A 55,501-nucleotide genomic window follows, 5' to 3' on the forward strand; every position below is an offset into this window, starting at 1 on the left:
ACGCCGGCGGACCAGCTCGCGCTGCTCATCTACACGAGCGGGTCCACTGGGCAGCCGAAGGGTGTGATGCTCGACCACGGGAACCTCCATGCCATGGCGGAAGGGCTCGCCGCGCACACCGAAATCACGGCGGCTGATCGAGCCCTCGTCGTACTCCCGATGTTTCACGTCAACGCGATCTGCGTGAGCTGGTTGGCACCGATGCTCGTGGGCGGCTCTACCGTCGTAATGCCGCGGTTCACGGCGATGGCCCTGCTGGACGCCGTCGAACGCTTCCGGCCCACCTACTTTTCGGTGGTGCCCGCGATTCTCACGAAACTCGTTGAGCTGCCCGCGCAGACGGTCGTCGACCTTAGCTCCGTCCGGTTCGTGATCTGCGGCGCTGCCCCGGTCTCGGCTGAGTTGCTGCAGCTCAGCGCCGAGCGCTTCGGCTTGCACATCATCGAAGGCTATGGCCTGACCGAATCGACGTGCGCGTCGGCGTGCATTCCGCTCGCGGGCCCGCACAAGCTTGGAACCGTCGGGCCGGCGCTCGCAGGCCAGCGGATCGTCGTCACCGACGCGGCAGGGAACCCGATGCCGGCGGGCGAGCGCGGCGAAGTGCGGATCAGCGGGCCAACCGTGATGCGGGGCTATCTGGGGCGGCCCGAGGCCACCGCCGAGACCATCGTGGACGGCTGGCTGCGCACGGGGGACGTCGGCGTACTCGACGACGACGGGTATCTCAGGATCGTCGACCGTATCAAGGACATGATCATTCGCGGCGGCGAGAACCTTTACCCCAAGGAAATCGAGACACACCTCGCGGCGCACCCGGCAGTGCTCGAATCGGCGGTCGTCGGCGCCGCGCACGCGCGGCTCGGCGAGGTTCCCGTCGCGTACGTCGTGCTGCTGCCTGGGGCAGCGGCGACACCCGCCGAGCTGCTTGACCACTGCGCGGCCGGCCTCATGAAGGTGAAAGTGCCCGTGCGGCTCGAAATCGTCGACGACCTGCCCCGCAACCCGGTGGGCAAAGTCGATAAGCCCGAGCTGCGCAGGCGAACGGCGCCCGCGCTCGAACACACGAATCAGCCGGTGAGCGCGTGACGGCCGTCCCCGGCTAGCGGCGAACCGCACGATCCCCGGTTGTCGGCCCGAGGCCGACGGCCTCCTTGCGGTACCCAAAACCGATACCGCGTTCCGTCCAGAAGACCTGTCACCAAAGGAGTTGTCATGGGTTTTACCGAAACGAGGTTCCCGAACGTGGAACCCGAAGCATTCATCCAGCGCCCGCTGCAGGAGCGGTTGCGCGTGCTCACCACGCAGTGGGCCGAGTGGGGCTTTGGCGCCGCTCGTAATATCTCCGTGCTCTACCTCGCGAAGGTCTTCGGCGCGTGGCTCATTGGCGGCGTGCTGCTCGTCACGCTCACGTCGCACCTGAACCCGCTAGATCCGGCGTCGTGGTGGATGAACCCGATCATCTACCAGAAGCTGCTCGTCATGACGATGCTGCTCGACGCGATTGGAGTCGCCGGCTCGTGGGGTCCACTCGCCGGCAAATTTGGCCCGCTCACCGGGGGGATCCTGTTTTGGTCGCGCCCGGGCACGATCAAGCTCAGTCCCTACAAATGGATCCCGTTCACCGGCGGGAACCGGCGGACAGTGTTCGACGTGTTCCTGTATTACGGGTTCCTGTTCGCCATGGGCACAGCGCTCCTCCTGCCAGGCCAGACCGCGGCCGAGCTGCCAGCGCTCGGCAGGTTTCAGGCCTACCTCACGGATCCCTTGAACGGCGTCCCGGCCTGGCTCACGCAGCACGCCGAGAGCTTCCTACTCATTCAGACGACGCCGCTCGTGCTCGCGGTCGCACTGCTCCTCATCATTGGGCTGCGGGACAAGACGATCTTCCTCGCGGCCCGCGCCGAGCAGTACCTGCTGCCGATCGTTTTCTTCATCGTGTTCCCTCACTTCTTCGAGGTCACGGACATGATCATCGCACTGAAGATCTTCCTCGTCACCGTCTGGGTCGGAGCCGGCTTCTCGAAGCTCAACCGGCACTTCAGCCTGGTGATCCCGCCGATGCTCAGCAACACCCCGTTCTGGCCGCCGCGCTGGCTGAAGAAGTCGATGTACAAGGACTTCGCCGGTAGCGACCTGCGGCCGAGCCGGCCGGCACACCTCATCGCCCACGTGCTCGGCACGATCGTCGAGATCGGTGCTCCGCTCGTGATGCTGTTCGTCGCTGGCAGTGCACTCGGCGGCCAGCTCACCGTGACACTCGCGACGCTGCTCATGGTCGGGTTCTGCCTGTTCATCATCTCGACCTTTCCACTCGCCGTGCCGCTCGAGTGGAACATGCTGTTCGCGATCTGCGCCGTCGTCTTCTTCATCGGGTACCCGAACGGTGTGGGGTTCAGCGTGTTCGACATGTCGCAGCCGTGGCTGCCGTTCGCGGTCATCGCGATCCCGGTGTTCTTCGTCATCTTCGGCAGCATCCGCCCCGACAAGGTGTCGTTCCTCGCATCGCTCCGCCAGTACGGCGGCAACTGGGCCTCTGCGCTGTGGGCGATCCACCCCGACGCCGAGCACAAACTGCACCGCGTGTACCGGCCGACGACCGATCAGATCGACCAGCTCCAGACGATGGGGCTGCCCTATCCGCTCGCCGAGACCTTCCTGCAGATGACCATCGGCTGGCGCTCACTGCACTCGCAGGGGCGGGGACTGTTCTCCGTGCTTCTCGAAGACGTGCCAGACATCGACCACCGCCGCGTGCGAGAGGCCGAGTTCGGGTGCAACGCGATGATCGGCTTCAACTTCGGGGAGGGGCACTTCCACAACGAGGAACTGATCGCGGCGATCCAAGAGCAGGCACAGTTCGAACCAGGTGAGTTCATCGTCGCCTGGGTCGAGTCGGAAGCGCTGTGGAGCGGCATCCAGGAGTATCGCCTCATCGACGCCGCGCTCGGCGTTGTCGAGCGGGGCCACTGGCGGGTGAAGGACGCGGTTGCGGCACAGCCGTGGCTGCCCGACGGGCCGATCCCGCTCACCGTGACCTGGCGCTCGCCGCAATTCGAGCAGCTCCAGTTCACCGCAACCGATATTGTTGGGCCAGACGTGGCCCCAGCGCCGCTCGACGATGCAGTGACGCTCGGCGTTGACACCGCCGCGCTCACCCAGTTCGTCGCAGAATCCGAGGAACTCGTGGAGGTGCGGAAACCATGACCACAGCGGTCGTAGTGGGAAGCGGGCCCAACGGGCTCGCTGCCGCGACCGTGCTTGCCCGCGCCGGCGTCGACGTCACCGTCGTCGAGGCCGCGAACCACCTCGGAGGGGGAGCTCGCTCAGTCGAGTCCCCCCTCGCCGGGCTCGTGCAGGACCACTGTGCCGCCGTGCACCCGATGGCGCCCGGCTCGCCGTTTTTCAAGACGCTCGACCTGCCCGCGATGGGGGTGGAATGGGCGCACGCGCCGATCGACGCCGCCCACCCGCTCGATCGAGGCGAGTCCGGACTCCTGCACACCTCGATCGCCGACACAGCCGCCGGCCTCGGACGCGACGGCCCCCGTTGGGCAGCCGCGTTCGGGCCCTCGGCTCGCGCGTTCGACAGGCTCTCGGGCGTCATCATGTCGCCTATGCTGCGTGTGCCGAGGCACCCTGTCCTGCTCGCCCGAATGGGGCTCGTCGCCGGCCCGCCGCCCGCACTCATCGGGAGATTCTTCCGCGAGGAGCGCGCCAAAGCGCTGTTCATGGGGGTCGCGGCGCACGCGCTGCAGCCGCTCACGCGACCACTCGTGACGGGCATCGGAGCCGGAATCATCATCGCCGGACACGCCGTCGGGTGGCCTGTCGTGAAAGGCGGCACCGGCGTTTTCACCGACGCGCACATTGCGCTGCTGCGCGGCCTCGGCGTGCGGTTCGAGACCGGTCGCCGCGTGACGCGACTGCACGAGCTTCCCCCGCGCGACATTACGATCCTCGACGTGCATCCGCGGGCCGCCGCGAGCATTCTCACCGCGCAGCAACCCGATCAGGATCGCCGCGCATACCGCAGATTTGCTCCCGGACCGGCGGCCTTCAAAGTTGACTTCGCGGTCTCGGGCGGGGTGCCCTGGCGCGACCCCGAGATCGCGCAGGCGGGCACCGTTCACGTTGCGGGCACCGCGGCGGAGATCATCGCCGCCGAGCGCGACATCGCCGCCGGCCGGATGCCGGAACGGCCGTTCGTGCTCGTCGGGCAGCAGACCGCCGCCGACCCTGCGCGAGCGAACGGCGAGATCCATCCGGTGTACGCCTACGCGCACGTGCCGAACGGCTACCCGGGCGACGCGACCGAGCAGATCATCGCGCAGATCGAGCGGTTCGCGCCGGGCTTTCGAGACCGGATCGTCGGTCTCAGCGCTCGCACGCCGGCCGAGAGCGAGGCCGAGAACGCGAACTTCATCGGCGGCGATATCCTCACCGGCGCCAAGTCGCCGCTCCAGTTTCTCCTCGGCCCACGGTTGGGTGCCCAGCCGTACGACACTGGGACGCCCGGCGTCTACCTCTGCTCGGCTGCGACGCCGCCGGGCCCAGGGATCCATGGCATGGGGGGCTTCAACGCGGCACACCGCGCCCTTGACGTGCTGCAGCGCGGGCCACGCGCGGCGACCCCGGTGCAGACATGACGGGCCGGAAAGAGGATGCTGCGGCCCCCACCGCTGCCACCGCACCGCGCCCGACCGCCAGGCCGGAGTCAGCCGCTCATGACCTGCAGCTTCGCGAGCTCATAGCGCGCATCGGGTACGCCCTTCAGGAGGAGACCCCGCAAATCGTCGACGAGATGACAGGTCTGCTCTCGGACCGGGTCGCTGGGCTCGACCAAGACGCACAACTGGTGCAGATGCTTCGTGCGAGCGTTGATGGGAACATCTGGACCATCGGGCACATCCTCACGAACGACATTGCCATCGAATCCGTCCAACCGAGCACGGCCGCCGTTGAATACGCCATGCGCCTCGCCCAGCGAGATGTGCAGCTCGGCTCGTTGACACGTGCGTACTACCTGGGGCAGTCGATGGTGGTGCGTCGAGGTATTGACATGGTCGACGCCCTAGGGCTTGACGATCAAGACCTGCAGATGAACCTCGTGCGCCGCATCACCGACGTGATTCACAACTACATCGACTGGATGCTGCAGTACGTGACGGACGTTTTCGTTGCCGAACAGGCCAAATGGTGGACCGCGCGCGCGGTGACGAACGCCGCCGCAGTCCTGAAAACCCTGCGCGGAGAGCCGATCTCATCCGCCGGGTTCGAGGCGCGCACGAGGTACTCGCTCGACCAACACCACGTTGCGCTCATCGCCTGGCTCGAGTTCGACAACTCCACGACCGAAGACCAGCGCCAGGTCGACCAGCTGCTCAGGCGGGTCGCCGCGATCCTGCAGTCAACGAAGCCGCCGCTCATCACCGCCGCCGACCGCACGACGGCGTGGGCGTGGGTCGCCAGCCCGACCCCGGAGCTCGCTGACGACGCCCTCGCACGCGTCGCGAAGCTTGCGGAGTCTGCCGAGGCCAACAACGTCCGTGTCGCAATCGGGGTGCCCGGCAGCGGGGTGGCCGGGTTCAGGCGTAGCCACGAGCAGGCCGCGAAGGCGCGGCTCGTTGCGCTTGGCGCGCAGCGGTTCCGCGAGGCTCAGCTCGTGGCGTTCAGCGACCCGGACGTCGGGTTTCTGTCGCTCCTCATGCACGACACGAAGAGCGCCATCACTTGGACCCGCGAGGTCCTCGGCGACGTGGCCTCTGAGGGAGAGCAGCAGGCCGCGCTCCGTGAGACGCTTGCGACGTTCTACGCGACCGGCGAGAACTCCTCGAAGACGGCCGAGTTGCTCGGGCTGCACCGCAACACCGTGCGTCAGCGTGTCGCGAAGTTTGAAGCGGAACGCGGGGGCAGGCCGGCGGACGGCATGGAGATATCGCTCGCGCTGAAGCTCTTTGACCTGCTCGGAGTGGACGGCTGATGGGGGACCCGATGGGCTCGCCCGTCCTCCGCAACTCTCGATTGGCTGGCGTGGTCCAGCCGTGCAGAACTCCTCAACCTGGAGACACGCCAGGGTTCGCCCGCGCCGCGAGCTCGAGCTGCAGCGAGACGAGCAGCCGATCCTCGGGCCTGCCAAGGTCGAACCCGGTGAGCTCTTGCGCACGCTGCAGCCGATACCTGAGCGTGTTCGGGTGCACCCCGAGCAGTCGTGCTGCCTCCCTGGCGTTGAAGCCAGTATCGACGTATCCGCGAAGGCTGGCGACGAGTTCCGCGCCGTGGCGATCGTCGTAGGCTCGCAGCGTCGCGATACGAGGGTCGAAGAGATCAGCGTGCGCCCCCAGGAGCGTGAAGGCTTCGCGAAGCAGTACCGAGGTTCGCGACTGTGTGAGAGAGGTCACGCGGGTAGAGCTGCCGTCGATCGCGTCGAGCACCCTGTCTGCCTCGGCGCGGGCCTCAGAGATCTGTTCAAAGCCCGCCACCGGTGAGACGATCGCGATTCGCATGGGTGTGGCTGGGGCTGCCGGGGATCTCGCCCCGGAGGCGTCAAACTTGGCGACGAGCATCTCTGCCCACTCGGCGAGTCGATCGCCTGCTGGTAGATTCGGCAGCAGCACGTAGGCCCGATCGCCGAGCAGCACGAACCGGGCCTGTGGCGCAAACGCGCCGACGTGCAGGCGCAGCATCTTGGCAACCCCGGCAACCCCGGCACCCCCAGTACCCCGGGTCGCCCCGCGCTCACCAGCGGAACGCCCGGCGGCCGAGCCCGGCAGCGCGATCCCGAGGAGTGCCGCATCGTCGAGGGTCGGGAGTCCGAGAAAGGCTGAAGCTGTGCCCCCGTCGATCCCGCCGCGCTCGCCGAACACCCGCTGCAGCATGAGTTCTGACGCTGACGGCGCTTCGAGTTCTCGTGTCAGCACGCGGGCCGCCGCCGAGGCGCCGCCGCGCACGACGATCTCGGCGTCTGGGCTAAACCCGTTCGCCCCTTCCTGCACCCAGATCGAGCCGATGAACTGGCCGCTCGGCGAGTGAATTCCTGTGACGAGCCGTGGCCGCATCCCGAGCTCGTCGTGTGCGGGCACCGCCACGACCTCTCGCGTGTTTTGAATCTGCTTGACGACGCCCCATGCACCGAGCAGCACCATGGAGTCTTCGGGGGCGACGCGGCCGAGGATCGCGCGTTCGCGAAGCCCGTCGGCTGTCCCGTCGGAGGGGGAGTAGGCGAGCATGCTCGAGTCTGGACGCTCGATTGTGACCATGCCGCCGGCCCCTTCGGCGATGACAGAGGCGAGCTCGGCGAGGTCGGTGAAGGCAGCGTTGGCGCCGGATCCTGGTGGCTCGCCGTCATGCGAATGCGCCCGGTCGAGCCTGCGATGGATCGCGGCGAGTAGGAGGTCCCACCTGGCCATTTTGTCGACGACGATGAGTGCGAGACCGGCGGCTGTAGCCGCGAGTCGGAGATCGGCCGCCGCGATGTCCTCCTTGACCATGAGGGCGACCGGGAGCTCGGCTGCCGGCCGCGTGGGGAGCCCGCGGAGCCATGCCGTGACGTCGGTGCTTGTCGCACCGACGGGCAGCACGAGGTCGGCAGGTGGCGACGATGGGAAAGGGGAGGTGAGGTCGGTGGTCTCTGCGAGTGACACTGAGCGGATCGGCGCTGGGGATCCGGAACTCGGCGGGACCACCTCCCGCACCGCCGCGTCGAGTGCCGTCGCAACGTCGGCGAGCGCGATCGCGCCGTCGCGTGGCTGCCCGAGCTCCTCTTGCCGCGCGAACTGTCCGTACATAGTGCTAATAATAGCGAGCTAGATTGGTTACTTTGCCCGAGGAGCGCCACGTTTCGAATGTGGTTGCATTGAGCGGACGCGCGGTGGCGCGGGGCGTGAGCCTGCGCCGGCCGCCAGAATTCTTTGCAAGCTCAAGGAGGAGAACGTGCAACCCACGCAATTCGCGCCTGAGGACCTCTCAGCCGCTCTGACCGCCCAGCCCAGTTCGACCCGAGGAGGCGTGCGATGACGGGCGACCGGAAGCTCTCACCGTTCCAAATGCTCGCTCTTGGCCTGCTGCTCTTCGCCATGTTTCTCGGGGCCGGCAACACGATCTTCGCCCCGATGGTTGGCCAGGCTGCTGGCAGCGAAATGTGGATCCCGATGTCGGGCTTTCTCATCACTGGCGTCGGGCTCGTGCTGCTCGCGATCGTCGCCCTGACGATGGCAGGCGGCACCGTCGAGCAGCTCGCGTCGCGCGTGCACCCCGTGTACTCGTTCGTGTTCTGCATTCTGCTGTTTCTCGCGCTCGGCCCGCTGTACGTGAACCCGCGCACGACCTCTGTCGTCTACGAGATCTCGGTGAAGCCGATCCTCGGCCCGGAACTCACGCAGGGCGCGTGGCCACTCATCATCTTCTCGGTGATCTTCACGCTGCTTGGCGTCTACCTTTCGCTCACCCCGTCGAAGCTTGTCGACCGCGTGGGGAAGGTCATTACGCCGATATTCTCGGTGCTGCTCATCATCATCGTCGTGAAGTCGCTCATCACCCCGATGGGCGAGCTACACCCGGCCGTCGACCCCTACAAGAACGGCGCGTTCATTAAGGGCTTTACCGAGGGCTACCTCACGATGGATGCGCTCGCCGCTCTGGTGTTCGCAGGAGTGTTCATCCAGTCGATTCGCGGGCAGGGCATCACCACGCGCAAGGGCATCTCGTTCACGTTCTTGAAGGCCGGTGTCATCACGGTCACTGGTCTCGCGCTGCTGCACATCTCGCTCGCGTGGATCGGCGGGTCGAGCGTCGACTCGATCGGCCGCCCGGACAACGGTGGAACTGTCATAGCCGAGGCAGCGCGCACGCTACTCGGCTACCCGGGGGTGCTGATGATCGGAATCGTCATCTTCCTCACAGGCATCACGACGCTTGTCGCGTGCCTCACCGCCGTTGCCGACTACTTCGCGAAGCAGTTCCCGAAGGTGTCATACAAGGCCTGGGTCTGGATCCACGCCACCGTCGGCTTGGTCATCGCGAACTTTGGGCTGCAGGCTGTGCTCTCCGCCGCGCTCCCGATCCTCTTCCTGCTCTACCCACTCGGCATGACGCTCATCGTCCTCGCGCTCCTCGACCGCTTCTTCGGCGGACGTCGCGCAGTCTACGTCGGGGCGACGATTGGAGCCGGGGCGATCGCGATCCTCGACGCCGTAAAGGCGTCGGGCAACTTCGTCGACGAGCTCAACGAATCCTTCTCGTGGCTGCCAATGTTCGCCGACAACGGCGGGTGGATCATTCCCGCGATACTCGGCGGCGTGATCGGCTACGCCGTTGGCCGTGTCAGGGGCGAGCCGGCGATCGATCGGACCGCGCACATCCCGGTGATCGACGAACCCGTCACCCACAAGTCTGAGGCGCGTGCCTCCTCACGAAAGGCGTAACACCCGCATGACCCGTGTCATCGTGATCGGAGCCGGCGCTGTCGGCCTTGCATCCGCGTACTATCTCCGCAGGGCAGGCCACGAGGTGACAGTTGTCGACAAGGCGCCGCTTGCGGCGAAGGCCTCTGGACACAACGCTGGTTGGCTGATTCCGAGCATGTCGACACCCGTTCCCGCGCCCGGCATGATGCTGCAGGCCATGAAGTGGATGGTGCAGCCAGATAGTCCGCTGTACGTGACGCCGTCGCTCAAGCCGAGCTTCATCGGGTTCATGCTGCGGATGCTGCGCAGTTGCACCGACACGCGCTTCCGTGAGGGATCGGCGGTGCTCGCCGCGCTCAGCGCGACGGCGCTGTCAGACTTCGACGAGCTCGCGGCTGATGGCGTCGAGTTCGAGCAGCACGAGCAGCCGTTGTCGATGCTCTTCACCGACGGCCACAAGGTCGAGGGGCGAGTCACCGAGCTCGAACTGCTCGACGGCAAGCTTCCCGGGTTCTCGTGGAACCACATGAGCGAGGCTGACCTGAAAGCCCACAAGCCAGTGCTCTCGGATCGAGTCGTCGCAGGCATCGAGTCGAGAGGCGACCGCTCTGTCGACCCGGGCTCGTTCGTGCGCGGCCTCGCGGCTGCGTGCGAGCGAGAGGGCGTCGAGCTGCGCCTCGGAGCGCCCGCGACTCTCGAGTCTGCGCACGGGGGAGCCGTCGCGGTGCGTGTCGGCGCAGAGACCCTCCGCGCCGACAAGGTGGTTGTGGCCGCCGGTGCGTGGACGAACGAGGTGCTCCGTGGCATTGGCGAGCGGGTGCACCTGCAGTCGGGCAAGGGCTACGGCTACGACTTCCCGGTCACGCCAGGTGGTCCAACAAAGCCGATCTACCTCGCCGAGGCGAAGGTGGCGATCACGCCTCTCGACACAAAAGTGCGACTTGCTGGCACGATGGGCTTCACAGGCGTCGACGAGTCGATCAAGCGGCGTCGCGCCGGCGGTATCCTCACCGGTGTGAGCGGATATTTCGAAGGCTGGCCCGACATTGACAGCGCCCCTGAGCCGTGGACCGGCCTGCGCCCGACGACGCCAGACGGCCTCCCGATTATCGGGGCGCTTGCGAAGCACCCGAACGTGCTCGTCGCGACCGGGCACGTGATGCTTGGCATCAGCCTCGCGCCAACGACGGGCAAGCTGATCACCGACCTGGTGGGCGGCGGCCCGGTACCCGAGCTGTTGCGGGGCGTCTCCGCGAGCCGCTTCTAGTCTCGCGGCGCTGCCCCCCCGTCGTTCGTTTCCAGTACCCAGCCAGCAAGGAGAACCTCATGATTGCCCCGACCGGACTGCCGTTCCTCTCAGCCGCGGATGTGCGCGCCCAGATCGATCCAGATACCGCTCGCGGCCTCATCGAGCGGGCGCTCATGGATGGCTTCGACCCCGCAGCCGACCCGGCGAGGCAGTCGGTTGACGCGGGCGCCGGGCACCTACTGCTCATGCCGTCGAGCCTCGGGCAGTCTGTCGGTGTGAAGATCGCGTCGGTCTCGCCGGATAATCCGGCGAAGGGGAAGCCTCGCATCCAGGCGCTCTACCTGCTCATGGACGCAGAAACGCTCACGCCCCAGCTGCTTGTCGACGGGTCGGCGCTCACCGTGCTCCGCACCCCGGCGACAACCGCTGTCGCAGTCGATCGACTGGCGGCGCCCGACGCCGAGCGGCTCGTCGTGTTCGGCAGTGGGCCGCAGGCGATCGACCACGTTGTCGCGTTCTCTCGAATTCGGGATCTCACCGACATTCGACTGGTGGGCCGCAACCCCGAGCGCACGGCCCCAGCGCTTGCGAAGCTCGCCGAGCTCGGGATCGAGGCCAGCCTCGGCGCCGCCGCCGACGTCGCGAACGCAGACATCGTGCTCTGCGCCACCTCCGCGAAGGATCCGGTGTTCGATGGGGCACTCGTACAAGACGGGGCCTGCGTGGCTGCGATGGGCTCGCACGAGCCAGACAGGCGAGAGATCCCGGGGGAGCTCATGGGTCGCGCGCTCGTCGTCGTTGAGGATCAGGCGACCGCGCTCCGTGAGGCCGGCGATGTCATCATGGCAGCTGCCGAGGGGCACCTCGACGTCGACTCGATGCAGCCTCTCGCGGGCCTTGTTCGCGGCGAGGTCGTGCGCGACCCAGGCCGCCCGAACGTGTTCAAGGGTACCGGAATGTCGTGGCAAGACTTGGCCGTGGCGTCGGGCTTGACCCCGCCGGTCTGACAGGTGGCGCTGGCCCGGTCAAGCCGGGGCCAGCGCCCAGTCTCTACGCCCCCACGCGAACGAGCATCTTGCCTGTGTTTGCTCCCTGCATCATCGCGATGAACGCGTCGATGGTGTTCTCGATGCCGTCGACAACCGTCTCGTCGTAGGCGATCTTGCCCTCGCCGAACCAGGCGGACATGCGCTTGGAGAACTCGGGGAGTTTGTCCCAGTGCGCCCCTACCGTGAAGCCCTGCATGGTGAGTGCCCGCGTGATCATGTTTGCCATGTTCGACGGGCCGGATGGGCGTTCTGTTGCGTTGTAGGCCGCGATCGCCCCGCACAGCGCCAACCTGCCGCCGTCGTTCATCGCCGCGAGGGCGGCCTCGAGGTGGTCGCCGCCGACGTTGTCGAAGAACACGTCGACCCCGTCGGGCGCCGCAGCTGCAAGCTGCTTGCGAACCGGACCATCCTTGTAGTTGAACGCCGCGTCGTAGCCGTACTTCTCGGTCAAGAGCGCCACCTTTTCGGGGGAGCCGGCTGACCCGATGACCCTGCCGGCGCCGAGTAGTTTCGCGATCTGGCCTGCGGCGGTGCCGACCGCGCCGGCTGCGCCAGAGATGAAGACGGTGTCGCCCTCACGGAGGCCAGCGATGGTTGTGAGCCCGACGTACGCGGTGAGTCCGGTCATGCCGAGCATGTGCAGGTGGACCGAGAGCGGCACCCCGGCGATCTCGGGGAGCGCCCTGAACTTCGCGCCGTCGGCTTGAACGACGTCTGTCCAGCCGTGCTGGTGTAGCACAGCTGTGCCGACTGGGAGCTCCTCGTTCGCCGAAGCGATGACCCTGCCGACGGCACCGCCAGCGATCACCGCGCCGAGCTCGTAGGGTGCGACGTAGCTGCGTGCGTCGCTCATGCGGCCGCGCATGTAGGGGTCGACTGAGACGAACTCGTTGCGCACCCGCACCTCGCCGGGCGCGGGGTCGCCGTATTCGACGGTCGCGGTCTCGAAGTCTTCGTGGACCGGCCAGCCGACCGGGCGGCGGGCGAGGCGGATCTGGGTGCTTGTTGCGTTGCTCATATGTGCTCCTTGTGTGTGGGAAAGCCGGGGTAGTCGAGCTAGCTGAGTAGCCCGATCGTGAGCGCGATGATTCCAAGCGCAGGTACGGTGCCCTGCTTCAGCGCGGCGCCGAGCTTGTCGGGCGTGGAGATTGCGAGGACGAGGCTCGCCGCGACCATGGAGCCCGCTCCAGTGAAGACAAGGGTCGCCCCAACGGGCAGGTTCCCGGCGGCGATGAATACGATGCCGAGCGCGACGGCCACCGCGAGAAATAGGTTGTAGAACCCCTGGTTGAACGCGAGGGCATGCTGCGCCTTCGCCTCTTCGACAGTGCCGGTGCCGAAGGTCTTGCGGGCTCGCTCGCTCGTCCAGGCGATGGATTCGAGGTAGAAGATGAACACGTGAATGAGTGCTGCGGCTCCGGTGAGCACAAGGCCGGCGATCACCATGATGTGACTCGTTTCTCTAACTGCGCGTCGGCGGCAGCCGGCGTTCGCGAAATACTGTATCGATCAGTACACTATAACGAGAGGGTCGATCACGCAATCATTCTGAGGAGACGGCATGGGGCGCACGCAGCAGTTCGACACCGCGGAGGTCGTGCGGGCCGCCCGTGAGGTGTTTTGGGTGAACGGCTACGAGGCAAGCTCCCTCCCAGCACTTGAAACGGCGACGGGCTTGAAGCGATCGAGCATCTATCACGCGTTCGGGTCGAAGCATGGCCTGTTCGAGGCAGTGATCGAGAGCTACTTGAACGAGGTGATTCGCCCACGGCTCGCTCCGCTCGTCGCCGCCGAGGTCGAAGCCGACGCGCTCGAGAACTACCTCACGGGGCTCCGCGCGGCGCTCCTGCGAACGGGTACGACCGCAGCGACGAGCGGTTGCCTCCTCGTGAATGCCGCGGGCGCACCGATCTCACAAGACGCGGCTGTCGCGAGCGTCATCGCCGCGTACAGGGCCGAGCTGAGTGCGGCCTTCGCAAACGGCGTCGCAGCGCGGTTCCCATCTCTGGCGAATGCGCAGGCAGATGTGCTGACCGCCGCGTGCGCGGGCCTCGTAATCGCAGCCGTTGCGCTCGTGCGAGTCACGCCCGAGGCTGCGGTCGGAAGTCTCGACGCCGCGCTCGCTCTCATCGAAGAACGCGCGGTTCAGGGCTAACGGCCGCCCGCGACACTCCGGCCTTGACCCGAGGCATACGTTCGTCGCTATGCTGAGGGTTCCAGTACACATCCGCTGGGGGGGCCCGAACGGGCTGAGATCTGCCGAGCGAGGCGGACCACCCCAGGAACCTGATCTCGTTAACACGAGCGGAGGGAAGCGGTCACCATGTTGATCCATGTTCACGTGTCGCCCACACCAATGGGAGACGAAAACGGTCGATACAGCTGCGTCGAGGGCGCGATTCGCGTCATCGAGCAGAGCGGTCTCGAGTACGAGGTCGGCGCGCTCGGCACGACAGTTCAGGGTCCTGCGGAGCGCCTCTGGCCGCTCATGCGCGAGCTGCACGATGCGACGCTTCAGGCTGGTGCGGATCGCGTCATGACGCACTTTCGCATCCTCGAGGCAAAAGACGACGTCATCGAGGCATCGATGACCGAGCTCGCCGCCCGCATCACGCACTAGCGCGCTGGCCGCCGTGAGAACTCTCACGCGGCAGATCCTTCCCGCGCTCCTCGCCGTCGTAGGCCTGGTGCTCGCGTGGGGTCTGCTCGTGCGCCTCACCGACGCTCCTGCGTATCTCATTCCGTCGCCCATGAGCGTTTGGGCGGCGGGCTGGGGCGACAGGGAGCTGCTCAGCTCGCACCTGGCGGCGACGCATAGGATCGCGCTTCTCGGGTTCGCGCTCGGGGCGCTCGGCGGCGTCGCGATCGGGATCCTGCTCGGGCTGTCTGCCACGCTACGGCGGGCGGCGGAACCGCTGCTCATCGCGAGTCAGGCGATTCCTCCGGTGGTGCTCGCGCCGATCCTGATCTCTGCGATGGGGTTCGGGGCGCTCCCGAAGGTCCTTGTAGTGGCGCTTGGGGCGTTCTTCCCGATCGCGATCAGCGCGAGCGCCGCGATGCGCGACGCCGACAGGTACCTCGTCGATCTGCTGCAATCGATGGGGGCGTCACCGCTCACCGTACTGCGTCGCGTACGGCTGCCGGGGGCGGTGCCCGCGATTGTCGCCGGAGCCAAGGTCGCCGCGAGCTACGTCGTGTTTAGCGCAATCATCGCCGAGTGGATGGGCTCGTCCGTCGGGCTCGGCGTCTACCTGCAACGTTCACAAGCGAGCTACAGGATGGACCAGCTGTTCGCCGCTGTCGGCGTCATCGCCGTGCTCGGCGTGCTGCTGTTCTGGCTCGCATCCCTGATCGGAGACACCGTGCTGTCGCGGTTCCGATCCACACTCAACAGAAAGGGCGTCTAGCCATGGCCGCTCCCTCCCAGACCACACTCACACCTGCGGGCCGTGCCCGCCGTTCGGGCCTCGCCGCCGCCGCGCTCGCCGGCGCAGCTGCTGCCGCGCTCGCCTTGGTCGGATGCTCGGCCGCAGCGCCTGGCACCGGCGCACCCGCAGACGGGGCTCAGTCGCTGGGCTCCGGGACAGAGCTCACGCCCGTCACTCTCATGTTGAACTGGACGCCGAACGCTCACCACGCAGGGTTCTACTACGCCAAGGAACACGGGCTGTACGAGAAGGCAGGGCTCGACGTCGAGATTCTCGAACCCGGCGACGGCATCGGGGCCGCGGCCTCGGTGGCGGAAGGTCGTGCCGAATTTGGAATCTCGCAGGCCGAGTCGCTGCTGCCCGCCCGCGCCGCAGGAATGGATCTTGAGGCGGTCGCGACGCTCCTGCCAGTGAACGACTCGGTGCTCATGGGCGTGAAGAGCTCCGGCTTCTCCGACGACCCCGGCTCGCTCGCGGGCCTCACCTATGGCGGCTACGGGGGAGCGCTCGAGACCGAGATCATGTCGGCGCTCACGACATGCGGCGGCGGCAACCCCGCCGACGTGGAGTTCATCGAGATCGGCAACGTCGACTACCTCGCGGGGCTCGAACAGGGCAAGTTCGATGTGACGTGGGTGTTCGGAGGCTGGGACGCGCTCCGGGCACAGGCCGAGACCGACGACGTTGTCGTCCTTCCAATGGCAGCGCACGACGACTGCATTCCAAACTGGTACACGCCAGTGATCGTCGGAAATTCGGCGAACATGGCACAGGATCCAGAGACTACGCAGGCATTTCTTGCAGCCACGAGTCGCGGCTACGACGAGGTTGTTGCCGATCCGGCGGCGGGAGCGCAGGCGCTCCTCGCCGCGGCGCCCGAGCTCGACGCCGCCCTCGTCGAGCGGGCTGTCTCGTACTACGCGCCCCGGTTCACGGCGCAGGGACGCTTCGGCGAAATGGACGAGGCGGTCTGGCAGCGCTTCACCGATTTCCTTGTTGAGGCAGACATGCTTGACGACGCGTCGCCGGTGAACGGTGCATGGACGAACGAGTACCTACCGGCCGCCTGACATGAGCGACAACGTGACGGACGCCGAACGGTCGGGGATGCGGGCCTGCTCGGGACTGAGCCGCGAAACTGACGCAGGCTTCGGCTCACTCCGTGTGGAGGCGATCTCGCACGCGTTCCCGGCGCCCGGCGTGGGCTGGCTCCCGCGCCGGGCAGCCCGGGTACCTGTGCTCGCTGACGTCTCGTTCGACGCGGATCCAGGCACGCTCACGGCGATCCTCGGGCCGAGCGGGTGCGGAAAATCGACCCTGCTGCGGCTGCTCGCCGGCCTCGAAACGCCGACAGCCGGACGCATGCGGCTCCGCGGCGTGGAGCTCGCGGGGGCGCCAGGCGGGGTCGCCTATCACCCGCAACGTGACGCCCTGCTCCCGTGGCTTCGCGTGCTCGACAACGCGACGCTCGGGGCCGAGACGTGCGGCGTCGATCGTGCTGAGGCCCGCCGAGCCGCCAGGTCGCTCCTGCACAGGTTCGGCCTCGCCGGGCTCGAACGCGCCTGGCCGGACGAGCTCTCTGGCGGCATGCGGCAGCGGGTCGCACTCATGCGGACATTTCTGATGCCGCAGCCGATCCTCGCGCTCGACGAGCCACTCGGCGCGCTTGATGCGCTCACGCGCAGGCAGCTGCAGCATTGGCTCATCGACATCGTGGCGAGCGACGGGAGGCCGATTCTGCTCGTCACCCACGACATCGACGAGGCGCTGTTGCTTGCTGACAGGGTACTCGTGTTGAGTGCAAGGCCCGGCCGGATTGTGCACGTGGAGGAGCGGCCCGACGCAGCCGCGAGGCTGCGCGAGCACGAGAACGGCAGTGATCGCGGAGCAGCCCGCAGGTTGCTCGGGTGGCTCGGTGGCAGTGCGTAAGCTTGCAGGATGACAGCAACTCTCGTCGCTCAGGCGATCGCGGGCGGATACGCACACCGCACCCTCTTCGAAGGCCTCGACTTGACTGTCGCCCCCGGTGATGTCGTCGGCGTCGTCGGGGTGAACGGGGCAGGCAAGTCGACGCTGCTTCGCATCCTCGCCGGCGAGCTCGAGCCCCAGGCTGGCACAGTGCAGCTCGCGCCGCAGGACGCCTTCGTCGGCTGGCTTCCGCAGGAACACGAGCGCATCGCTGGCGAAACTGTCGCCGCCTACGTCGCGAGGCGCACAGGCTGCGCGCAAGCGACCCGCGACATGGACGAGGCAGCGGAGGCCCTCGGGGGCGCGGGGGAGCAGGCACCGGGGGATCCGGATCCAGCCGACGTGTACTCGACTGCCCTCGACCGCTGGCTCGCGAGCGGCGCGGCTGATCTCGACGAGCGTCTCCCAGGGGTGCTCGCTGAGCTCGGCCTTGGCGCGCCCGCGACTGGCGCCGCGCACTCCGAAAGCGCGGCGACCGCCGTCACCGCAGACTCGCTTATGACGTCGCTGTCGGGCGGCCAGGCAGCCCGGGTCGGCCTCGCCGCCCTGCTGCTGTCGCGATTCGACATCGTGCTGCTCGACGAGCCGACAAACGACCTCGACCTTGACGGGCTCGAACGGCTTGAGAAGTTCGTTCAGGGGCTGCGAGGCGGCGTCGTGCTCGTCAGTCACGACCGCGAGTTCCTCGCACGCTGCGTGACAAAGATCCTCGAGCTCGATCTTGCCCAGAGCAGCAACCGAGTCTTCGGCGGCGGCTACGACGCGTACCTCGAAGAGCGCGAGATCGTACGTCAGCACAAGCGCGACGACTACGAGGAGTTTGCCGCCAAGAAGGCCGACCTCGTCGCGCGGGCCCGCACACAGCGCGAGTGGTCGAGCCAGGGCGTCAGAAACGCGATGAAGAAGTCGCCCGACAACGACAAGATTCGCCGCGCGGCCTCGATGGAGTCGAGCGAGAAGCAGGCGCAGAAGGTGCGGCAGATGGAGAGCCGCATTCGTCGGCTTGAGGAAGTCGAGGAGCCGCGCAAGGAGTGGCAGCTCGAATTCACTATCGGGCAGGCACCGCGGTCGAGCTCGGTCGTCGCGACACTCAACGGCGCAGTCGCAAGGCAGGGCGACTTCACGCTCGGGCCGGTCTCGCTGCAGCTGAACGCTGGGGAGCGCGTCGGAATCACGGGGCCCAACGGCGCGGGCAAGTCGACACTTCTCAGGCTACTTCTCGGACGACAGGATCCCGACGACGGGAGCGCCGCACTCGGCACGTCGGTCGCCATCGGCGAGATTGACCAGGCGAGATCGCTCTTTGCGGGCCCAGAACCACTCGCTGACGCGTTCGAGGCGCTCGTGCCAGAGATGGCCTCGGCCGAGGTACGCACGCTGCTCGCGAAGTTTGGGCTCAAGGCAGACCACGTGCTTCGTCCATCGGGCGAGCTCTCCCCGGGCGAGCGCACCCGTGCGGGTCTCGCGCTGCTGCAGGCGCGCGGGGTGAACGTGCTCGTGCTCGACGAGCCGACGAACCACCTCGACTTGCCTGCGATCGAGCAGCTCGAGCAGGCACTCGAAAGCTATGAGGGAGCGCTGCTGCTCGTCACGCACGATAGGCGCATGCTGAACACGGTGCGGCTCGACAGAAGGTGGCACGTCGAGGCGGGAACCGTCTCAGAGCTGTAGCACTATCAGCGCAAACGCCAGTGTTTCGTGCACGGACCAGCTGGAAGGTTCCGCGCGGTCTTCGCTGCCTGGCTTAAGCCTCCAGGCGCGCGACCAGGCCCGAGAGCGCGCAGCGGATTGTCGCGTGGAGCACGTCAATCGGGTCTCCGGGGAAGTGCTGCTCGCTGACCTCGGCCGCGAAGCCGGGTCCGGCCGTGCAGACGAACACGGTGCCGGCCGGCTGTCCCTCCTCGGGGCCCGGACCGCCGACCCCGGTCACGGAAACTGCGATGTCGGCGCCCAGCAACTGCGCGGCACCCTGTGCCATCTCGCGCGCGGTTCGCGCGGTCACCACCGGGCCCGGCGTGACCCCGAGCACCGCGAACTTCACCTCTGGGTGGTAGGCGACGACTGAGCCGCGGAACCAGGATCCGGACCCCTCGCCGGCCGCGAGCGCCGTCGCGAGCTGCCCGCCGGTGAGTGACTCGGCGACGGCAATCGTCAGCTGTCGCGCTGCCGCCCGCTCCGCGACACGCCCAACGAGCACGTCCACCGGGCCATGCGTTGCGTTCGTCGCCATGACCGGGACCTCTATCGCTCGGCCGCGCGGGTGTGGCGAGCCGACGTCTTCCGGCCTCGTGTGAGGCAGCCAGTGGCATCGTCGTGGGGGAGTGGGGTGCGAAACTTCATCGGTGAGCCTCCTGTCGACGGTGCACATATCTTTACGCGATGGGAAGAACGTGCGCAAGCCCCTCGACATTCGCCGGCATATCGGGGAGGCGACGCGCCGCGGTTCCTGTGAGTATTAAGGATCCACCCAGGTGAATGGCCATGATTGAGGCATGGGGTTTATTTATTACAATGGGGTTACGGAGTACGAATTCGAGGATCGTACGCTCGCGCACCTGAAGTCTGCGATTGGGGCGAAGCTTCGTCGGCAGGAATGTTTCTTTCTGAACTGGTCAAATCCCGCTGAGGCGGGAAGCGGCCGGGTCACACTCTGGATCGCGCCGTCGATCCCCTTAATCTTTCGATTTTCGGGCAATACGCCGCCGACGCTGAACCCTGAGTGGGTTCAGGTGCTTGTCGAGACCGCCAACACCCCACGCGGGATGACGGTCATCAAGGAGGACAACGTCGCGGCGGCGCTCGAGGCGCTCAGCGTTCCGCACGAGGCCCTGGTCGGAGGCACCAATGGGTGAGCTGCACTACGGCATGAACAACAGCGTCTTCGAGTTTGAGGATCGGCTGCTGCACCACCTGAAGCTCGTCATCGCGAACAAGTTGCGCAAGGGTGAAAGCTTTCTCTTCACCTGGCAGACCTCAGAATGCGGCGCCGGGTCATCGCTGTGGCTCCACCCGTCGATTCCGCTGCACTTTACGTTTGCGAATCTCGTCGACGTCGAGATCAACAAGGAGTGGGCTGAGCTGCTGGGCTTCCTCGCGAACCGCCCAGGCGGCCTGACTGTCGTCGACGAGCCCACGCCGCCGACGACCCGGCAGCCCTGACGGACCGGCTCGGGCGGCCGGAATAGTAGCCGACTCCGGCGCACGAGTCGACCCCCTCGCGGCGTGCGCCACTCCCTCCTACCATGTCTGCACGCCGGCCACACCGGCCGGTACCTGGGGGAAGGAACACCATGCCGGCTTCACACACCCGACTTATTGGTATCGAAGAAGAATTCGCGCTCGTCGATCCCGTGACAGGGGCGCCGGTCGCGGGAGCGGCCGCGCGCGTCATCCGCGAGGTATCCGACGAGGCGCCCGTGGAACACGAGTTTCTCGACAGTCAGGTCGAGATCGCGACCCCACCGTGCGAGACCGCTGACCAGGCCGAGGAGAGTCTGTTCCAGCTGCGTGGACGCACGCTCACCGCGGCACGCAAGCAGGGCGCACTGCTCGCAGCGATGGGAACACCCCCAGCCGCCCCTGACCCTGCCCTCGTCAACCATGTGACGGGCGAAGCGCGCTACCTCGAGATCGCGCAGGGCGCCCGCAAGGTCGCACAAACCCACTACATCAACGGGCAGCACGTGCACGTCTCGATCACGGGGCCCGACGAGGGGGTGCGGGTCATTAATGGTCTCGCCCGGTGGGCTCCGCTGCTGCTTGCGATGACCGCGAACTCGCCGATCTGGGATGGCGCCGATACCGGGTTTCGCAGCTGGAGGCACGTCATCGGCTGCGCTTGGCCGCTCAACATGTATCCCGCCCACTTCGCCTCGGTCGCCGACTACGACAGGCGCGTGGACCGCCTCGTTCGGTCGGGGCTGATACTCGACCGCGGTCTCGTGACGTGGGTCGCGAGGCTCTCGGCCAGATACCCGACGGTCGAGCTGCGGGTTGCCGACGTCCAGCTCAACCCACGCCACGCGGTGGCGTTCGCGCTCATCGTACGGGCGCTGGTGACGACAATCGCCGCAGTGCCCGACGACGACCCGCAGCTCAGCGGCCGCAGCATCGACGCCGACGAGGTCAACGTCTCGCTCTGGTTTGCGGCCCGGGACGGCCTCACCCGAACACTCGTCGACCCGCTCGAGTGCCGCGAGGTCGCTGCGACCGACTGGCTCGATGAGCTCGTCGAGGCGATTCGCCCAGCCCTCGATGAGGCCGGCGACACAGAGCGCGTTCGCGAGTACGTCGCCGATCTGAAAGCCAACGGGGTCCCCGCTGACGCGCAGCGGCGGGCGGTCGCCGCGGGCGGCATCGCTCAGCTGCTCGACCTGTGCGCGGCGAGCCACCTGCGCGACATCGGTGCCCCGACCGGCCTGGCGCCCGCGCTTTCAGCTGGAACGGGCGCACCGTAGCAGGCCGGTCGGCGCGCGACAACCCCCTCGACCGCCCCGCTTCCGACTGGGAGCGTGGTATTCACCACAGCCCGTGGTGAACCCACGTAGCACCAATCAGAAAGGAAACGCCTCATGTCACGACTTTCAGACCGTCGAGTTGCATTTCTTGTCACCGATGGCTTCGAGGACAGCGAGCTCACCCGTCCGTGGGACGCGGTCGCCGAGGCTGGCGGGACGCCAGTGCTCATCGCACCGACCCTGGACTCGGTCACGGGAGCGCTCGGGCACCAGCAGACCGTTGACGTCCGCGTCGCCGACGCGAAGGCAACAGACTTTGACGCGCTCGTCCTGCCCGGCGGTGTGCAGAACGCCGACGCACTGCGGATGGACAGTGACGCGGTCGCCTTCACCAAGGACATGTTCGCGCAGCACAAGCCAGCGGCGGCCATCTGCCACGGCGCCTGGCTGCTCGTCGAGGCCGACGTCGTCCGCGGGCGGACGCTGACGAGCTACCCGAGCCTGCGCACAGACCTTGAGAACGCCGGGGCAACCTGGGTGGACGAGGCCGTCAGGGTCGATCAGGGACTCGTCTCGAGTCGTACGCCCGACGACCTGCCGGACTTCAACCGCAAGCTCGTCGAAGAGGTCGGCGAGGGCAAGCACTCCGGTCAGCACGCCTGACCTGCCTGCCGGCCACAGCGACTCACAGCAGAAGGGAACACAGTATGCCTACGATAAGCAACGACATCGACATCGACAGCCCCGTCCGAACCGTGTACAACCAGTGGACGCAGTTCGAGGACTATCCCGCGTTCATGAGCGGCGTCCAACAGGTGCGACAGCTCGAGGACGACAAGCTCTACTGGGACGTCAAGGTCGGCGGTGCGGAGCGCGGGTTCGAAGCGCGGATTACCGAGCAGATACCCGACGAGCGAATCGCCTGGACGAGCACAAGCGGCCCGAACCACGCCGGGGTTGTGACCTTCCACCGGCTCGACGACGACCGCACTCGCGTACGTCTACAGCTGGAGTGGGAGCCCGAGGGGTTCGTCGAAACCGTCGGCGCGGCCCTGCAGATCGACGACGCGCAGGTCGCCCGTGACCTTCACCAGTTCGCGCATCTCATGGAGACAAACGGTTTCGCAACCGGCGCCTGGCGCGGCGAGATCACCTGAGCTCCGGCCATCCGGACGGTACCACTGGTGCCGTCCCCGGAGGCCGGCCCGACACAGCACAGCGAAAGGAGCGCGCAATGGGACAGATCTGGACCCAAAACGAAGAGAAGGACGGCGACGAGGAGCTCGTTGTCACGTTCGATCACAGCCCGCCGCAGCCGCGTGACGAGGAGCGGAGCGATTCCGGCGTCGAGATTCCACCAGGCACGGACCCGCAGGACGCCCTCGACGCCCTCAGCGAAGACGTCTCTTCTTCGCCGGCGGAGCGCGGGAGCGACACGTCTGCACCCGGCGACACCGAGGAGAGTGAGCAATCATGACGACATCTGAGACGAACCCCCTGCCGCGCGCCTCCGAGTGCGACGTGTGCGGGAACATGTACGACAAAGCGTTTACCGTGACGCGCGGGGACGAGGTGAAGGTCTTCGACAGCTTCGAGTGCGCGATCGAATCGATGGCCCCGCGCTGCGGCCACTGCGCCTGTCGGGTGCTCGGCCACGGTGTCGAATCGGACGGCCAGGTGTTCTGTTGCGCTCACTGCGCGCGACAGGTCGGCGAGCACGGGCTCATCGACCGCGACGGCTGAGAGTGGTCCGCCCGTCAGCGCCGACGGGCGGACCGGGCGGCCGGCCCGTCCCGGATTCCAGGGCGGGCCGGCGGCCCCGCAGACACAACAAGCTGAACGACACATCAGACCTGCTGAGGAAAGGCTGTTAGGATTTCGCAGAGAAATGGGGCGTACCCCGCTGCCGAAGCTCAAGCAGGAGAGTCAATGGCCATCGCGAACACTGAGACCGCACCAGCTGGCGTTGCTGACACGACCGATGCGCCGATGCCCGAGGTCAAACGCTCGGCTGCAGACCGCTTCATGCGCCGCTTGCTGCGCGTTGAGGGCGCGAAGAAGACGCCGTTCATCAACCGCGACGCGCACCGAAACTTCCGCGTCGCGCTCATCATCTCGGGCGTGCGGTGCCTCATTACCTACCTGCTGATCCCGATCCTCGTCCCAATTCTTGGCGTCGCAGGCGTGCTCGCCGCGCCGATCGGGATCGCGCTGTGCGTCGTCGCTGCGGTCAATGGCGTCGTCAGCGTTCGCCGCTTCTGGATCAGCGACCACCGCGGCAAGTGGATGTATACCTGGTTCATCGTGATCGTGTTCGTCATCCTCACGATCGCGATGGTCTCCGATATTACACGGATTGTGAGCCCCGCATGACCCCCAACGACAGCATTCAGCATGAGGCGGCACACGTCGCCGAGACCGTCGCGGCCGACGCCACGCAGCCCGCCGCCGAACTCGTCGACGACAACCCCGAGCAGGTGCCCGCGAAGGCGTGGGTCACCATGGGGCTCTTCGCGGTGTTTGTGATCGCGTTCGGCACCTGCGCCTCGACCTTTATGTTCAACTAGACCGGGCCGGCGGCGCCGCCGGAGGGCTGCGCCGCGTCGGATGCCGTATTACTGCGCGCCGCGTCCTCGGCAGCGTCCGCGCGCCGATGCGCCGCCCGGAGCCCGAAGCCGAACGCGAGCGCAACGAAGAACATCAGCACGCCGTAGACCGCGGCCGGCAGTGACAGTTCGATGTTGCCGAGCACGGTCTGCGCGATGACGATCGCGAGGGTCGCGTTGTGGATGCCGATCTCAAACGAGCTCGCGATCGCCTGAGTGCGCCCGACTTTGAAGAACCTCGGCACGAAGAACCCGACGCTCAGGCTGAGCAGGCAGAAGAGCACCGTGATGAGCGCGAGCTGGCCGAGGTTTTCGAGGAGCATGTCGAGGTTTGAGACGATCGCGCCGGTGATCACCACGATAAGGATCACGACCGAGGCGACCCGAACAGGCTTGTCCATGCTGTCGGCGAAGGCCGGCCACTGCCAGCGCACAAACATGCCGAGCGCCACGGGGAGCAGCACGATCGCGAATACCTCGATGGTCTTCGAGAGCTGCAGCCCGAGGGTGTCACCTCCAGGCATGAAGTAGGCGATCGCCAGGTTCGTGATGAGTGGCAGCGTGAACACTGCGATGACCGAGTTGAGTGCGGTGAGCGAGATGTTCAGTGCGACGTCGCCGCGGAACAGGTGACTGTAGAGGTTCGCGGTTGATCCGCCTGGAGACGCCGCGAGCATCATCATGCCTACGGCAAGCACAGGCGGGAGGTTGAACGCGAGCACGAGGCCAAAACAGAGTGCCGGGAGAATGAGCAGCTGGCACACGAGCGCTATGAACACCGCCCGCGGGTGCTTCGCGATCCGGGTGAAGTCCCCGACCCGAAGGCTCAGGCCAAGCCCGAGCATGATAATGCCGAGGGCGACGGGTAATCCGATGGTGGTCAACGCTGATCCCATGGTCACAGTATGGATGATGCGGCGCCAAAAGTCCCGCATCGGCGGAGCACAGCGCTTCGCGTGAAAGCGCTGTGCTCGCCGGCTCCGCACCGCGGGTCGCCCGCGAGGGGGGCTGTCCCGCCAGCGGGCCCACCCGCTACGTGGCCGCAGGGCCGAGCTTCAGCTCCGGCCACGCCGCGACGTCGCGCAGCAGTTGCCTGTCGTGCGACGACATGACCACCGCAGCCTCTGTCGCTCCGAGCGCCTCAGTGAGCTCGTCCACGAGAGCGATCGAGAGGTGGTTCGTCGGCTCGTCGAGCAGCAAGACGTTCGGCCGTGCCGCGATGACGAGCGCGAGGTCGAGGCGCCGCTGTTGCCCCATTGACAGCTCACAGACTCGCTTCCCAGCCTCCGCTGGCCGCAACAGTCCCAACTGTGAGAGTCCGATCGCCTCGTGCTCACGCAGTCTGCCCCTGGCGACGAGCCTGCTCACGACCTCCGCGAACACGTCGGCTGCCCGCCGCTCGCCAGGCGCCTTCGATTCCTGCCTGAGCCACCCGATCCTTGCCTCGCTGTGCACCTGCACCCGCCCAGAATCTGGCGAGAGCTCGCCCGCGGCGACGGCGAGCAACGTCGACTTCCCGGCGCCATTCGGCCCGGTCACGACGAGCCTGTCACCCCTGCCAAGCCTGAGCGACACTGGGCCCCTGAGGCGCTCAGCGACCTCGACGCCTGAGACAGCCAGCAGTTCGACGCCTGCTGGCGCCGCGAGGTCGGGGAATCCGAGGCGCTGGGGAGGCGGCGGGAGCGTGACCGCGTGCGCCTCAAGTGCCTCTTGTCGTCGGTGCACGTTCTGCACGAGCCCGCCCGCGCGGGTCGCCCTTGCGTGCTTCCCGGTACCCTTGTCCGGGCGCCAGCCGGATACGAGCCGGTTCTGCGCGCTCGAGAGGCTCTCCTGTAGCCTCGTGGCCTCCGAGCGCTGCAGTTCGTAGGCCTGCTCCCAGCGCGCACGTTCGGCGATCCTGCCCTCGCGATACCCGGCGTAGCCCCCGCCGTAGACTCGCGGCTGATCGTCTGGCGTGGGGTCAAGGTCAACGATAGTTTCGGCCGCGTCGGCGAGGAGCGCGCGGTCGTGGCTGACGAACACGACCCCGCCTGCGCGCTGCCCAATCTGGGCGGTCAGAAATTCGAGGCCGGCGCGGTCGAGGTGGTTGGTCGGCTCGTCGAGCAGGAGGAAGTCGTGGTCAGCGCCAAGCAGGCAGGCGAGTCGCACGCGGTAGCGTTGCCCGACCGACAGCCTGTCGAGCGGAGCGTGCGTGTCGGTCTCGGCGCCGAGCGCTTCGAGGGCGATGGTCACCCGCCGCTCCGCGTCCCAGGCGTCGAGGGCCTGGGCGACCTCGAGCGCCTCAGCGTACGCTGCCTCGGCTGCAGCGGGCGTTCCGCCTGTCTCGCCCGCTCCCGCGAGCGCCGTGGCCGCGGCGTCGAGGGCGTCGAGGGCCTGCAGCGGTCTTGCAATTGCCTGTGCGACGGCGTCGCCGACGGTGGTTCCCGGCGCAGCCGTCATCTCCTGCTCGGCGATGCCAAGCGTTCCGATTCGCCGCACCGCGCCCTCGTCTGGGTGAATCGTGCCGGCGAGCGCGTGGAGCAGCGTCGTCTTGCCGCGGCCGTTCTCCCCGACGATCCCGATGCGCGACGTCGGGGAGACCGTCAGATCAACGCCGGTGAGCACGCGGTTCGCGCCGCGCAGCACGGTGACTCCGGTCGCGGTGATCTGGGCGCGATGGCGCGCCGGAATAGAGCTGGTGTGGGTGTGCATTGTGTTCCTTCAACTGGCGCACGGCAGCGTTGCTGCGGGGTGCGCAAATAACGGTGACCCTGGGGTCAGAGCTGTGCTCGCCGCACTCGGATGGCTCGACGAGGGGCGGGCGCAGCGGCCGTTACATGAAGAAGTGGTGATGCATGGCTCCAGGGTACAGGACGGCCCGCGACGCGCAAGTGGCGTGCGGGCCGATCCCGAGCGTCCGGGCGTTAGCTCAGCGCGTCGACCACTGCCGCCCGACGCTGCGGGACGGTCACCGACTTGGTGTTGAAGACGCGGGTCGCCCGCCCGTCATTGAACGCCGGCCAGCCGGGGTCTCCGTCGCGGATGAAGGCCACCCACGCGGCGTGCATCTCGGCTCCGAGCGCGGCTGGGGCGCCGTCGCCGTTCAGCCGGATCGCGTCTTCGTCGTCGAGGAGGTCGAAGGCGAACGCGATGTCGAGGGCGTGCGCCGCGCGAAGGTCGCGTACCGGGCTCTCCCAGGCGAACTCGTAGACGAAGGTGGCCGCACTGCGGGCCTTCGCGAGCCGCGTCGCGGGCGCACGGAGCAGCCTGTCGGTCACGATCTGGCCGAGCTGCTCGCCTGGGGACGCGGTCGGATACGCCTCTCGCACCGCGCGCGCGGCAGCCCGGGGGACGCGCATGGCGAGCCGGGCGAGCCACGCCTTTGCCGCGCTGATACCTGAGACTGCATCGGGGGTGAGCCAGAGCCGGTACTCGTCGGTGTTCGTGCCGATGAGAATTGGAATATCGACGTCAGTGAGTGCCTCGTGTGGCGAAGCCGGAAGCGACTCGGGGTCAATCGCAAGCGTGTAGCCGGGGGTGCCGCCAAGTGGGGAACCGCCCGCGGCGATCTCGCTCCGGGCGCGCAGCAGCTCCGCCGGGTCGACGGAGGCGAAGCCTGCCCGCGTCGCCGGGATTCCGAGGCGCTTCGCGATGGCGTCTGAGGCGCGGCGTGCCTTCTCGCGGGTGACGGCCTCGAGCGGGCCTGACTGGATGATCGCGCCGGCGACCTGTGCACGCGCTGCAGGCTGGGCGAGGAGCGCCGCGACGAGAGCCCCGCCTGCGGACTCGCCCATGATGGTGATGCGGGCCGGGTCGCCACCGAACGCGGCCGCCTCACGATGTGCCCAGTCGAGCGCGAGCTGCGCGTCACGCAGCCCGAGGTTCAGCGGCGAGCCGTCGAGTACGCTGAAGCCCTCGGCGCCGAGCCGATAGTTTGCCGAGATGAAGACGATCCCGTCGCGCGCGAACGTGCTTCCGTCGTACCCGCTTTGGGCCGCGGCTCCGCGCTCGAGCGCGCCGCCGTGGAGCCACAGCACGACGGGCGCGTCCGCCGCACCCTCGGGTGCCCACACGTTGGCTGTCAGGATCTCGGTGCCCTCGATGGCGGGCACCTTGATGAGCTCGCCGAGATCGCCCCGGTATGGCGACTGTGGTGCGGTCGGCCCGAACTCGACAGCCGCGAGCGGCTCGCTCCAGGTTTCGGGCGGCTCGGGGGCTTCAAACCGCATGTCGCCGAACGGCGCCTGAGCGTAGGGGATTCCGAGGAACCTGCGGATTCCGTCTTGCGTGCTCCCGCGCACCTCGCCGAGCGTGGTAGCCGCTGCGGTGTGGGCGCTGTGTTGTGCGTGGGCGTCTCCCATGAAGCCTCCTCCGTTGGCTCCAGAGTATTGGGTGCGTGGGCGTTCAGGCTAGCGCCCCGTGCGCGCACAACTGCACAGGGTTGACACCCGCCCGGCCCAGACCTCGTGTGTTCGCCCTGGTGTCGTGGAACGGCATAGGGCAGAGTCGAGGAGGACCACGTGGTACGCATCGCCGCTTGCCACTGGAAGAGGAAGGGCTGAATCGAGATGGAGCGTATTGCAGACAACCGGGTGCTCAACGAACTGCTCGAGCCCGACGGCGGAGCGTTCTGTCAGATCTCGACAGGCGAGCTGAACTATTCACTCACCGGAACGGCGCGGCGGGGAACGGTACTGCTGATCGCCGGGCTATCGATGCATCGAACCGACTGGTCGCCTGAGCTCATTGCGGGTCTGCACGCCGCAGGATACGCGACACTCACAGTCGACAACCGGGATGCCGGTCGGAGCGTCGTCTCAGGCCGTCACACCGGGTTCGGCGCCGGGGACGAGTTTCGCGCGGAGTACGGCCTCGTGGACATGGCGGGCGACCTGCGTGAGCTGATCCTCGCGCTCGACGTCTGCCAGGTGCACGTCGTCGGGATGTCGATGGGAGGCATGATCGCCCAGCACCTCGCCCTCATCGCGCCCGAGCTCGTGCACACCCTCACGTCAGTCATGTCGACGACGGGGGAACGCGCCGTCGGCAGACCGCAGCAGGAGAGCAAATGGGTCTTTCTCACCCCGGCACCAACGGACAGCCGTGAGGCGTTCGTCGCATTCTCGGAGCGCTACCACGCGGCGCTCGCGGGCCCGCACTTCCCAGACTTCGAGAGGGCGCGCGAGACCGCCTCGATGAAATGGGGGCGAGGAATCTCCCTCGATGGCACCGCCAGACAGCTGCAGGCGATCCAGGCCGATGGCGACCGCACGGAGCGACTCCGCAGGGTCGCGGTGCCGACGCTCGTGGTGCACGGCGACGCTGATCCGCTCATCGACGTCTCGGGCGGGGCAGCGACAGCGGCCGCTATCCCCGGTGCGCGGATCCACATGATCGAGCAGATGGGGCACTCGATTCCCTGGCAGCGCGCTGGAGAGATAACAGACACCCTGGCGGCGCACTTTCAGGCAGCAAGTGCCTAGCCGTTTCGGGTGAGCGCGGCACCGCTTTCTCGCGCGAACACCGCGTGACGCGCGACGGCAGGCCGTGCCCGGCTACTCTGGAAGCACACCCGCACGCCCAACCGTCCGAGAAAGACACCCATGAACATCCTGATCGTAGAAGACGACGCCCGCGTCGCCGAGGCGCTCGGCGCCTACCTGCGGCAGGCCGGGTACACGACAAGCCGCGCCGCGGACGGCGCATCAGGGATCGAAGCAGTCGGACAGGACACGGAAGCAGTGATCCTTGACCTCGGACTGCCAGACATGGACGGGCTCGACGTGTGCAGGCGGATTCGCGGCGTGAGCAGCGTGCCGATCATCATCGCCACCGCCAGAAGCAACGTCGAGTCTCGGATCAAGGGATTGCATGCTGGGGCGGACGACTTCGTCGTCAAGCCATACGATGTGCGCGAACTCATCGCCCGCATCGAGGCTGTGACGCGCCGCGCACGCTCAGCCACGCCCTCACCCGACGAAAGCTCGAACGTCGAACTCGACGGGCTGTACATCGACTTCGCCAACAGGCTCGTGCTCGCCGACGGTGCGCCAGTCGAACTCACTCCCAAAGAGTTCGAGATTCTCGCGGTGCTCGCACGCTATCCAGGCGTGGTGACTCCACGCGACCGCATCATCAGGGAGGTATGGGGCACCGACTGGACAGGCTTTAGTCGGTCACTCGAGGTGCACGTGGCCTCCATCAGACGCAAGCTCAACAGGCCGTCGCTTATTGCGACGGTGCGTGGCGTCGGGTACAGGCTGACGGCAGGCTAACCCGTGCGCAAGCGCCTCTTCATTGTCTTTCTCGTGCCGATGACAATCATCCTGCTTGTGCTCGGAGGCGCGTACGGTTGGAGCGCCGCCCGCGCTATCCAGCAGCAGGCATCGTCGCAGCTCCTCAGCGACGTCGTGTACTTCACGACAGGGTCAAGCCAGGCACTCAGAGCGGGCGACCCGGCAATGATTGAGACCGAGCTGCGACGCTACGGCTCGCTCTACGGCGCGCAGGTCGTCGTCTTCGACCGCTCAGGTTCGGTCTGGGCCGCGAGCGTACGAACCCCGATCCTGACCGAGGAGACGGCGGACGAGGTGAGCCTCGCGCTCTCCGGCAGGCGCGGCGAGCTGCTCGGCGAGAGCCTGCCGTGGGTACAGGGGGAGACAGCCATCGTCGAACCAGTGTTTGACGACGGCAGCGTCATCGGGGCGGTGCGCATCTCAGCGAGCACCGAGGCGCCGCGGCGCGAGATCCTGACCCAGTGGGCGGCGCTGCTCGCCGTCAGCGCACTGATCATCGTTGCGCTCGTGTGGGCAGTGAACAGGCTCGCGCGCTGGGTGCTGCGGCCACTGCACCGGCTCGACAGCGCGATGGCAGCCATCGAGCATGGCGAGATGGGCGCCCGCATTGACGACGAGACTGGCCCGCCCGAGGCGCGACGCATGGTGCGCATGTTCAACCAGATGGCAGACGAGATTGAGCGGGTCATGACGCGGCAGCAGGAGTTCGTGATGAACGCGTCGCACGAGTTGCGCAACCCGCTCGGCGCCCTGCTCATGCGAGTCGAGTACCTCGCGACAGGGCTCGACGAAGGCTGGATCGACGACATCGAGCACGCGCGTGAGGAGGGGAGACGCATGACGCGGATCCTCGACACCCTGCTGAACGTCGCCCGCGACGGCAAGTCTGACTCGGCGTTTGTCGCCGTCGACTTGAGCGCCCTCGCGACTGAGCGGGCGGCGGCCTGGCACGACCGCGCCGCTGACGCGTGGGTCGTGTTTCACACGAACGCCGCACCGAACGTTCTTGCGGTGACCGACCGCATGGCTGTCGAGACTGCGCTCGACGCGATCATCGACAACGCACTGAAATTCGCGCCGCGCGGTAGCGTCATCGACCTCACAGTCACAAGCAGCGATGGCGCACACACTGTCTCGGTTCGGGATCGGGGGCGCGGGCTCGAACCCGATCAGCTCGAGCAGGCGACCGGCAGGTTCTGGCGCAGCCCGCAAGACCAAAACGTGCCAGGCTCCGGGCTCGGACTCGCGATCGCCTCGGACCTCCTCGAGGCGCTCGGGGGCAGCCTCGCGCTCTCCTCACCCGACGGCGGCGGACTCGAGGTCACGCTCCTGCTCCCAGCAACCGACGGCGTGGGACGTGCAGAACAAGAAGCCGAGGGCAGGGATGCGTAGTGGGAAACTGTCGTCGGTGGCGGGACCGAGAGGCGCGGCTCGAGCGCTCGCGCTCGCGGCCGTCGGGGCGCTCGCCGCGGCTGCGCTTGCCGGGTGCGGTTCGGGCGTGGGAGACCCCGGCGCGCAGGTGATCGCGGGCGGCGCATCGACGGGTATCTACTACTCCTACGGCGGCGCGATCGCCGAGAGCCTGCGGGGCGAGGGCTTCGACGTTACGGTCGCCGCAACCGGAGGCTCAGTTGACAATCTGTTGCGCGTCGGGCGAGGTGAGGCAATCCTCGGGTTCGCTCAGGCCGACGCGGCGGCGGACGCAATCTCAGGAGTCGGCGCATTCGACGCGCCGCTTCGCATCGAGGGCGTGGCGCGCGTGTACGACGAATACGTGCAGGTCGTCGTCCCCGAAGACTCACCGGCCGAGGCGATTCCCGACCTCGCAGGGCTCCGCGTCTCAGTCGGCGAGGTGAACTCTGGCGTGACAGTGATCGCCGATCGAGTGCTCCGCGCCGCAGGCGTCGAACAGGGCGACTTCGAGAGCGCGAAGCTCGGCATCGACGACTCAGTTGAAGCGCTCGCCCGAGGTGAGATCGACGCGTTCTTCTGGGTTGGCGGGGTGCCGACCCCTGGAATTGCTGCGCTGTCTGAGACGACCCCGGTGAAGATCCTGCCGATCCAGCCCGAGACCGTTGAGAAAGTGAACTCGGGGCACGCCGGCGTCTACAGGCTCTCAGACTTCCCGCTCGGCACGTACGGCACCACCGAACCCGTCGAGACGATGACGATTCCGAACTACCTCGTGACCTCGGCAGACGCGCCAGTCGACCTCGTCTTCGAGATGACGCGAACGCTCTTCGAATCGCGCACCGCAATCGCCCGAACGGTGCCCGCAGCGGCGCTTCTTGACCGCAGGCAGGCAATATTTACGAGCCCGCTGCCGCTGCACGACGGGGCCGCAAAGTTCTACGTCGAAAGCCGCAAGTAGGGCGAGTAACCTCAAGAAAAGCTCAAGGCGAGGCTCAAGATACCCTCAACGTCCGTGACTTTGGAGACCGCCGCTCATTAGCGTGGGGCTGATCGGTTCAACGACGAGCAACAGACTCGCTCTTCGAACCTGGCAACCCAAGCAGTGTGCCGACGCAGCGCAGCCCGCGCTCGCGGTCAGGATCCAAAGGTGGAACATAGATGAGTGCGAGCGAACCGCTGGTCGTCGTCGAAAATGTGCAGAAGCACTACGGTGATTTTCAGGCGCTGACCGACGTAAACCTCACGGTGAACCGTGGCGAGGTTGTCGTGGTGATCGGCCCATCAGGCTCCGGCAAGTCGACGCTCTGCCGGTCAATCAACCGACTTGAGACGATCACGAGCGGGTCGATCCGCATCGACGGCAAAGAGCTCCCCGCAGAGGGCAAGGGGCTCGCACGCCTCCGCGCCGAGGTCGGCATGGTGTTCCAGTCATTCAACCTGTTCGCGCACCTGACGATCCTCGAGAACGTCACGCTCGGGCCCATCAAGGTGCTCGGCAAGTCAAAGGCCGAGGCGAACCGCGAAGCAATGGAACTCCTCACCCGCGTCGGCGTCGACAAGCAGGCGTCGAAGCTGCCTGCGCAGCTCTCAGGCGGACAGCAGCAGCGCGTCGCGATCGCGCGCGCCCTTGCAATGCACCCAAAGGTCATGCTGTTCGACGAGCCGACGAGCGCGCTCGACCCCGAGATGATCAACGAGGTGCTCGACGTGATGGTCGGCCTCGCCAAAGAAGGCATGACAATGGTCGTCGTCACCCACGAGATGGGCTTCGCCCGCAAAGCGGCCGACCGCGTCGTGTTCATGGCCGACGGCAAGATCATCGAGTCTGCGACGCCCGACGAGTTCTTCACGAACCCACAGAGCGACAGGGCCAAAGACTTCCTGTCAAAGCTCATCACGAACTAACCAGGCGGGCCACCCGCATCGAGTGGCCCGAAAACCCCCATCGAAAGGAACGCACATGCGATTCAAGAAAGCTTTTGCAGCAGCTGGTCTCGTCGCGGCGGCAGCGCTGGCGCTGACCGGCTGCAACAGCGGCAGCCCCGCAGCACCTGAAGGCGGCGACACCTCGGCTCCGGCAGAGACGAGCACGCCGTGGACCGTAGCTGAGGGCTTCACGCTCGAGGGCAGCCCGACCTTCGACAAGATCAAGGAGCGTGGCGAGGTCGTCATCGGCGTCAAGGAAGACCAGCCCGGCCTCGGCTACTACGACAACGTCACGCAGGAGCGCACAGGCTTCGACGTCGACATCGCGCGCTGGATCGCAGCGTCGATCGGCATGGACGAAGACCAGATCAGCTACAAGGCGATCGCCTCGGCAAACCGCGAGCAGGCAATCGTCAACGGCGACGTCGACTACTACGTCGGCACCTACTCGATCAACGACAAGCGCAAGCAGGAGATCGACTTCGCTGGCCCGTACTTCATTACCGGCCAGGGGCTGCTCGTCCGCTCAGACGACACCGACTACCAGAAGCTCGAAGACCTGAACGGCAAGACTGTCTGCTCCGCGACAGGATCGACCCCGATCCAGAACATCAAGGAGAACTTCAAGGAGATCAAGCCGCAGGAGTTCGACCTGTACTCGGCGTGTGTTGAGAACCTCGTGAACGGTCAGGTCGACGCGGTCACCACCGACCAGGCGATCCTTATCGGCTACGCTGCGCAGCAGCCCGAGGAACTCAAGGTTACGAGCGGCCCGGTCTTCACCGAGGAGCAGTACGGCGTCGGCCTCACCAAGGGCGACGACGTGTTCCGCGCGCACATCAACGACCTCTTCACCGAGGGCGGCGACATCTGGCAGCAGATCTTCGACCAAAACCTTGGCGAGTCGGGCATCAAGGTCGACCAGCCCAAGGTTGACGCCTACTAAGTAGCGCGCACACCGCACGAATGCCCGGGGGCGGGAGCCACCCCCGCCCCCGGGCGCCATCTTCACAGAAGGAAGACGAATGGACGTCATCTTCGGGAACCTGGATCTCTGGGGGACCGCGATCGGGAACACGCTGCTCGTGTTCTTCGGAGGCGGGGCGATCGCCCTCGTGCTCGGCCTGATCGTTGGGGCCATGCGAGTCTCGCCGGTGCCCATCGCGCGCGGTGTCGGCACCGTCTACGTGAACCTCATCCGCAACACGCCCCTGACGCTCGTGTTCTTCTTCTTCGTGCTCGGCTACCCGGCGCTCGGGCTCGGCAGAATGAATCTCACAGTGCTCGGCATCATCGCGATCGGTGTCTACACGGCCACATACGTGGCAGAGGTGATTCGGGCAGGCATCAACACAGTGCCCGTCGGGCAGGCCGAGGCGGCCCGCGCCATCGGCCTTCCATTTGGGCAGGTCATGACGAGCGTGATCCTCCCGCAGGCGTTCCGCTCCGTCGTGCCGCCCATGATGAGCGTGTTCATCGCACTCCTGAAAAACACCACGGTCGCGGCAGGGTTCTCGATTGCGGAGCTCGCGCAGCTGCGAGCAGCGATCAACGACTCGGGCGACCGCCCTGGCAGCCCCATGGAAGTGCTCCTCTGGGTCGCCGCAGTCTTCGTCGCGATGGTAATGCTGCTGAGCCTCTTGCAGAACCGGCTTGAGAAGAAATGGAGGATCGCGCGATGACCGCATCAGTGCTGTACGACGTTCCCGGTCCGAAAGCGATTCGCAGAAACCGCATTCTCGCGGTGGTGACGATCGTTGTCGTCGCCGCCATCATCGGCTTCGTGCTCTACCGATTCTTCCTCACGGGGCAGTTCACCGCCCAAAAGTGGGGCCTCTTCACCTACTCGACGATCTGGGAGCAGATCCTCACCGCACTCGGCAAGACACTCGCCGCCTTCGGCGTCGCCGCTGTCGGTAGCCTCGTGCTCGGCTTTGTGCTCGCGATCGGCAGGCTCTCAGACCACAAGTGGGTGCGAGTTCCTGTCACCGCGGTGACCGAGCTCTTCAGGGCGATGCCCGTGCTCATCATGATGATGCTGCTGTACTACGGTCTGCCGTCGGTCGGCGTGAAGATGGACCCGTACTGGGCTGTCGTCATCGCGCTCATCGTCTACAACGGGTCGGTGCTTGCCGAGGTGATTCGCGCAGGCGTCGAGTCGCTGCCGCGCGGACAGAAAGAGGCAGGCTACGCGATCGGACTGCGCAAGAGCGGAGTGATGCGCCTCATCCTGATGCCGCAGGCAGTGCGCGCGATGCTCCCAGTCATCGTCTCCCAGCTGGTCGTGACAATGAAGGATACGGCGCTCGGATTCATCATCACCTACCCCGAGCTGCTCTACCTTGCGAAGCAGTTCAGCTCGAACGTACAGTTCGGGCGACCGCTGCTCCAGTCCGCTTTCGTCATCGGCGGCATCTACATCGTGATGTGCTTCATCCTCTCAGGGATCGCGCACTACCTCGAACGGCGTCTCCGTAGCGGTGGCCGCGGAACCGGGGATGCCGGCCTTTCGGTCGGGCCGGGGCCCGCGCAGGGCGGACCAGATCCGCGATTGCACGAGGGCGGCACCGTCACCGAGGTACTCTCGGTACAGGGCGGAAGATAGCGACAAACGGGCTCCGCAGTGCGGGGCCCGTTTCGCGCTGCCCGGCGGGCCGTGCGGCGCTCCGCGATACCACCAACTTCACCGCTGAGAGGTCACCCACATGAGTCAGATGGCACTCACGCTCGCGCTCATGCCAGAGGGGCTTGACTGGGGCGGGATTCTGCTGCTGCTCCTCGCCGCCTTCGCAGCGGGGTGGGTTGATGCTGTGGTCGGCGGCGGCGGGCTCATTCAGCTGCCTGCACTGCTGCTCGTGCCAGGCATCGCCCCCGTGCAGGCGCTCGCGACAAACAAGTTGGCGTCTGTGTTCGGGACGGCGGCGAGTAGCGTCAGCTACTACCGGTCGGTGCGACCGAGCCTGAAGACCGCCTTGCCGATGGCAGGGATCGCGCTTGTCTCCGCGGTTGGCGGTGCCTCGCTCGCGGCGTTCCTGCCCGCCGAGGTATTCACGCCGATCATTATGATCGCGCTCGTCGTGGTTGCGCTCATTACGATCTTCAAGCCCGCGCTTGGCGCCGTCACAAAGCTCAAGTATTCGGGCGCGAAACACGTGCTGCTTGCGGGCCTCGCCGGGGCGGCGATCGGGTTCTACGACGGGCTCATCGGCCCGGGCACAGGAACGTTTCTCGTGATCGCGCTCGTCGCGCTGCTCGGCTACGACTTTCTCATGGCGAGCGCCCAGGCGAAGATCGTGAACTTCGCGACGAACCTTGGAGCGCTCCTGCTCTTCATCCCGCTGGGGGCCGTGCTGTGGCCGCTCGGCCTCCTGATGGCGGCGGCGAACGTCGCGGGCAGTGTGCTGGGCTCGAAGATGGCGATCGCCCGTGGGGCGCGGTTCGTGCGGATCCTGTTTCTCATCATTGTCGCTGCGCTCGTCGTGAAGCTCGGCCTCGACCTCTGGGGATAGGTTTTTCAGTCCCGGCCGCCCCGGCCGCCAGCCCCCAGCCGCCAGCCGCCACAGCCGCCAGCCGCCGGCGCTGCGTATGTGATCGGCTCAATATATGCCAACCCAGCTGAGGTCGGGCATATATTGAGCCGATCACAGACATACGGTGCGTGATTTGTCGGCCGGTAGCGCTGTTCGCTCGCAGGCTGCTGTGCCCTCCCGCGCTAGCTGCTGTGCACTCCCGCGCTAACCGCTGTGCACTCCCGCCCTACCCGGTGAGCGAGTGCTCTTCTCAGCCAGTGTTACCGCTGGGCGGCGTCCTGCACCTCGCCAATGAGCTCCTCAACAATGTCTTCGAGGAAGAGGATGCCTGTCGGCGATCCACTCTCATCGGTGACCCGGGCGAGGTGGCTGCCGTCTGAGCGCAGCAGACTCAGGGCGTCTTCGAGCTCGGCAGTGGCCGCGACGTCCACCAGGTTGCGGAGGCGATCGGCAGGGATCGGTGCGTCGCGGTGCTCGGCCGAGCTGAGATCCAGCACGTCCTTGATGTGCACATACTGAGCCGGAGCGCCGTTGCTGGCAGCAACAACGAACCGTGAGAAGCCGTGCTTCGCGACAGCGAGTTGAACGTCACGCGGGGTCGCCGCGGCGGGGAGAACAACGAGTGACCCAAACGGGAGCACGACGTCGGCGGCAGTCTTCTCGGTGAACTCGAACGCGGCGGTGACGGTGCCTGAGGTATCGACGAGCGTGCCCTCGAGCGTTGACTGTTCGACGATGTTCGCAACCTCGTCGAGCGTGAACGCGCTTGTCGCCTCATCCTTGGGCGTCACCTTGAAGAGCCTGAGGATCCCGTTCGCGACCCAGTTCAAGCCCCTGATCAGCGGACCGACGATGCGAGACACGAATACGAGCGGGGGCGCAAGGATAAGCGCCGCCCTATCGGGAACCGAGAACGCCATGTTCTTCGGGATCATCTCGCCGAACACGACGTGGAGGAACGTGACCAAGGCGAGGGCGACGCCAAATGCGATGCCGGTGACCATCCCTGGAGTGAGGCCCGTCCACGCGAGCGGCACCTCGAGCAGATGCTTGATTGACGGTTCAGAGACGTTCAGAATGAGCAGCGAACACACAGTGATGCCGAGCTGGCTCGTCGCGAGCATGAGGGTCGCATGCTCCATCGCCCACAACGTTGTCTTCGCCGCACGGCTGCCAGCCGCCGCCCTCGGCTCGATCTGCGATCGTCGAGCCGAGATCACTGCGAACTCGGCGCCGACGAAGAATGCGTTGACGGCAAGCAGTACGAAGAGCCAGATCAGGCCGGGAATGTACTCGCTCATCGTGCGTGCTCCGTCGTCATGGCGGTGTGGCCGGTGGGGTCAGTTGCGTCGGGATCAGTGGGCGTCGGGGTGAAGCGCAGACGCTCGATTCGGGCACCTGCGACAGCATCAACCTCGAGCGTGCCGTCGGCGATCTCGACAGTCTCCCCGACCTCGGGGATGCGCTGAAGTCGTGTCAGGAAGAACCCGGCGACCGTGTCGTACTCCTCGTCCTCAGGAACCCGGATCCTTGCCCGGGTCCAGAGCTCGTCTGGGCGGAGCGCCGCGTTGAACAGCACGGATTCGCCGTCAGCGATGATTCCCTCGTTCAGGGTCGAGGGGTCGTCGTGCTCGTCAAGCAGCTCGCCGAGCAGCTCTTCGATCAGGTCTTCGAGCGTCACGACGCCCGCGGTTCCGCCGTGCTCGTCAACGACAACAGCGATCTGATAGCCGCGGTCGCGAAGCGCGCCGAGCAGCGTGTCTGACCCGGCCGACTCGGGCACTCGGAGGATCTTCGAGGTAATCGACGTGACCGGTGCACTCGCGCGACGCTCGTCGTCGATCGCGAATGCAGCTTTGACGTGTGCGATGCCGACGATGTCGTCGATGTCGTCGCCGTACACAGGGAACCGCGAGTGACCGCTCTCGATCGACGCAGCGATGACGTCCTGCACTGACGCTGTGCTCGGCAGAGCAACGACGCGAACGCGGGGCGTCATGACCGCGTCGGCGGTGCGGCTCGAAAACGTGAGGGTACGGTGCAGAATGTCGGCATCGTTGGCATCGAGCAGCCCCTCGGTCGCTGAGCGTCGGATGAGGTAGCCGAGCTCCTCGGCGCTTCGTGCAGCCGAGAGCTCTTCCTTCGGCTCGATGCCGAACGAGCGGATCACCCGGTTCGCGGTGCCGTTGAACAACAAGATCACGGGCTTGAGTACGAACGTGAACGCGAGCTGAAACGGCACGACGATCTTCGCTGTCGCGAGTGGTACGGCGAGCGCGAAGTTTTTCGGCACGAGCTCGCCAATGATCATCGAGAACAGCGTTGCGAGCGTGATTGCCACGACGGCGCCGACTCCAGGGATTACCGCGTCGGGCAGCCCAATGCTGCTGAGAGGAGCGCGAAGGAGTGAGCTGATCGCCGGCTCGAACGTAAAGCCCGCGAGCAGCGTCGTCAGCGTGATGCCGAGCTGGGCGCTAGACAGGTGCGTCGAGGTGACGCGCAACGCTGAGATGGTGAACCGCAGGCCCTTTTCACCTTGCGCCTGGCGTCGTTCAAGGTCGCTTCGGTTGAGGTTGACGAGTGCAAACTCCGAGGCAACAAAGAAGCCTGTGCCTACCGTGAGGAGGACGCCGATAACGATTCCCCAGATCTCGGAACTCAATGCTCACCCCGCATTCGAGCCGCGAGACGCGACCGGGCTGGGGTGAGCTTGGGTCTATGACAATCATCCATGTTTCGATCATAGGAAAAGATGCGGGTCGGAAGACTGAGATTTTGCCCCGAACCGAGGCTGTGCCTACACGGGGATGCGGATCGCACCAGCCCCGGTGTCGCCAAGCTCGTCGTCGGGGTTGAGCAGCGAGCACGCCTTCATCGACAGGCAGCCGCAGCCGATGCAGCCAGTGAGTTCCTTCTCGAGTTGCTCGATGCCCTTGCGGCGCTGCTCAAGCACCTTCTTCCATTCGCGGGAAGCGCGCTGCCAGTCTTCGTGGGTTGGCGGGCTCGAGAGCGGAACGTTTGTGAACGCGTCTTTCACGTCTTCGAGGGGAATCCCCAGCCGCTTGGCGACGGAGATGAGCGCGACGCGGCGCAGCATGTAGCGCGGAAAGCGGCGCTGGTTGCCGGCGGTGCGTTGCGACGCGATGAGTTCGAGGCGTTCGTAGTAGTGCAGGGCAGATACGGGCACCCCTGTACGGCGGCTCATTTCGCCGATGCTGAGGAGCTCTTCCGGGCTGTGGGCTTGTTCCATGACGCCTCCGATTCGCAGTGGACTTGACCTCAACCTAACTTGAGGTTTTAGCATAGCTCATGGGCCTCGAAACCGGGGCCACAGGTGTGACGAGGGGGATGGCCGTGACCTATGTCATTGCGCTGCCGTGCGTGGATCTGAAGGACAAGGCGTGCATCGACGAGTGCCCTGTTGACTGCATTTACGAGGGTGATCGGATGCTCTACATCCACCCCGACGAATGCGTCGATTGTGGTGCGTGCGAGCCAGTATGCCCAGTTGAGGCGATCTACTACGAAGACGACCTTCCCGGCGAATGGCAGGAGTACTACGGCGCAAACGTCGAGTTCTTCGACGCCGTTGGCGCCCCGGGAGGCGCTGCCCGCACGGGCCCAATCCCCGGCGACCACCCGTTTATCGCGGCCCTACCACCTCAGGAGAGTGCACTGGCATGACGCCGAATCGTTCCGTCGCAATCATTGGCGCGGGCCCCGCCGGGGTCTACGCTGCCGACATCCTCGAGGGGCGTGACGAGCACGTACGCATCGACCTGTTTGAGAAGCTTCCAGCGCCCTACGGTCTCGTGCGCTACGGCGTCTCGCCAGACCACCCGCGCATCAAGAAGATTCAAGACGCGCTGCACGATGTGCTCGAGAACCCCCGTATCCGACTCATCTGCAACGTCGAGGTCGGCGCTGACGTCACGATCGAAGAGCTGCGTGAGGCCTACGACGCCGTCGTGATCTCGACGGGAGCTGACCGTGATGTAGACCTTAGGGTGCCCGGCGCGGACCTCCCGGGCTCGTTCGGCGGAGCTGACTTTGTGGCCTGGTACGACGGCCACCCCGACGCGCCGAAGGACTGGCAGCTGTCGGCCGAGTCTGTCGCGGTGATCGGCGCGGGAAACGTGGCGCTCGACGTCGCCCGAATGATCATCACCCACCCGCGCCAGCTCGAGCAGACCGACATTCCAGGCCACGTCGAGGCAGCGTTCAGGCAGAATCCTGTGCGAGACCTGCACCTGCTCATTCGGCGCGGCCCGGCCGACGTGCGGTTCTCGCCCATGGAGCTGCGAGAGCTCGGAGCACGCGATGACGTTGACGTCATCGTGGATCCCGCCGATATGGAGCTCGACGAGCACGCAGAACGCATGGTCGCGCAGTTCAATCAGCGACGCATCATCGTCAAGACGCTCACCGAGTGGGCACATCAGGATCCGGCGACGCGCACGGCTTCCCGTCGCGTGCATCTGCACTTCTACCAGCAGCCGGCGCGGATCCTTGGAACGGATCGGGTGACCTCGATAGAGATGGAGCGCACCCGGCCCGACGAGCTTGGCCGCATCTCTGGCACCGGTGAGATGGTGCGGCACAACGTTGGTGCCGTGTACCGCACCATCGGGTACCGCTCCACACCCGTGCCCGGCGTTCCGTTCGACGACGCGACCGGGACGATCCCTGACGACGCGGGCCGCATCCTCGGCACCGACGGCGTGCCGATCCCGAGGCTGTACGCGACTGGCTGGATTCGGCGGGGACCGGTTGGGCTCATCGGATCGACGAAGTCCGACGCCGCCGAGGCGATCGACAGCCTCATCGCAGACCTGAGCCAGAGGCCGCGCGCGACACCCGTGGGCGCCGCGGATGCGCTCGTCGCGCGCCTCACCGACGCCGTCGGTTGGGATGGCTGGCTGCGGATCGACGAGGCAGAGAAGCGCCTCGGCGCCGAACGCGGTCGCGAGCGCACGAAAATCGTGAATCGTGACGAACTGTTGAACCACGCGCGAGAGATGGAGCACACGAGATGAGCCAGAACACGGGGCACGGCAGCGGCCCGAGCACGAGCCACGGCACGGACAGCGCCACCACAGCGGAGGTTTCTGAGGTCCTTGCAGGTGCCGCAGCGAGTCACGCGGCCGACCTTGCAACGGATTTCAAGAACGCGTTCCGGTACCACCCGGCGGGGGTCGCGCTCATCACGGCGAGCACCCCTGAGGGCCCTGTCGGCCTAACTGCGTCGAGCGTCGCATCGGTCGCGGTTGACCCGGCGGCACTCGTCTTCTCCGTGACGAGAACGACTGGCAGCGCCGGCCTGATTCTCGCCGCTGACTCATTTCTCGTGCACCTGCTTGACGCCGAGCACGCGCCGATCGCCCAACAGTTCGCAGTTTCGGGCGGTGAGCGCTTTACCGAAGCACAGGGTTGGTCGACCCTCGCGACGGGTGAGCCGCATCTCGCGACAAGCCGCGCTGCGCTGCGGGCGCGCACACTCAGGCAGATTCCCGTTGGCGATTCGATGCTCGTTGTCGCCGAGGTCCTCGAGATCCACACTGGCCCGAATGACCCGGCGGCGAGCGCGCCGATGGCGTATCGGGATCGTGCGTTCACCAAGCTCGGCGAGCGGCTCTAGCGGCGGGGGAGTACCCACGCCGCGAGCCGATCGCCCCGACCCATCACAGATTCAACGAAAGGAACACCTCATGTCCGTCTACACCCTTCCCGACCTTCCCTACGATTACAGCGCGCTCGCGCCGCACATCTCGGGCCGCATCATGGAGCTGCACCACTCGAAGCATCACCAGGCGTATGTGACAGGCGCGAACACCGCGCTCGAACAGCTTGCGGAGGCCCGCGAGTCGGGCAACCTCGCGAACGTGAACAAGCTCGAGAAAGACCTTGCGTTCAACCTGGGTGGTCACATCAACCACAGCATCTTCTGGGAGAACCTGTCGCCGAACGGTGGCGGGGATCCCGAGGGCGACCTCGCTGAGGCGCTTGGCACTCACTTCGGTTCGCTTGAGCAGTTCCGCGCGCACTTCACCGCGACTGCAATGGGTGTGCAGGGGTCGGGCTGGTCGGTGCTCGCGTGGGATCAGCTTGGCAAGCGCCCTGTCATCTTCCAGCTCTTCGACCAGCAGGGCAACGCACCGCTCGGTGTCACTCCGTTGCTGCAGCTCGACGTGTGGGAGCACGCGTACTACCTCGACTACGAGAACGTTCGCGCAGACTACGTGAAGGCGTTCTGGAACCTTGTGAACTGGGAGGACGTTGCGCGCCGGTTTGCGGCTGTGCAGAAGTAGCCGCCGGGAGACCGGTCGAAGCTCCGACTCTGCCGGGGCCAATGGATTCCACTGACGTGGCGCTCTCGCCGCGAGCGCGGGGCGCGGTTGCTTGCACGGGCGACCGCGCCCGGTCGTTTCTGCGTGTCATCGGATAGCGCACCGCACAACTGAACTGAGGGGAAGCGACGTGACGGTCGTCATTGTTGGCGCGAGCAGTGGTCTTGGCCGCGCGCTCGCGACGGGTCTCGCCCGCGCGGGCCATGAGGTGATTGGTGTGGCCCGGACGCTGCCGCCTGAGTCTCGGGGGTGGATCGCCGCCGATCTTTCCAAACCTGCGGAGGCCGCAGCGCTCATCGGCGCTGGTGTGCCCGAGTCCGTCGATACCGTCATCTGGAACGTCGGCGTCTGGGAAGCGGCCGCGTTCTCACCTGAGTATGACTTTGCGGCAGCGGGCGCGGCCGCCACCGCAGAGATCGAGACCCTCGTCGCGACGAACGTCACGGCTGCGATTCTTGGGCTGAGGGCGCTACTGCCGACGCTCACCGCGCACGCGAGGCCCCGAGTGATCCTGACGGGGTCGACCTCCGGCCTTCGCGGCAGCGGTAGGCCCGAGGTTGCGTTCGGTGCGTCGAAGCACGCGCTCACCGGTATCGCCGAGGCCTTGCGCGAGGGGTATCGCGGAGACGGGCTGGCGGTGACGACCCTGCAGCTTGGCAACTTGAACACCGAGGATGGACTGGAGGTGCCAGAGCGGGAGGCGGCCGCGCGTGGCGCCGGCACCCTTATCCCCGTTCACGACGTTGTCAGGATCGTGGTCGCACTGCTCGAGCTCTCGCCTGCCTCCTTTGTGCGCGAGATCACGCTGCCGGCTCTTCTCGACGAACGCTTCTGAACAGATCCCGAGGTGGCGGCCGGGGCTTCGCGGCAATTTCTCAGGATCCCGTCGCCGAACCGGATCATCCCGTGCCGATGCGCTGACGGCGGCTCGAGAGGCTTGGCGTATCGCGGCCCAGAGTGGGCGCGGCCCGAGCCAGGGCACCGAGTTAGAGGAGCGCACAAGTGTCACGAGTTCCCCGAGAAACCTACGTTTCGCCGCAGCAGCACGGCTTTCCGCACCCGCCGCCCGCTGTCGTTCGGCGCCGTCGCGCCGTAGCAATCGCGGCCGCCGTTGTCGTCGCCACGGCGATCGCCGTCGCGCTCGTCGCGGCGCTCATGACTTCGGTGCCGAACATCCCTGGTATTGCGCGAGCCGACGATACGGCGCCGTCAGGCACCTCCGGCGCCCTCGGCGCTCCTGCTGACGGCGAGACCGGTGCGATCGACATCACCGAGCCGATCTCGCCTTTTGACGAGGACCACCCTGCGGTGAGCCGGCTCAACGCAGACCTGCGCTCAGCGATCCAGGCTGCGGCGAGCGACGCCGAAGCCGACGGAATCCAGATCGAGCTCACCTCGGGGTGGCGAAGCGCCGAGTACCAGGCAGGCCTCCTGCGCGACGCGATTGCAGACTATGGGAGCGAGAGCGCGGCGCGCGAGTTCGTGAGCACGCCCGAGTCGTCCAAGCACGTGACCGGCGACGCAGTCGACGTTGCCCGCGTCGACCCGGCGCTCTGGTTGGAGCAGTACGGCAACGCGTACGGGCTCTGCCGCGTCTTCGCGAACGAGAGCTGGCACTTCGAACTCGCGACGGCGCCCGGCGGGGAGTGCCCGCAGATGCTCGCCGACGCGAGCGAGGCGTCGTGAGTGTCGTGGACCGCGTGGAGGCGCCCACAGCGCACCGCCTCGCGGAGATCTTCGTCGACCGGCGGGCGATCGCGCAGAACGTGCAGCACTTTGCGTGGGCGACGCAGACCCCCATCATGGCAGTCGTGAAGGCTGATGGGTTCGGTCACGGTGACGTCGCCGAGATAGCCCTCGCCAACGGGGCGACCTGGATCGGCGTCGCCACCATCCCGGAGGCGCTGCGGTTGCGCGCCCAGGGCATTGCGGCTCCGATCCTGAGCTGGCTGAATCCGATCGACGCAGCCTGGGGCGCAGCGATCTGCCACGGCATCGACGTCGCTGTCGCGGGCCTCGAACAGCTCTACGCTGTCGGCGACGCCGCCAGGGCCGAGTCCGCGTCGGCGAGGGTGCACCTGCACCTCGACGTCGGGATGTCGCGAGACGGCGCACCGAGCGACATCTGGTCTGCGCTCTGCGTTGCCGCTCGGGCGCTCGAGGACGCCGGACGCGTCCGCGTCGTTGGCGTCATGGGGCACCTGTCGAGCGCCGACGAGCCGACGAGCACACAGAATGACGTCGAACGTCTGCGGTTCGTGAATGGTGTGCGGGTGGCGCATTCCCGCGGTCTCACACCGAGCGAGTTGCACCTCGCCGCGACCGCTGGCGCGCTACATCGGCCGGATGCGAGGTTCACGCTCAGCCGAGTCGGGGCCGGACTCTACGGGATCGACCCCGCGGGAATCGCTCCGCTCATTCCGGCGCTCACGCTGACGGCCCCCGTCGCGCAGCTGCGCCGAGTCGCCGCGAACGTTGGCGTGGGGTACGGGCACGACTATACGACCAGAGCGGCGACGACGCTTGCCGTGCTGCCGATCGGGTACGGCGACGGGCTGCCGCGCGCCGCGCAGGGCAGTGCAGAGGTGACTATTCGAGGAAGCAGGTATCCGGTGGTTGGAAGGATTTCGATGGATCAGATTGTTGTCGATGTGGGTGACGCTGCGGTCGAGCTCGGCGACGTCGCGCTCGTGATGGGGCCGGGATCGCGGCGCGAGCCGACCGCGAGGGAGTGGGCTGCGTGGTCGAACACGATCGAGCACGAGCTCGTCACCCGCCTGGGGGTGCGGAGCAGCCGCGTGCTCCGTACCTCCGACGCGAGGTGGGCGCGATGAGCCGGGCGAGGCACGTGCTCGTTGTCGGCGGCGGGGCCAACGCTGAGCACGACGTGTCAAATGGTTCTGCGGCAGCGGTGCGAGAGGCGCTCCTCGCGAGCGGCCATCTCGTGACCGGGCTCACGATCAGGCGCGACGGCGGGTGGGAGACTGTCTCAGGCACGCAGATCGGGATCGCGGCAGCGATCCAGCGCCTGCGTGAGAGCGACGTGATCTTTCCTGCCCTGCACGGCGAGGGTACTGAGGACGGCACGATTGCGGGCCTGCTTGACGTTGTCGGCGTGCCGTATGTCGGCTCGGGCGTCCGCGCTGGCGCACTCGCAATGGACAAGTGGACGTCGAAGCTCATCGCTGAGCGCCTTGGAATCTCGACGGCGCGCGGAGCGCTCGTTGATGGGGAGAGCACGCACGGGGATCCTGCTGCAGTGCCGCTCCCCGTCGTCGTGAAACCCGTCGCCTCAGGCTCGAGCTACGGTGCCGCCCGCGTCGATCGCGCGCAGGATCTCGACGCCGCTATCGCGGCGGCGCAGCAGTACGATACCCGCGTGCTCGTCGAAGAGTTTGTCACTGCCCGCGAGATCGATGTCGCGGTCATGCGTGGCGCGACGGGGGAGCTGCACGTCGCACCACCACTCGAAATTGGAAAAGACACCGAGCAGCTCTTCGACACCGCCCTGAAGTACGACGCTGCCCCCGACTTTCGCGTGCCAGCAGCAGTGCCCCAGGTGGTGCGAGACCGACTGAGCGCCGCGGCGAAAGCGATGTACGAGGCCCTCGGATGCGCTGGCGTCGCACGCGTCGACTTCTTCGTGCGCGACGACGAGATTATCTTCAACGAGATCAACACGATGCCCGGAATGACTGAGCATTCGCAGGTGCCGCGTATGTTTGCAGTAGACGGTGTCACGTTCCCGGAGTTGACCGCCAGACTTGTGGCGGCCGCCTATGCCCGCGACGCCAGGAGGAGTGAGAAACGAGATGCTGAAGATTCTCGTCGTCGAAGACAGCCCTGAGCTTGCGCAGGCCTATCGGCTCGCGCTGAGTCAGCGCGGACACGAGGTGCAGATTGAGGCGACTGGTGCGGGCGGTGCCCGCGCGGCGATCGCTGACGCCCCCGACGTAGTGTTGCTCGACCTGATGCTGCCAGACATCGACGGGTTCAGCGTCTGCCGCCACATACGCCAGGACTCAGACGTGCCGATCATCATGCTGACTGCGCGCGACGACGACGGTGACATCATTGGTGGCCTCGATTCAGGCGCCGACGACTATGTGGTGAAGCCAGTCTCGCCCGGCGTGCTTGAAGCGAGGATCCGTGCAGTCGTGCGGAGCCGGCAGCCAGTCGCCGCCGCGGATGCGCCGGCGACTGCGCTCGAGTACGAGGGGCTGAGGGTTGACCTCGGCTCGCTCGTCGTCACTCGCGGCGGCGACGAACTCGAGCTGTCACCGAACGAGCTCAGGCTCCTCATCGTGCTCCTCGAACATCAGGGGCAGGTACTCAGCCGTGAGCAGCTGCTCGAACGCGCCTGGGGCGCCGCCGAGGCGGGCGACCTGAGGTTGGTGAACGCGGCGGTGCAGCGGCTCAGGCTCAAAATCGAAGAGGACCCTGCTGACCCGCAACTGCTCCGCACCGTTCGCGGCTTCGGATACCGGCTCGGCTGATGCAGAGAAAACGCTGGCGCCCGACGCTGAGCACTCGGATCACGCTGACGCTCGTTGCGGTTGCAGTCGGGGTGGCGGCGATCACGGCTGGCACGCTCGTCTGGAACGCGCGACTCATCATCCTCGAGTCGCGGCAGGCAGCGATCTTCGACGTGCTGCAGGTTGAGGCAAAGATGGCGGCGAAGTCGCTGCCCGAATCGCCGACCGAGGCCGATCTCGCCGCCGCCTCCGAGGAGTTCTCGGTTCCCGCGATCCTCATCAACCTGCGTACGGGAGAGGCTGGCGGGACGATGACCCTTGACGAGGTACCCGACTACCTCGTGCAGCGGCTTGTCGACAACGGTGGGATCTCGGCGTATGAGCGCGAGACGCGCTACGGGTTTCTGACATTCACTGCTGGGGTGACGGTGAACCCTGGGACGCTCGGCGACAGGATTGCCGCGTTCGGAGTCTTCGACATGCAGTCGCAGCAGGAAGAGATCGACAGGCTTGTGAACCTCGGTGTCTCGGTCGGGCTGATCTTTGTGGGCGCCGCGGCCGTTATCGGGCTTCTCGTCGGCCGTCAGCTGGGGCGGCCCCTCGAAAGCCTCGTTGAGGTTGCTGACGGCCTCGGGACCTCCGCGCAGGCTCCCGCGGGGGACACCGGCTACCCAGACGTGGACGTCGTGCTCGACGCAATGCGAAACTCCGAGGCGAGGCTGCACGCCACAATCGGCCAGCTTGAACACAGCGAGGCCACCGCACGTCAGCTCGTTGCTGACGTCGCGCACGAACTCAGAACCCCGCTCGCGACCCTCGTCGCCGTCTCCGAGATCCTCGCTGATACCGAATTGGCGTCGCCCGAGAATCGGCGGGAGGCTGGCCAGATCGCCGCGCGCAGTGCGACGCACCTCACGACGCTCACGAACGACATCCTTGAGCTCTCGCGGTTCGACTCAAACAAGGCCGACATTGTGCGGGAAGTCGTCGACGTCGTTGCCCTGTGGCGTGACCTCGCAGAGAACAGGCAGTGGGACGATGTCGCATTTGAAATGTACGGCGACCCTGTCGTTCGCACTGACGAAGTCCGGCTCCGGCTCATCGTGTCAAACCTCGTGACAAACGCGTTGCGGCACGGCGCCCCGCCAGTCGAGGTGACTGTGTGGAATCAGGACGGCAAGCTCACGCTCAGCGTCGCTGACGCCGGCCCCGGGGTTGGTGACGAGCACGAGGCGCAAGTCTTCAAACGGTTCTACCAGGCGAGTTCCGCGCGCTCGGGGAGCGAGAGCAGCGGGCTCGGCCTCGCGATCGTGCGCGAGAATGCGCGTCTGCTCGGTGGTGACGCCTGGCTGACTCAAACGGCGGGAACTGTGTTCGCGGTGTGGATCCCGGCCCGGAGTCCTCTGGCTGGCGGTGCGGAAAGCGGCGGCCACGGCGATCCCACGCTGGCGTAGCCGCCGCCGGAACAGGCTAGAGGCGCTCGAGGATCGTCGCGTTTGCCATGCCGCCGCCCTCGCACATTGTCTGCAGCCCGTAGCGCCCGCCGGTGTCCTTCAGCGTGTGCACGAGTGTGGTCATGAGGCGTGCACCGCTTGCGCCGAGCGGGTGGCCGATGGCGATAGCGCCGCCGCGGACGTTCACCCGCGACAGGTCGGCTCCCGTTTCCTTCGCCCACGCGAGCACGACCGGCGCGAAGGCCTCGCTCACCTCGAAGTCGTCGATGTCTGGAATATTCAGGCCGGCGCGCGCGAGCACCTTCGCTGTCGCCGGCATCACGGCGGTGAGCATGTAGAGCGGGTCGGCGCCTGCGACGGCGAAGCTGTGGACCCGGGCGAGAGGCGTGAGCCCGAGCTTCGCAGCCATGTCGCTCGTCGTCACCATGATCGCGGCGCTGCCGTCGCTGATCTGGCTCGCCGAGGCCGCGGTGACGCTCCAGTCGATCTGCGGGAAGCGCTTTGCCATGTGCTCGTTGTAGAACGCGGGCTGGAGAGCCGCGAGCTTCTCGAGCGTGCTTCCGCTTCGGATGCCCTCGTCGTGCGTGAGCCCCGCGAGCGGCGCGAGTTCGGCGTCGAAGGCGCCAGCTCGGGTCGCGGCATCGGCCTTGTCGTGCGAGCTGATCGCGAAGCCGTCCATCTGTTCGCGGGTAATGCCCCAGCGCGCCGCGATGAGCTCGGCTGAGTAGCCCTGATCGATGAGCCCATCAGGGTAGCGCTCGGCGAGTGCGACGCCGTCAATGTCGGCGGTGCCCGCGACTGACGCTCCCATCGGCACGCGACTCATCGACTCGACGCCGGCCGCGATCGCGATGTCGTATGCGCCCGAGATCACTCCCTGCGCCGCGAAGTGCACGGCCTGCTGGCTGCTGCCGCACTGTCTGTCGATCGAGGTTGCCGGAACCGAGTCCGGGAAGCCTGCGGCGAGCGCAGCCCGACGCGTGATGTTGCCGCCCTGCTCGCCCACCTGGCTGACGACGCCGCCGATGACGTCGTCGATGAGCGCTGGGTCGACGCCTGTGCGGTCGATGAGCTCCCTGAGGGAGTGTGCAAGGAGATCAACGGGATGGATGCCCGCGAGTGCGCCGCCGGGGCGGCCCTTGCCTACCGGCGTGCGTACGGCTTCGACAATGACTGCGTCTCTCAATGTGCTGTCCTTTCAGCTGGCTACGGTGTTGAGCCTACGATGCTTGTGCGGGGCGCACTAGCCTGAGCTGGCTCGCTGCAGCGAGGTGGGTGAGGTCTTCGCCCCACACGTTGATTGTTTCGGTGATCCAGCCGCCTGCCGTAGCGACAGGGGTGTTCGCCTCGACGAGCACCCACGGCGAGACGGCGCGCTCGCCGCTGAAGTGAACCGACAGCTCGACTGTTGGGATCGGCTGGGGAGCGTGCAAGACTGCCGCGTATGACGGTGCGAGCGCGTCGACGAGGAACAGCAGTCGCAGCTCGTTCGGTGGTAGGTCGTCTTCGGTGAGCCGCACCCACGCGGTGAGGTTCGCTGTGCTGCCGCCTTGGAACGGACGGTTCGTTCCGGTGACGCGCAGTTCGTAGAATTCGGCGACAGGCACGAACGAAGGTGGCGGGTTGAACAGGCTCCCCTCGTGCCACGGTGGGACTGCTGGCGCCGCAGGGGCGAGGAGCGGAGACGCGACGGGTGCATCGAGACCGAATAGGGCGGTGGCGCTCGCAAGTGTGGGAGCGGCGGCTGTCGGCGTCGCGTCTTCGCTTGGCGATTCCGTCTGGCGTAGCTTGGCGCTCAGCGAAGAGGTGCTGCGGGTTCTGGCGTCTTCGGTGACGGCAATCGTGAATGTGTCGCGGACTGCTCGGTGGAGGCGTCCCGAGACGCTGCGGAGTGGCGCCGCGGTCCCCGACGCCTCCACCGTCTCACGCATCGCGGCCACCATCGCCCCGACGGCCAGCCCGCCGTGGAGTCCGCCAAAGCCCCAGAGCTCCCTGGGGGCGTGGCGTGGTGCGCTCGGTGACGCGGTGAGGAAATCGTCGATGGCCGCTCGAGGGGGCGCCGAGGAAAGCTGACTATGTTCATGCATAGCTAGATCGTACGGTGCTGACTATCATCTCCACAAGTCAGGGGTAGAATTCATTCATGTCCGTGAAACTCTCTGGCCCGCTCGCCGACCGATCCTCGTGGAGCACCGAGGAATGCTCGATCGGCAAAGCCATGGAAGCCGTGGGCTCGAGAACCGCAATGGTGCTGCTCCGCGAAGCGTTCTACGGCACGACCCGGTTCGACGACTTCGCCGCACGCGCAGGGGTGACCGACGCTGTCGCCGCCGCACGCCTCAAACAGCTCGTCGAAGTCGGCGTGCTTGAGAAGCGGCCGTACCGCGAACCCGGGCAGCGCACGAGGCACGAATACCTCCTCACGCAGATGGGGCGCGACCTGTTTCCCGTCGTGTTCGCGCTCATGCAATGGGGGAACACCCACCTGCAGGCGGCAGGGGGGCCGCTCGCGCTCGTCGACAGCGATACCGGGGAGCCCGTCACAGTCTCGGCGCGCACGGCATCAGGTGAGGAGATCGCGACCGAGAACATTGCCGTTCGTGTCAACCTCGACTGGCTCCGCCAGGCGCAGGTGCGCTAGCGGTCGCGAGCGGACCAGGCCCTGTAGCCCGAAGTCCCAGCCATCCCCCATTGTCACGCTGCTAGCGTGACAGTGAATGTACGGCGAAGAGGTGACGATGCGAGTAGATGCCCCGGGCGTCGCCCCAGTGTCTGCACGTGGGGTGCTCTTTCTTGTCGCGTTTGTCGCGTTCCTCGCGATCTCAGTGCTCGGACCGCACATCCACGGCGCAGACTCTGCGCCGGCAGTGCCCACCGTCGGCGCCGCCAGTAGCTCCGCTGACGCAGCGACTGCGGACGCCCCAGGGGCCGTCGCGGCTACGGATGTCGCGGATGCTGTGGGGAGCCTCGGGGCCGCCGCGGCAGTCGAACACGCAGCAGCGCAGACGTTCGTGCCGGAACCCGCTGGCGACGGCGATCAGTCCCTCGGGTTTGGGGCCGTCTGCGTGCTCGTGCTTGTCGCCTCGATCGCGCTCCTCGCGGTGCGCGGCTCACTGAGCTGGTCGCCGCTGCGTCGGAGCGCACCCCAGTGGATCGAAGCCCCAGGTGCCACACCGCGGGGGAGCACCGTCGCGCGAGGCCTCCTGTTTTCGATCAGCCGAACCTAAGCTGCCCGCTCGACGATCTCGGGGTGTGACGCGCGCCCGAAGGATCCTGAGCGACCCCACAGGCCACCGCGACACTTTGCGCGCAGCCACCACGCGTCGCCCCTCTCCGAAAGCGGTCACCCGCACCTACTGAGAAAGGCGCCTCGTCACGTGAACCCCACAAACGGCGTCGCAGCGCGCACGCTGCACCCATCGGACATGCTCGTCCTCGACCTCACGCGCATCTCGCCCCTCGGCTGGCTCGCCGTCGTGTGTCTCCTCGCCTATCTTGCTGGAGCTATCTCGCTCTGGGCGCGGGGCAGACGCTGGAGTGTGCTGGGAACCATCTCGTTCGTCCTCGGCTGCCTCGCATGGTTCGCTGCAACCGGGCTCGCAGTGAACGACTACGCGGGCGAGCTCATCACCGCCCTCGTCTTTCAAATCATCACCCTGCTCGTCGCCGTGCCCCCGCTGCTGCTTATGGGGTCGCCGGGCAGGCTGCTCCTCCGCGCGACACCGCACCGCGGCGTGGGAATCCTCGCGCTGCGTGCAGCGATCGCCGCGCAACGGTCGCGGGCCGCGAGGGTCCTGCTCCATCCGGTCGTCGCGATCCTCGTCGCGATTATCGCGCTCCCCGGGCTGTTCTTCACCGACGCCATTAGTTGGGTCATGGCGCTTCCCGGCGGGCATCAAGCGCTTCTCGCACTCATGCTCGTATTCGGGGTGATCGGTGGAGCCCCGCTCTGGGCGCTCGACCCGCTCCCGCGGAAGCCCTCGTTTGGGGTGCGGCTCGCCGGCGCCTTCCTGGAGCTGCAGATCCACGCGCTCTTCGGCCTCGTCTTGCTCAAAAACGCGAGCGGCATGCTCAGCCTCTACTCGGGCGAACCCGTCGGCTGGGGGGTGAGCCGGGCGCTCGACCAGTCGCTGAGCGGCAGCCTCGTGTGGACGTACGGGCAGCTCCCGCTCATCATCGTGCTCATCATCACCCTGTCAAAGTGGCGCAGAAGCGATATTCGCGGCGCGCGCCATCGGCAGGACGCCGAGGACGAAGCCCTCGACGCATACAACGCTTATCTTGCTCAGACTGCCGAACAGGCGGCGCCCGGCACCTCCCGAAAGGACCCAGTATGACCGACACTACGCCTCGCCAACGAAAGCGCATGAGTGCGTCTGCGAAGGCAGCGCTCATCACGATTCCGACAGTGATCGTGGGGGTGATCATTCTGATTCTCGTGCTCTCGCTCGGCAAGACTTCCGGGCAGCCCGACGGCGGCGACCCCAACACCGGTGGGCAGGGAAGCTCTGCGGCTCAAGTGCCCGTCGTCGCCGAGAATTCGCACGTCTTGTCTGACGCCGGAGCTGACGCTCCCACAGTCGTCGAATTCCTCGACTTCGAATGCGAGGCGTGCCGCTCCATCTACCCGGTAATGGAAGAGATGCGTGAGCAGTACGCAGGCAAAATGAACTTTGTCATTCGCTACTTCCCGATCCCAGGGCATCAGAATTCGATGACCTCGGCGCTCGCCGTCGAGGCAGCAGCCCAGCAGGGCAAGTTCGAGGACATGTACAAGCTCATGTTCGAGACGCAGGAGGAGTGGGGTGAGAAGCGGGAGTCCGAGGCGCCCCGCTTCCGTGGCTACGCTGAGCGGCTTGGGCTCGACATGGCGGCGTACGATGCCGCCGTCGCAGACCCCGCCACCCAGGAGCGCATCGAGTTCGATTTCGAGGCGGGGCAAGAGCTCGGGGTGAGCGGAACCCCGACGTTCTTCCTCGAAGGGGAGCTGTTCCAGCCGCAGTACGTCACGGACATTACTGAGGCGTTCGACGCGGCGATCGAGGCGAGGCAGTAGCCGCTGCCTCCGGCTGCACTCCACTGCCTCCATAGCTCTGCTGCCTGTATAGCTCTGCTGCCTGTATAGCTCTGCTGCCTGTATTGCTCTGCTATCTGCGTAGCCCTCCGCTGCTGCCTGCGTAGCCCTCCGCTGATGGCTGCATAGCTCCCCGCTGCTCACTGCGTAGCTGCATTGCTGACGGCCGCAAGGCGCCGTTGCTGCCGGCCGCAGAACTCCGCTGCTGCCGGCCGCATCGTATGGGATCTGCAAACTGAATGTCCAAAGCGCCAAGAACGGGCATTGCAGGTAAGGATCACATTGCTATTGCGACGGGCCGCGCAAGCCAGACGGGCCGGGCAACCCTGACGGGCGGGCCGGCCTGCTACGCTATTCATCTGATGAATCGTATGGGGCCGATTGACTGGGGTGCGAGCGTGGCTCGCCCGTCATCGCTGAGTGCGCCCTTTCTCATGGCCACTGGCGTGCTGACGGGGGCCGGAAAAGGAGAGCGGCTTGTCGCGCCGCCGCACTCTCACCCTGAGCCGATGCTCGCCTGGTGCTACCGCGGAACGGTCTGGGTGCACCTCGAGGACTCGATTTGGCGGCTTGCGCCCGGCGAGGGGATTTGGCTTCCTGCGCACACGCCGCACACCGCGCGGCACGAGCGCGATTCGGTTGGGTGCTACACCAACGTGCCTGACTCTGAGCTCGCCGAGCCGCTCCGAGAGGTGCGCCGGGTGCGCGTGCAGCGCGCGGTGCAGGAGATGCTGCTGCACCTTGGGGTGAACGACATGGATCAGGATCTTCGCGTGCGCATCCAGGGCGTGCTGCTCGACATGCTGCAGCAGCCTGTCCCAGAAGAGCCTGCCGAAGTGAGTGAGATCC

58 protein-coding genes and 1 riboswitch (2 of these 59 running past the window's edge) are annotated in these 55,501 nt (G+C 66.6%); of the genes, 46 read left to right on the forward strand and 12 right to left on the reverse strand.

Features of this window, described 5'->3' with window-relative positions; translation table 11 throughout:
• The 4 genes from KI794_RS03760 to KI794_RS03775 all read left to right on the forward strand — a co-directional run.
• A protein-coding gene (locus KI794_RS03760; protein WP_255809201.1) for a class I adenylate-forming enzyme family protein crosses the window boundary here: on the forward strand, positions 1 to 1,086 show its 3' portion. The gene continues 426 nt to the left of window position 1, outside the view; the window shows 1,086 of its 1,512 coding nt (coding positions 427–1,512); the start codon falls outside the window, past its left edge; the stop codon is at positions 1,084 to 1,086.
• A gap of 126 nt (positions 1,087 to 1,212) precedes the next feature.
• On the forward strand, positions 1,213 to 3,204 hold the full coding sequence (locus KI794_RS03765) for a DUF3556 domain-containing protein (protein WP_255809203.1): 1,992 nt from the start codon (positions 1,213 to 1,215) through the stop codon (positions 3,202 to 3,204).
• The gene (locus KI794_RS03770; RefSeq protein ID WP_255809205.1) at positions 3,201 to 4,646 is read left to right on the forward strand and encodes a phytoene desaturase family protein; all 1,446 of its coding nucleotides are present in this window, start codon (positions 3,201 to 3,203) and stop codon (positions 4,644 to 4,646) included. The genes KI794_RS03765 and KI794_RS03770 overlap by 4 nt, the downstream gene beginning before the upstream one ends.
• Positions 4,643 to 5,980 (forward strand): PucR family transcriptional regulator, encoded by a 1,338-nt coding sequence (locus KI794_RS03775; protein WP_119283250.1) that lies wholly within the window; start codon positions 4,643 to 4,645, stop codon positions 5,978 to 5,980. The genes KI794_RS03770 and KI794_RS03775 overlap by 4 nt, the downstream gene beginning before the upstream one ends.
• A 73-nt stretch (positions 5,981 to 6,053) precedes the next feature.
• Here KI794_RS03775 and KI794_RS03780 read toward each other — a convergent pair whose 3' ends face one another.
• Positions 6,054 to 7,784, reverse strand: a complete 1,731-nt coding sequence (locus KI794_RS03780; protein ID WP_255809206.1) for a PucR family transcriptional regulator — start codon at positions 7,782 to 7,784, stop codon at positions 6,054 to 6,056.
• A gap of 225 nt (positions 7,785 to 8,009) precedes the next feature.
• On the opposite strand from KI794_RS03780, the gene brnQ reads away from it, so the two are divergent.
• From brnQ to KI794_RS03795, 3 genes are read left to right on the forward strand one after another with little or no spacing between them, the layout of a single operon-like run.
• The gene (gene brnQ / locus KI794_RS03785) at positions 8,010 to 9,419 is read left to right on the forward strand and encodes a branched-chain amino acid transport system II carrier protein (RefSeq protein WP_119283248.1); all 1,410 of its coding nucleotides are present in this window, start codon (positions 8,010 to 8,012) and stop codon (positions 9,417 to 9,419) included.
• A gap of 7 nt (positions 9,420 to 9,426) precedes the next feature.
• A complete protein-coding gene (locus KI794_RS03790) occupies positions 9,427 to 10,668 on the forward strand; it encodes an NAD(P)/FAD-dependent oxidoreductase (RefSeq protein ID WP_119283247.1) in 1,242 nt (413 codons plus the stop codon).
• Between the two features lie 59 nt (positions 10,669 to 10,727).
• Positions 10,728 to 11,657: an ornithine cyclodeaminase family protein gene (locus tag KI794_RS03795; RefSeq protein WP_119283246.1), complete on the forward strand. Its 930-nt coding sequence runs from the start codon at positions 10,728 to 10,730 to the stop codon at positions 11,655 to 11,657.
• A 43-nt stretch (positions 11,658 to 11,700) separates the two neighbouring features.
• On the opposite strand, the gene KI794_RS03800 is transcribed toward KI794_RS03795, so the two are convergent.
• Entirely contained in the window at positions 11,701 to 12,717 is a 1,017-nt protein-coding gene (locus tag KI794_RS03800; RefSeq protein WP_119283245.1) for an NADP-dependent oxidoreductase, read from the reverse strand.
• A gap of 38 nt (positions 12,718 to 12,755) precedes the next feature.
• Complete coding sequence (locus KI794_RS03805; RefSeq protein ID WP_119283244.1) at positions 12,756 to 13,145, reverse strand: DUF1304 domain-containing protein; 390 nt, start codon at positions 13,143 to 13,145, stop codon at positions 12,756 to 12,758.
• Between the two features lie 115 nt (positions 13,146 to 13,260).
• Here KI794_RS03805 and KI794_RS03810 point away from each other — a divergent pair, with 115 nt between their 5' ends.
• The 6 genes from KI794_RS03810 (at position 13,261) to KI794_RS03835 (ending at position 18,766) form a co-directional block, all read left to right on the forward strand.
• Complete coding sequence (locus KI794_RS03810; protein ID WP_119283243.1) at positions 13,261 to 13,854, forward strand: TetR/AcrR family transcriptional regulator; 594 nt, start codon at positions 13,261 to 13,263, stop codon at positions 13,852 to 13,854.
• Positions 13,855 to 13,921: 67 nt separating this feature from the next.
• Positions 13,922 to 14,029, forward strand: a riboswitch (TPP riboswitch).
• Complete coding sequence (locus KI794_RS03815) at positions 14,023 to 14,319, forward strand: thiamine-binding protein (protein WP_119283431.1); 297 nt, start codon at positions 14,023 to 14,025, stop codon at positions 14,317 to 14,319. (Overlaps the previous riboswitch by 7 nt.)
• Before the next feature lie 13 nt (positions 14,320 to 14,332).
• Positions 14,333 to 15,106, forward strand: coding sequence for an ABC transporter permease (locus tag KI794_RS03820; protein ID WP_255809207.1), 774 nt, complete (start codon positions 14,333 to 14,335; stop codon positions 15,104 to 15,106).
• 2 nt (positions 15,107 to 15,108) lie between these two features.
• Entirely contained in the window at positions 15,109 to 16,197 is a 1,089-nt protein-coding gene (locus KI794_RS03825; RefSeq protein WP_119283241.1) for an ABC transporter substrate-binding protein, read from the forward strand.
• Position 16,198: 1 nt separating this feature from the next.
• Positions 16,199 to 17,056: an ABC transporter ATP-binding protein gene (locus KI794_RS03830; RefSeq protein WP_255809208.1), complete on the forward strand. Its 858-nt coding sequence runs from the start codon at positions 16,199 to 16,201 to the stop codon at positions 17,054 to 17,056.
• A 9-nt stretch (positions 17,057 to 17,065) separates the two neighbouring features.
• Positions 17,066 to 18,766, forward strand: a complete 1,701-nt coding sequence (locus KI794_RS03835; RefSeq protein WP_119283240.1) for an ABC-F family ATP-binding cassette domain-containing protein — start codon at positions 17,066 to 17,068, stop codon at positions 18,764 to 18,766.
• Between the two features lie 73 nt (positions 18,767 to 18,839).
• Here the strand turns inward: KI794_RS03835 and KI794_RS03840 are convergent, their stop codons facing one another.
• Positions 18,840 to 19,325, reverse strand: a complete 486-nt coding sequence (locus KI794_RS03840; RefSeq protein ID WP_119283239.1) for a CinA family protein — start codon at positions 19,323 to 19,325, stop codon at positions 18,840 to 18,842.
• A 262-nt stretch (positions 19,326 to 19,587) separates the two neighbouring features.
• Between KI794_RS03840 and KI794_RS03845 the strand changes: the two genes are divergently transcribed.
• From KI794_RS03845 to KI794_RS03885, 9 genes are all read left to right on the forward strand, one after another.
• Positions 19,588 to 19,947, forward strand: coding sequence for a DUF7882 family protein (locus KI794_RS03845; protein WP_255809209.1), 360 nt, complete (start codon positions 19,588 to 19,590; stop codon positions 19,945 to 19,947).
• Complete coding sequence (locus tag KI794_RS03850; RefSeq protein ID WP_119283238.1) at positions 19,940 to 20,254, forward strand: DUF7882 family protein; 315 nt, start codon at positions 19,940 to 19,942, stop codon at positions 20,252 to 20,254. Before KI794_RS03845 ends, KI794_RS03850 begins: the two co-directional genes overlap by 8 nt.
• A gap of 131 nt (positions 20,255 to 20,385) precedes the next feature.
• Positions 20,386 to 21,552, forward strand: coding sequence for a carboxylate-amine ligase (locus tag KI794_RS03855; protein WP_255809210.1), 1,167 nt, complete (start codon positions 20,386 to 20,388; stop codon positions 21,550 to 21,552).
• Positions 21,553 to 21,666: 114 nt separating this feature from the next.
• On the forward strand, positions 21,667 to 22,215 hold the full coding sequence (locus KI794_RS03860; RefSeq protein ID WP_255809211.1) for a type 1 glutamine amidotransferase domain-containing protein: 549 nt from the start codon (positions 21,667 to 21,669) through the stop codon (positions 22,213 to 22,215).
• 44 nt (positions 22,216 to 22,259) lie between these two features.
• Entirely contained in the window at positions 22,260 to 22,709 is a 450-nt protein-coding gene (locus tag KI794_RS03865; RefSeq protein WP_255809212.1) for an SRPBCC family protein, read from the forward strand.
• A gap of 77 nt (positions 22,710 to 22,786) precedes the next feature.
• Positions 22,787 to 23,029, forward strand: a complete 243-nt coding sequence (locus KI794_RS03870; RefSeq protein ID WP_119283234.1) for a hypothetical protein — start codon at positions 22,787 to 22,789, stop codon at positions 23,027 to 23,029.
• The gene (locus KI794_RS03875; protein ID WP_255809213.1) at positions 23,026 to 23,295 is read left to right on the forward strand and encodes a hypothetical protein; all 270 of its coding nucleotides are present in this window, start codon (positions 23,026 to 23,028) and stop codon (positions 23,293 to 23,295) included. The genes KI794_RS03870 and KI794_RS03875 overlap by 4 nt, the downstream gene beginning before the upstream one ends.
• 186 nt (positions 23,296 to 23,481) lie before the next feature.
• A complete protein-coding gene (locus KI794_RS03880; RefSeq protein ID WP_255809214.1) occupies positions 23,482 to 23,925 on the forward strand; it encodes a hypothetical protein in 444 nt (147 codons plus the stop codon).
• Positions 23,922 to 24,119 carry a hypothetical protein gene (locus KI794_RS03885; protein WP_119283232.1) on the forward strand — a complete coding sequence of 66 codons (198 nt, stop codon included), beginning with the start codon at positions 23,922 to 23,924 and terminating at the stop codon, positions 24,117 to 24,119. The genes KI794_RS03880 and KI794_RS03885 overlap by 4 nt, the downstream gene beginning before the upstream one ends.
• On the opposite strand, the gene KI794_RS03890 is transcribed toward KI794_RS03885, so the two are convergent.
• From KI794_RS03890 to KI794_RS03900, 3 genes are all read right to left on the reverse strand, one after another.
• Entirely contained in the window at positions 24,116 to 25,054 is a 939-nt protein-coding gene (locus KI794_RS03890; RefSeq protein WP_119283231.1) for a bile acid:sodium symporter family protein, read from the reverse strand. The two genes, KI794_RS03885 and KI794_RS03890, sit on opposite strands and share 4 nt — an antisense overlap.
• Positions 25,055 to 25,190: 136 nt before the next feature.
• A complete protein-coding gene (locus tag KI794_RS03895; protein WP_255809215.1) occupies positions 25,191 to 26,849 on the reverse strand; it encodes an ABC-F family ATP-binding cassette domain-containing protein in 1,659 nt (552 codons plus the stop codon).
• Positions 26,850 to 27,061: 212 nt separating this feature from the next.
• On the reverse strand, positions 27,062 to 28,498 hold the full coding sequence (locus tag KI794_RS03900; protein WP_119283229.1) for a carboxylesterase/lipase family protein: 1,437 nt from the start codon (positions 28,496 to 28,498) through the stop codon (positions 27,062 to 27,064).
• A gap of 207 nt (positions 28,499 to 28,705) precedes the next feature.
• Here KI794_RS03900 and KI794_RS03905 point away from each other — a divergent pair, with 207 nt between their 5' ends.
• The 9 genes from KI794_RS03905 (at position 28,706) to KI794_RS03945 (ending at position 37,281) form a co-directional block, all read left to right on the forward strand.
• Positions 28,706 to 29,620 carry an alpha/beta fold hydrolase gene (locus KI794_RS03905; protein ID WP_255809216.1) on the forward strand — a complete coding sequence of 305 codons (915 nt, stop codon included), beginning with the start codon at positions 28,706 to 28,708 and terminating at the stop codon, positions 29,618 to 29,620.
• Positions 29,621 to 29,740: 120 nt separating this feature from the next.
• Positions 29,741 to 30,412: a response regulator transcription factor gene (locus KI794_RS03910; protein WP_119283227.1), complete on the forward strand. Its 672-nt coding sequence runs from the start codon at positions 29,741 to 29,743 to the stop codon at positions 30,410 to 30,412.
• 3 nt (positions 30,413 to 30,415) lie between these two features.
• Entirely contained in the window at positions 30,416 to 31,825 is a 1,410-nt protein-coding gene (locus tag KI794_RS03915) for a sensor histidine kinase (RefSeq protein WP_119283226.1), read from the forward strand.
• Between the two features lie 16 nt (positions 31,826 to 31,841).
• Complete coding sequence (locus tag KI794_RS03920) at positions 31,842 to 32,804, forward strand: TAXI family TRAP transporter solute-binding subunit (RefSeq protein ID WP_255809218.1); 963 nt, start codon at positions 31,842 to 31,844, stop codon at positions 32,802 to 32,804.
• Positions 32,805 to 33,004: 200 nt separating this feature from the next.
• Positions 33,005 to 33,751 (forward strand): amino acid ABC transporter ATP-binding protein, encoded by a 747-nt coding sequence (locus tag KI794_RS03925; RefSeq protein WP_119283224.1) that lies wholly within the window; start codon positions 33,005 to 33,007, stop codon positions 33,749 to 33,751.
• 55 nt (positions 33,752 to 33,806) lie between these two features.
• Entirely contained in the window at positions 33,807 to 34,718 is a 912-nt protein-coding gene (locus KI794_RS03930) for a glutamate ABC transporter substrate-binding protein (RefSeq protein ID WP_119283223.1), read from the forward strand.
• A gap of 79 nt (positions 34,719 to 34,797) precedes the next feature.
• Positions 34,798 to 35,454 (forward strand): amino acid ABC transporter permease, encoded by a 657-nt coding sequence (locus KI794_RS03935; protein WP_255809219.1) that lies wholly within the window; start codon positions 34,798 to 34,800, stop codon positions 35,452 to 35,454.
• A complete protein-coding gene (locus KI794_RS03940; RefSeq protein ID WP_255809220.1) occupies positions 35,451 to 36,377 on the forward strand; it encodes an amino acid ABC transporter permease in 927 nt (308 codons plus the stop codon). Before KI794_RS03935 ends, KI794_RS03940 begins: the two co-directional genes overlap by 4 nt.
• A gap of 100 nt (positions 36,378 to 36,477) precedes the next feature.
• On the forward strand, positions 36,478 to 37,281 hold the full coding sequence (locus tag KI794_RS03945; protein ID WP_119283220.1) for a TSUP family transporter: 804 nt from the start codon (positions 36,478 to 36,480) through the stop codon (positions 37,279 to 37,281).
• A gap of 281 nt (positions 37,282 to 37,562) precedes the next feature.
• Here the strand turns inward: KI794_RS03945 and KI794_RS03950 are convergent, their stop codons facing one another.
• The 3 genes from KI794_RS03950 to soxR all read right to left on the reverse strand — a co-directional run bounded on the left by KI794_RS03950 (position 37,563) and on the right by soxR (position 40,552).
• Entirely contained in the window at positions 37,563 to 38,603 is a 1,041-nt protein-coding gene (locus KI794_RS03950; protein ID WP_255809221.1) for a hemolysin family protein, read from the reverse strand.
• Positions 38,600 to 39,964: a hemolysin family protein gene (locus KI794_RS03955; RefSeq protein WP_119283218.1), complete on the reverse strand. Its 1,365-nt coding sequence runs from the start codon at positions 39,962 to 39,964 to the stop codon at positions 38,600 to 38,602. Before KI794_RS03955 ends, KI794_RS03950 begins: the two co-directional genes overlap by 4 nt.
• Before the next feature lie 135 nt (positions 39,965 to 40,099).
• Entirely contained in the window at positions 40,100 to 40,552 is a 453-nt protein-coding gene (soxR, locus tag KI794_RS03960) for a redox-sensitive transcriptional activator SoxR (RefSeq protein ID WP_119283217.1), read from the reverse strand.
• 104 nt (positions 40,553 to 40,656) lie between these two features.
• Between soxR and fdxA the strand changes: the two genes are divergently transcribed.
• From fdxA to KI794_RS04010, 10 genes are all read left to right on the forward strand, one after another.
• Entirely contained in the window at positions 40,657 to 40,986 is a 330-nt protein-coding gene (gene fdxA, locus KI794_RS03965) for a ferredoxin (RefSeq protein ID WP_119283428.1), read from the forward strand.
• Positions 40,983 to 42,338, forward strand: a complete 1,356-nt coding sequence (locus KI794_RS03970; RefSeq protein ID WP_255809222.1) for an FAD-dependent oxidoreductase — start codon at positions 40,983 to 40,985, stop codon at positions 42,336 to 42,338. Before fdxA ends, KI794_RS03970 begins: the two co-directional genes overlap by 4 nt.
• Positions 42,335 to 42,940: a flavin reductase family protein gene (locus tag KI794_RS03975; protein WP_255809224.1), complete on the forward strand. Its 606-nt coding sequence runs from the start codon at positions 42,335 to 42,337 to the stop codon at positions 42,938 to 42,940. The genes KI794_RS03970 and KI794_RS03975 overlap by 4 nt, the downstream gene beginning before the upstream one ends.
• 70 nt (positions 42,941 to 43,010) lie before the next feature.
• Complete coding sequence (locus KI794_RS03980; RefSeq protein ID WP_255809225.1) at positions 43,011 to 43,610, forward strand: superoxide dismutase; 600 nt, start codon at positions 43,011 to 43,013, stop codon at positions 43,608 to 43,610.
• Positions 43,611 to 43,779: 169 nt separating this feature from the next.
• Positions 43,780 to 44,484, forward strand: a complete 705-nt coding sequence (locus tag KI794_RS03985; protein WP_255809226.1) for an SDR family oxidoreductase — start codon at positions 43,780 to 43,782, stop codon at positions 44,482 to 44,484.
• A gap of 167 nt (positions 44,485 to 44,651) precedes the next feature.
• Complete coding sequence (locus KI794_RS03990; protein ID WP_255809227.1) at positions 44,652 to 45,335, forward strand: M15 family metallopeptidase; 684 nt, start codon at positions 44,652 to 44,654, stop codon at positions 45,333 to 45,335.
• Positions 45,332 to 46,483, forward strand: a complete 1,152-nt coding sequence (gene alr / locus KI794_RS03995; RefSeq protein WP_255809228.1) for an alanine racemase — start codon at positions 45,332 to 45,334, stop codon at positions 46,481 to 46,483. The genes KI794_RS03990 and alr overlap by 4 nt, the downstream gene beginning before the upstream one ends.
• The gene (locus KI794_RS04000) at positions 46,480 to 47,496 is read left to right on the forward strand and encodes a D-alanine--D-alanine ligase family protein (RefSeq protein WP_119283425.1); all 1,017 of its coding nucleotides are present in this window, start codon (positions 46,480 to 46,482) and stop codon (positions 47,494 to 47,496) included. The genes alr and KI794_RS04000 overlap by 4 nt, the downstream gene beginning before the upstream one ends.
• Positions 47,462 to 48,145: a response regulator transcription factor gene (locus tag KI794_RS04005; protein WP_119283211.1), complete on the forward strand. Its 684-nt coding sequence runs from the start codon at positions 47,462 to 47,464 to the stop codon at positions 48,143 to 48,145. Before KI794_RS04000 ends, KI794_RS04005 begins: the two co-directional genes overlap by 35 nt.
• On the forward strand, positions 48,145 to 49,578 hold the full coding sequence (locus KI794_RS04010) for a sensor histidine kinase (protein WP_255809229.1): 1,434 nt from the start codon (positions 48,145 to 48,147) through the stop codon (positions 49,576 to 49,578). Before KI794_RS04005 ends, KI794_RS04010 begins: the two co-directional genes overlap by 1 nt.
• A 16-nt stretch (positions 49,579 to 49,594) precedes the next feature.
• Here the strand turns inward: KI794_RS04010 and KI794_RS04015 are convergent, their stop codons facing one another.
• Together KI794_RS04015 and KI794_RS04020 are read right to left on the reverse strand one after the other, a co-directional pair.
• Positions 49,595 to 50,764, reverse strand: a complete 1,170-nt coding sequence (locus KI794_RS04015) for an acetyl-CoA C-acyltransferase (RefSeq protein ID WP_255809230.1) — start codon at positions 50,762 to 50,764, stop codon at positions 49,595 to 49,597.
• A gap of 34 nt (positions 50,765 to 50,798) precedes the next feature.
• Positions 50,799 to 51,665 (reverse strand): thioesterase family protein, encoded by an 867-nt coding sequence (locus KI794_RS04020; protein WP_255809231.1) that lies wholly within the window; start codon positions 51,663 to 51,665, stop codon positions 50,799 to 50,801.
• A 56-nt stretch (positions 51,666 to 51,721) separates the two neighbouring features.
• On the opposite strand from KI794_RS04020, the gene KI794_RS04025 reads away from it, so the two are divergent.
• From KI794_RS04025 to KI794_RS04045, 5 genes are all read left to right on the forward strand, one after another.
• Entirely contained in the window at positions 51,722 to 52,219 is a 498-nt protein-coding gene (locus KI794_RS04025) for a winged helix-turn-helix transcriptional regulator (protein WP_255809232.1), read from the forward strand.
• Positions 52,220 to 52,295: 76 nt separating this feature from the next.
• Positions 52,296 to 52,805 (forward strand): hypothetical protein, encoded by a 510-nt coding sequence (locus KI794_RS04030; protein WP_255809233.1) that lies wholly within the window; start codon positions 52,296 to 52,298, stop codon positions 52,803 to 52,805.
• Between the two features lie 150 nt (positions 52,806 to 52,955).
• Complete coding sequence (locus KI794_RS04035; RefSeq protein ID WP_255809234.1) at positions 52,956 to 53,915, forward strand: cytochrome c oxidase assembly protein; 960 nt, start codon at positions 52,956 to 52,958, stop codon at positions 53,913 to 53,915.
• Positions 53,912 to 54,634 (forward strand): DsbA family protein, encoded by a 723-nt coding sequence (locus KI794_RS04040; RefSeq protein WP_255809235.1) that lies wholly within the window; start codon positions 53,912 to 53,914, stop codon positions 54,632 to 54,634. Before KI794_RS04035 ends, KI794_RS04040 begins: the two co-directional genes overlap by 4 nt.
• Before the next feature lie 380 nt (positions 54,635 to 55,014).
• Positions 55,015 to 55,501, forward strand: the 5' portion of a protein-coding gene (locus KI794_RS04045; protein WP_255809236.1) for a helix-turn-helix transcriptional regulator. The gene runs 356 nt beyond the window's last position; the window shows 487 of its 843 coding nt (coding positions 1–487); it begins with the start codon at positions 55,015 to 55,017; its stop codon lies beyond the right edge, outside the window.

Origin of the sequence: Leucobacter aridicollis (genome assembly GCF_024399335.1) — a bacterium.
Lineage (GTDB): Bacteria > Actinomycetota > Actinomycetes > Actinomycetales > Microbacteriaceae > Leucobacter > Leucobacter aridicollis_A.

Bases quoted from the DNA above. Each gene is read 5' to 3' on its own strand.
- KI794_RS03885 (WP_119283232.1), top strand. From the start codon at position 23,922: ATGACCCCCAACGACAGCATTCAGCATGAGGCGGCACACGTCGCCGAG.
- KI794_RS03890 (WP_119283231.1), bottom strand. From the start codon at position 25,054: ATGGGATCAGCGTTGACCACCATCGGATTACCCGTCGCCCTCGGCATT.
- KI794_RS03855 (WP_255809210.1), top strand. From the start codon at position 20,386: ATGCCGGCTTCACACACCCGACTTATTGGTATCGAAGAAGAATTCGCG.
- KI794_RS03940 (WP_255809220.1), top strand. From the start codon at position 35,451: ATGACCGCATCAGTGCTGTACGACGTTCCCGGTCCGAAAGCGATTCGC.
- KI794_RS03905 (WP_255809216.1), top strand. From the start codon at position 28,706: ATGGAGCGTATTGCAGACAACCGGGTGCTCAACGAACTGCTCGAGCCC.
- KI794_RS03895 (WP_255809215.1), bottom strand. From the start codon at position 26,849: ATGCACACCCACACCAGCTCTATTCCGGCGCGCCATCGCGCCCAGATC.
- KI794_RS03880 (WP_255809214.1), top strand. From the start codon at position 23,482: ATGGCCATCGCGAACACTGAGACCGCACCAGCTGGCGTTGCTGACACG.
- KI794_RS03875 (WP_255809213.1), top strand. From the start codon at position 23,026: ATGACGACATCTGAGACGAACCCCCTGCCGCGCGCCTCCGAGTGCGAC.
- KI794_RS03765 (WP_255809203.1), top strand. From the start codon at position 1,213: ATGGGTTTTACCGAAACGAGGTTCCCGAACGTGGAACCCGAAGCATTC.
- KI794_RS03770 (WP_255809205.1), top strand. From the start codon at position 3,201: ATGACCACAGCGGTCGTAGTGGGAAGCGGGCCCAACGGGCTCGCTGCC.
- KI794_RS03925 (WP_119283224.1), top strand. From the start codon at position 33,005: ATGAGTGCGAGCGAACCGCTGGTCGTCGTCGAAAATGTGCAGAAGCAC.
- KI794_RS03935 (WP_255809219.1), top strand. From the start codon at position 34,798: ATGGACGTCATCTTCGGGAACCTGGATCTCTGGGGGACCGCGATCGGG.
- KI794_RS03945 (WP_119283220.1), top strand. From the start codon at position 36,478: ATGAGTCAGATGGCACTCACGCTCGCGCTCATGCCAGAGGGGCTTGAC.
- KI794_RS03815 (WP_119283431.1), top strand. From the start codon at position 14,023: ATGTTGATCCATGTTCACGTGTCGCCCACACCAATGGGAGACGAAAAC.
- KI794_RS03860 (WP_255809211.1), top strand. From the start codon at position 21,667: ATGTCACGACTTTCAGACCGTCGAGTTGCATTTCTTGTCACCGATGGC.
- KI794_RS03930 (WP_119283223.1), top strand. From the start codon at position 33,807: ATGCGATTCAAGAAAGCTTTTGCAGCAGCTGGTCTCGTCGCGGCGGCA.
- KI794_RS03830 (WP_255809208.1), top strand. From the start codon at position 16,199: ATGAGCGACAACGTGACGGACGCCGAACGGTCGGGGATGCGGGCCTGC.
- KI794_RS03910 (WP_119283227.1), top strand. From the start codon at position 29,741: ATGAACATCCTGATCGTAGAAGACGACGCCCGCGTCGCCGAGGCGCTC.
- KI794_RS03865 (WP_255809212.1), top strand. From the start codon at position 22,260: ATGCCTACGATAAGCAACGACATCGACATCGACAGCCCCGTCCGAACC.
- KI794_RS03975 (WP_255809224.1), top strand. From the start codon at position 42,335: ATGAGCCAGAACACGGGGCACGGCAGCGGCCCGAGCACGAGCCACGGC.
- KI794_RS03810 (WP_119283243.1), top strand. From the start codon at position 13,261: ATGGGGCGCACGCAGCAGTTCGACACCGCGGAGGTCGTGCGGGCCGCC.
- KI794_RS04025 (WP_255809232.1), top strand. From the start codon at position 51,722: ATGTCCGTGAAACTCTCTGGCCCGCTCGCCGACCGATCCTCGTGGAGC.
- KI794_RS03835 (WP_119283240.1), top strand. From the start codon at position 17,066: ATGACAGCAACTCTCGTCGCTCAGGCGATCGCGGGCGGATACGCACAC.
- KI794_RS03795 (WP_119283246.1), top strand. From the start codon at position 10,728: ATGATTGCCCCGACCGGACTGCCGTTCCTCTCAGCCGCGGATGTGCGC.
- KI794_RS03970 (WP_255809222.1), top strand. From the start codon at position 40,983: ATGACGCCGAATCGTTCCGTCGCAATCATTGGCGCGGGCCCCGCCGGG.
- KI794_RS03780 (WP_255809206.1), bottom strand. From the start codon at position 7,784: ATGTACGGACAGTTCGCGCGGCAAGAGGAGCTCGGGCAGCCACGCGAC.
- soxR (WP_119283217.1), bottom strand. From the start codon at position 40,552: ATGGAACAAGCCCACAGCCCGGAAGAGCTCCTCAGCATCGGCGAAATG.
- KI794_RS04000 (WP_119283425.1), top strand. From the start codon at position 46,480: ATGAGCCGGGCGAGGCACGTGCTCGTTGTCGGCGGCGGGGCCAACGCT.
- KI794_RS03840 (WP_119283239.1), bottom strand. From the start codon at position 19,325: ATGGCGACGAACGCAACGCATGGCCCGGTGGACGTGCTCGTTGGGCGT.
- KI794_RS03870 (WP_119283234.1), top strand. From the start codon at position 22,787: ATGGGACAGATCTGGACCCAAAACGAAGAGAAGGACGGCGACGAGGAG.
- KI794_RS03800 (WP_119283245.1), bottom strand. From the start codon at position 12,717: ATGAGCAACGCAACAAGCACCCAGATCCGCCTCGCCCGCCGCCCGGTC.
- KI794_RS04020 (WP_255809231.1), bottom strand. From the start codon at position 51,665: ATGCATGAACATAGTCAGCTTTCCTCGGCGCCCCCTCGAGCGGCCATC.
- KI794_RS03845 (WP_255809209.1), top strand. From the start codon at position 19,588: ATGGGGTTTATTTATTACAATGGGGTTACGGAGTACGAATTCGAGGAT.
- KI794_RS03790 (WP_119283247.1), top strand. From the start codon at position 9,427: ATGACCCGTGTCATCGTGATCGGAGCCGGCGCTGTCGGCCTTGCATCC.
- KI794_RS04005 (WP_119283211.1), top strand. From the start codon at position 47,462: ATGCTGAAGATTCTCGTCGTCGAAGACAGCCCTGAGCTTGCGCAGGCC.
- KI794_RS04030 (WP_255809233.1), top strand. From the start codon at position 52,296: ATGTACGGCGAAGAGGTGACGATGCGAGTAGATGCCCCGGGCGTCGCC.
- KI794_RS03775 (WP_119283250.1), top strand. From the start codon at position 4,643: ATGACGGGCCGGAAAGAGGATGCTGCGGCCCCCACCGCTGCCACCGCA.
- KI794_RS03900 (WP_119283229.1), bottom strand. From the start codon at position 28,498: ATGGGAGACGCCCACGCACAACACAGCGCCCACACCGCAGCGGCTACC.
- KI794_RS04040 (WP_255809235.1), top strand. From the start codon at position 53,912: ATGACCGACACTACGCCTCGCCAACGAAAGCGCATGAGTGCGTCTGCG.
- KI794_RS03980 (WP_255809225.1), top strand. From the start codon at position 43,011: ATGTCCGTCTACACCCTTCCCGACCTTCCCTACGATTACAGCGCGCTC.
- KI794_RS04010 (WP_255809229.1), top strand. From the start codon at position 48,145: ATGCAGAGAAAACGCTGGCGCCCGACGCTGAGCACTCGGATCACGCTG.
- KI794_RS03850 (WP_119283238.1), top strand. From the start codon at position 19,940: ATGGGTGAGCTGCACTACGGCATGAACAACAGCGTCTTCGAGTTTGAG.
- KI794_RS03825 (WP_119283241.1), top strand. From the start codon at position 15,109: ATGGCCGCTCCCTCCCAGACCACACTCACACCTGCGGGCCGTGCCCGC.
- brnQ (WP_119283248.1), top strand. From the start codon at position 8,010: ATGACGGGCGACCGGAAGCTCTCACCGTTCCAAATGCTCGCTCTTGGC.
- KI794_RS03805 (WP_119283244.1), bottom strand. From the start codon at position 13,145: ATGGTGATCGCCGGCCTTGTGCTCACCGGAGCCGCAGCACTCATTCAC.
- KI794_RS03950 (WP_255809221.1), bottom strand. From the start codon at position 38,603: ATGAGCGAGTACATTCCCGGCCTGATCTGGCTCTTCGTACTGCTTGCC.